Origin of the sequence: Colwellia sp. BRX10-9, from assembly GCF_014077405.1 — a bacterium.
Classification (GTDB): Bacteria; Pseudomonadota; Gammaproteobacteria; order Enterobacterales; family Alteromonadaceae; genus Colwellia_A.
The window spans coordinates 1-57671 of sequence record NZ_JACGVV010000013.1; the positions used below are offsets into that span (position 1 = coordinate 1).

The 57671-nt window shown below is 38.1% G+C and carries 48 protein-coding genes, 1 tRNA gene and 1 pseudogene (1 of these 50 running past the window's edge); 8 read left to right on the forward strand and 42 right to left on the reverse strand.

Annotated features, from left to right (window positions below):
* The 12 genes and pseudogenes from H4J69_RS09400 to rlmE form a co-directional block, all read right to left on the reverse strand.
* A partial coding sequence (locus tag H4J69_RS09400) for a TolC family protein (RefSeq protein ID WP_259367737.1) occupies positions 1–793 on the reverse strand: 793 nt, incomplete at its 3' end.
* A 47-nt stretch (positions 794–840) separates the two neighbouring features.
* Positions 841–1809, reverse strand: coding sequence for a M56 family metallopeptidase (locus H4J69_RS09405; protein WP_182215853.1), 969 nt, complete (start codon positions 1807–1809; stop codon positions 841–843).
* Positions 1806–2195 carry a BlaI/MecI/CopY family transcriptional regulator gene (locus tag H4J69_RS09410; protein WP_182215851.1) on the reverse strand — a complete coding sequence of 130 codons (390 nt, stop codon included), beginning with the start codon at positions 2193–2195 and terminating at the stop codon, positions 1806–1808. The genes H4J69_RS09405 and H4J69_RS09410 overlap by 4 nt, the downstream gene beginning before the upstream one ends.
* Positions 2196–2297: 102 nt before the next feature.
* Positions 2298–2510: pseudogene (locus H4J69_RS09415) on the reverse strand (transposase); the annotation flags it as partial.
* Between the two features lie 128 nt (positions 2511–2638).
* Positions 2639–2956, reverse strand: coding sequence for a VF530 family DNA-binding protein (locus H4J69_RS09420; RefSeq protein WP_182215849.1), 318 nt, complete (start codon positions 2954–2956; stop codon positions 2639–2641).
* 495 nt (positions 2957–3451) lie between these two features.
* Positions 3452–3536, reverse strand: a tRNA-Leu gene (locus H4J69_RS09425).
* A gap of 12 nt (positions 3537–3548) precedes the next feature.
* The gene (gene secG / locus H4J69_RS09430) at positions 3549–3944 is read right to left on the reverse strand and encodes a preprotein translocase subunit SecG (RefSeq protein WP_182215881.1); all 396 of its coding nucleotides are present in this window, start codon (positions 3942–3944) and stop codon (positions 3549–3551) included.
* Positions 3945–3948: 4 nt separating this feature from the next.
* The gene (tpiA, locus tag H4J69_RS09435) at positions 3949–4719 is read right to left on the reverse strand and encodes a triose-phosphate isomerase (protein WP_182215847.1); all 771 of its coding nucleotides are present in this window, start codon (positions 4717–4719) and stop codon (positions 3949–3951) included.
* A gap of 114 nt (positions 4720–4833) precedes the next feature.
* A complete protein-coding gene (gene glmM / locus H4J69_RS09440; RefSeq protein WP_182215846.1) occupies positions 4834–6171 on the reverse strand; it encodes a phosphoglucosamine mutase in 1338 nt (445 codons plus the stop codon).
* Between the two features lie 46 nt (positions 6172–6217).
* Positions 6218–7000 (reverse strand): dihydropteroate synthase, encoded by a 783-nt coding sequence (gene folP, locus H4J69_RS09445; protein WP_182215879.1) that lies wholly within the window; start codon positions 6998–7000, stop codon positions 6218–6220.
* Positions 7001–7181: 181 nt separating this feature from the next.
* Positions 7182–9143 carry an ATP-dependent zinc metalloprotease FtsH gene (gene ftsH, locus H4J69_RS09450; protein ID WP_070373824.1) on the reverse strand — a complete coding sequence of 654 codons (1962 nt, stop codon included), beginning with the start codon at positions 9141–9143 and terminating at the stop codon, positions 7182–7184.
* 131 nt (positions 9144–9274) lie between these two features.
* Positions 9275–9901, reverse strand: a complete 627-nt coding sequence (gene rlmE, locus H4J69_RS09455) for a 23S rRNA (uridine(2552)-2'-O)-methyltransferase RlmE (RefSeq protein ID WP_182215844.1) — start codon at positions 9899–9901, stop codon at positions 9275–9277.
* Between the two features lie 117 nt (positions 9902–10018).
* Between rlmE and yhbY the strand changes: the two genes are divergently transcribed.
* On the forward strand, positions 10019–10315 hold the full coding sequence (gene yhbY / locus H4J69_RS09460; RefSeq protein ID WP_070373826.1) for a ribosome assembly RNA-binding protein YhbY: 297 nt from the start codon (positions 10019–10021) through the stop codon (positions 10313–10315).
* Positions 10316–10494: 179 nt separating this feature from the next.
* Positions 10495–10848 carry a rhodanese-like domain-containing protein gene (locus tag H4J69_RS09465; RefSeq protein WP_182215843.1) on the forward strand — a complete coding sequence of 118 codons (354 nt, stop codon included), beginning with the start codon at positions 10495–10497 and terminating at the stop codon, positions 10846–10848.
* A 93-nt stretch (positions 10849–10941) separates the two neighbouring features.
* Here the strand turns inward: H4J69_RS09465 and H4J69_RS09470 are convergent, their stop codons facing one another.
* The 12 genes from H4J69_RS09470 to H4J69_RS09525 all read right to left on the reverse strand — a co-directional run bounded on the left by H4J69_RS09470 (position 10942) and on the right by H4J69_RS09525 (position 25531).
* A complete protein-coding gene (locus H4J69_RS09470) occupies positions 10942–11247 on the reverse strand; it encodes a helix-hairpin-helix domain-containing protein (RefSeq protein ID WP_182215842.1) in 306 nt (101 codons plus the stop codon).
* 142 nt (positions 11248–11389) lie between these two features.
* Entirely contained in the window at positions 11390–12085 is a 696-nt protein-coding gene (gene pyrF, locus H4J69_RS09475) for an orotidine-5'-phosphate decarboxylase (RefSeq protein ID WP_182215840.1), read from the reverse strand.
* Positions 12086–12242: 157 nt separating this feature from the next.
* Entirely contained in the window at positions 12243–13412 is a 1170-nt protein-coding gene (lapB, locus tag H4J69_RS09480) for a lipopolysaccharide assembly protein LapB (protein WP_182244948.1), read from the reverse strand.
* Positions 13413–13417: 5 nt separating this feature from the next.
* Positions 13418–13660 (reverse strand): lipopolysaccharide assembly protein LapA domain-containing protein, encoded by a 243-nt coding sequence (locus H4J69_RS09485; RefSeq protein ID WP_182215837.1) that lies wholly within the window; start codon positions 13658–13660, stop codon positions 13418–13420.
* An 80-nt stretch (positions 13661–13740) separates the two neighbouring features.
* Positions 13741–14028, reverse strand: a complete 288-nt coding sequence (gene ihfB / locus H4J69_RS09490) for an integration host factor subunit beta (protein WP_070373831.1) — start codon at positions 14026–14028, stop codon at positions 13741–13743.
* Positions 14029–14137: 109 nt separating this feature from the next.
* Positions 14138–15799: a 30S ribosomal protein S1 gene (gene rpsA, locus H4J69_RS09495; RefSeq protein ID WP_070376968.1), complete on the reverse strand. Its 1662-nt coding sequence runs from the start codon at positions 15797–15799 to the stop codon at positions 14138–14140.
* Positions 15800–15921: 122 nt separating this feature from the next.
* Positions 15922–16602, reverse strand: coding sequence for a (d)CMP kinase (gene cmk, locus H4J69_RS09500; RefSeq protein ID WP_182215835.1), 681 nt, complete (start codon positions 16600–16602; stop codon positions 15922–15924).
* Positions 16603–16648: 46 nt separating this feature from the next.
* Positions 16649–17992: a 3-phosphoshikimate 1-carboxyvinyltransferase gene (gene aroA, locus H4J69_RS09505; RefSeq protein WP_182215833.1), complete on the reverse strand. Its 1344-nt coding sequence runs from the start codon at positions 17990–17992 to the stop codon at positions 16649–16651.
* A gap of 145 nt (positions 17993–18137) precedes the next feature.
* Positions 18138–19226, reverse strand: a complete 1089-nt coding sequence (gene serC, locus H4J69_RS09510; RefSeq protein WP_182244947.1) for a 3-phosphoserine/phosphohydroxythreonine transaminase — start codon at positions 19224–19226, stop codon at positions 18138–18140.
* Positions 19227–19508: 282 nt separating this feature from the next.
* A complete protein-coding gene (gene gyrA / locus H4J69_RS09515) occupies positions 19509–22232 on the reverse strand; it encodes a DNA topoisomerase (ATP-hydrolyzing) subunit A (RefSeq protein WP_182244946.1) in 2724 nt (907 codons plus the stop codon).
* A gap of 204 nt (positions 22233–22436) precedes the next feature.
* Positions 22437–22988: a DUF962 domain-containing protein gene (locus H4J69_RS09520; protein WP_182215829.1), complete on the reverse strand. Its 552-nt coding sequence runs from the start codon at positions 22986–22988 to the stop codon at positions 22437–22439.
* A gap of 203 nt (positions 22989–23191) precedes the next feature.
* Positions 23192–25531 carry a S8 family serine peptidase gene (locus H4J69_RS09525; RefSeq protein ID WP_182244945.1) on the reverse strand — a complete coding sequence of 780 codons (2340 nt, stop codon included), beginning with the start codon at positions 25529–25531 and terminating at the stop codon, positions 23192–23194.
* Between the two features lie 461 nt (positions 25532–25992).
* Between H4J69_RS09525 and ubiG the strand changes: the two genes are divergently transcribed.
* Entirely contained in the window at positions 25993–26715 is a 723-nt protein-coding gene (gene ubiG, locus H4J69_RS09530) for a bifunctional 2-polyprenyl-6-hydroxyphenol methylase/3-demethylubiquinol 3-O-methyltransferase UbiG (RefSeq protein ID WP_182215825.1), read from the forward strand.
* Positions 26716–26730: 15 nt separating this feature from the next.
* Positions 26731–27390, forward strand: coding sequence for an HAD family hydrolase (locus H4J69_RS09535; RefSeq protein ID WP_220465306.1), 660 nt, complete (start codon positions 26731–26733; stop codon positions 27388–27390).
* 147 nt (positions 27391–27537) lie between these two features.
* Here the strand turns inward: H4J69_RS09535 and H4J69_RS09540 are convergent, their stop codons facing one another.
* The 3 genes from H4J69_RS09540 to H4J69_RS09550 all read right to left on the reverse strand — a co-directional run bounded on the left by H4J69_RS09540 (position 27538) and on the right by H4J69_RS09550 (position 30641).
* Positions 27538–28581, reverse strand: coding sequence for an NADP-dependent oxidoreductase (locus H4J69_RS09540; protein ID WP_182244944.1), 1044 nt, complete (start codon positions 28579–28581; stop codon positions 27538–27540).
* Positions 28582–28720: 139 nt separating this feature from the next.
* Positions 28721–29878, reverse strand: coding sequence for an iron-containing alcohol dehydrogenase (locus H4J69_RS09545; protein ID WP_182215821.1), 1158 nt, complete (start codon positions 29876–29878; stop codon positions 28721–28723).
* Between the two features lie 76 nt (positions 29879–29954).
* Positions 29955–30641, reverse strand: coding sequence for a type 1 glutamine amidotransferase domain-containing protein (locus H4J69_RS09550; protein ID WP_070373842.1), 687 nt, complete (start codon positions 30639–30641; stop codon positions 29955–29957).
* Positions 30642–30820: 179 nt separating this feature from the next.
* Between H4J69_RS09550 and H4J69_RS09555 the strand changes: the two genes are divergently transcribed.
* From H4J69_RS09555 to yfaE, 4 genes are all read left to right on the forward strand, one after another.
* Positions 30821–31732, forward strand: a complete 912-nt coding sequence (locus H4J69_RS09555) for a LysR family transcriptional regulator (protein WP_070373843.1) — start codon at positions 30821–30823, stop codon at positions 31730–31732.
* Positions 31733–32308: 576 nt separating this feature from the next.
* On the forward strand, positions 32309–34582 hold the full coding sequence (gene nrdA, locus H4J69_RS09560) for a class 1a ribonucleoside-diphosphate reductase subunit alpha (protein WP_182215820.1): 2274 nt from the start codon (positions 32309–32311) through the stop codon (positions 34580–34582).
* A gap of 134 nt (positions 34583–34716) precedes the next feature.
* Complete coding sequence (gene nrdB / locus H4J69_RS09565) at positions 34717–35847, forward strand: class Ia ribonucleoside-diphosphate reductase subunit beta (RefSeq protein ID WP_182215818.1); 1131 nt, start codon at positions 34717–34719, stop codon at positions 35845–35847.
* Between the two features lie 82 nt (positions 35848–35929).
* Complete coding sequence (gene yfaE / locus H4J69_RS09570; RefSeq protein WP_259364623.1) at positions 35930–36241, forward strand: class I ribonucleotide reductase maintenance protein YfaE; 312 nt, start codon at positions 35930–35932, stop codon at positions 36239–36241.
* A gap of 110 nt (positions 36242–36351) precedes the next feature.
* Here the strand turns inward: yfaE and H4J69_RS09575 are convergent, their stop codons facing one another.
* The 15 genes from H4J69_RS09575 to H4J69_RS09645 all read right to left on the reverse strand — a co-directional run.
* Positions 36352–37665 (reverse strand): diguanylate cyclase, encoded by a 1314-nt coding sequence (locus H4J69_RS09575; protein WP_182215816.1) that lies wholly within the window; start codon positions 37663–37665, stop codon positions 36352–36354.
* A gap of 21 nt (positions 37666–37686) precedes the next feature.
* A complete protein-coding gene (locus H4J69_RS09580) occupies positions 37687–41877 on the reverse strand; it encodes a response regulator (RefSeq protein WP_182215814.1) in 4191 nt (1396 codons plus the stop codon).
* A 235-nt stretch (positions 41878–42112) separates the two neighbouring features.
* On the reverse strand, positions 42113–44686 hold the full coding sequence (locus H4J69_RS09585; protein ID WP_182215812.1) for an ATP-binding protein: 2574 nt from the start codon (positions 44684–44686) through the stop codon (positions 42113–42115).
* The gene (locus H4J69_RS09590) at positions 44683–45843 is read right to left on the reverse strand and encodes a response regulator (protein WP_182215810.1); all 1161 of its coding nucleotides are present in this window, start codon (positions 45841–45843) and stop codon (positions 44683–44685) included. Before H4J69_RS09590 ends, H4J69_RS09585 begins: the two co-directional genes overlap by 4 nt.
* 46 nt (positions 45844–45889) lie before the next feature.
* A complete protein-coding gene (locus H4J69_RS20350; RefSeq protein ID WP_182215808.1) occupies positions 45890–46813 on the reverse strand; it encodes a diguanylate cyclase in 924 nt (307 codons plus the stop codon).
* A 43-nt stretch (positions 46814–46856) separates the two neighbouring features.
* A complete protein-coding gene (locus H4J69_RS09600; RefSeq protein WP_310733516.1) occupies positions 46857–48584 on the reverse strand; it encodes a SpoIIE family protein phosphatase in 1728 nt (575 codons plus the stop codon).
* 9 nt (positions 48585–48593) lie between these two features.
* Positions 48594–48902 (reverse strand): STAS domain-containing protein, encoded by a 309-nt coding sequence (locus H4J69_RS09605; protein WP_182215806.1) that lies wholly within the window; start codon positions 48900–48902, stop codon positions 48594–48596.
* 22 nt (positions 48903–48924) lie between these two features.
* Entirely contained in the window at positions 48925–50124 is a 1200-nt protein-coding gene (locus tag H4J69_RS20355) for a methyl-accepting chemotaxis protein (protein ID WP_182215804.1), read from the reverse strand.
* Positions 50114–51199, reverse strand: coding sequence for a chemotaxis response regulator protein-glutamate methylesterase (locus H4J69_RS09615; RefSeq protein WP_182230803.1), 1086 nt, complete (start codon positions 51197–51199; stop codon positions 50114–50116). The genes H4J69_RS20355 and H4J69_RS09615 overlap by 11 nt, the downstream gene beginning before the upstream one ends.
* Positions 51200–51469: 270 nt before the next feature.
* Positions 51470–52135 carry a chemoreceptor glutamine deamidase CheD gene (cheD, locus tag H4J69_RS09620; protein ID WP_182215800.1) on the reverse strand — a complete coding sequence of 222 codons (666 nt, stop codon included), beginning with the start codon at positions 52133–52135 and terminating at the stop codon, positions 51470–51472.
* 28 nt (positions 52136–52163) lie between these two features.
* On the reverse strand, positions 52164–53009 hold the full coding sequence (locus H4J69_RS09625) for a protein-glutamate O-methyltransferase CheR (protein ID WP_182215798.1): 846 nt from the start codon (positions 53007–53009) through the stop codon (positions 52164–52166).
* 129 nt (positions 53010–53138) lie between these two features.
* Complete coding sequence (locus tag H4J69_RS20360; RefSeq protein ID WP_404842819.1) at positions 53139–55205, reverse strand: methyl-accepting chemotaxis protein; 2067 nt, start codon at positions 55203–55205, stop codon at positions 53139–53141.
* 577 nt (positions 55206–55782) lie between these two features.
* A complete protein-coding gene (locus tag H4J69_RS09635) occupies positions 55783–56271 on the reverse strand; it encodes a chemotaxis protein CheW (protein ID WP_182215796.1) in 489 nt (162 codons plus the stop codon).
* Between the two features lie 15 nt (positions 56272–56286).
* The gene (locus H4J69_RS09640; RefSeq protein WP_182215795.1) at positions 56287–56811 is read right to left on the reverse strand and encodes a chemotaxis protein CheW; all 525 of its coding nucleotides are present in this window, start codon (positions 56809–56811) and stop codon (positions 56287–56289) included.
* A protein-coding gene (locus H4J69_RS09645) for a chemotaxis protein CheA (protein WP_182215793.1) crosses the window boundary here: on the reverse strand, positions 56811–57671 show its final stretch. Its footprint extends 1260 nt past the window's final position; only the last 861 of its 2121 coding nucleotides appear in the window; its start codon lies beyond the right edge, outside the window; it ends in the stop codon at positions 56811–56813. The genes H4J69_RS09640 and H4J69_RS09645 overlap by 1 nt, the downstream gene beginning before the upstream one ends.

Here is a 57671-nt window from a genome sequence, read left to right on the forward strand (position 1 = left end):
TGGTTAAAGGTAAATGGGGTAACGATAATAATGACCCAATGATGTTAGTTTCTTTATGTTGCTCGCTTTGCCCCTGTCCTTGCCACTGCGCCAATAACTGATATTTACTGGCATCTACTTCATGAGTTAAGTCTTCAACAACTAATTCTCGTTTAGCGACTTCAGCTTGTGATTTTAGTTTATCAACTAAAGAAGACTTTCCTGCATTTACACGTTTAGTAACGGCTTCAAATGATTTAACCGCTTGCTTTAAGCTCATTTTTGACAGTTTTAATCGCTCTTCATTGACCAATACTTGGATAAAATATTTTGCTGTTTGTGCGGCTAAATCTAGCGCTTTAATTTCTCGCGCGAATGCAACGGTTGATCCCTGAATTTTAGCATTTGCCACTCTGTTTTTTACTAGAGCGTTATCTAAAATCCATGAGATAGATAGTGTGGATTGCGCACTTTTAAAGCCACTATGATCACCCGTACCCATTGCATCCTCAATGGTAAGTCCAATTTCTGGTCTAACCTGAATACCAGCTTGTTGAGCATACCCCTTATAAATATCAGCTTGATTAGCAAATACTTTTAGCTCTGGGTGCATATGCATTGTTTGAGATATTGCCGTAGATAAGTCAAACGATTTCAAGGGGTTGTCTTCTGAGTATGCATAACCTGAGTATGTATAAGCTGAAAGTGTTGAAGTGATCATCAGTACCACAGCGCTAAATTTTACATAACGCCTTGACAAAAACCGATTGGCGGTCGGTTTTTTATTTGTGAATGATTGAGTAAATAGTTTCATTTTTAATACCTTAGAGTGAGCCTTGGAGTAAGCCTTAAATTATTATTTTAATGATCGAATAGCGTTTCAATAGCGTGATGGAGGCTATCTACTGATGTCATTGATATGACGGCTAATAGTATTATTGTGAGTAAAACCACTTTCATTGGAAAAGGTTTGAGTTGAGTATCATTGAGCAATTCTAATACTCTTTGCTCAATGGATTGACGACAAAAGTGAACGAGTAATTCGCTTTTGAACTGTTCATGTATGGAATATTTAGCCGCTAACTTAGTAAATCTCACTAACGTACTAGCAACATTGTGCGCCTGTTGTTGAGTTTTTACGAAGAAAGAATCAGCCGCTTGCTCCATGGTAATTGCCATCATCGATTTCAATATTTTCTTAACATTAGGTGAAAAGTAAGAAGACAATAATGAAAACACCCACTTTTGTAGCGGGTCAGCATAGTATAAATGAGCAAGTTCATGTTGAATGATGATTTCAATGTCATCTGAATCTAGTTGCTCCATCAAGCCTGTAGATATAAAGCACGATGGTTTAATTAACCCACCTGTGAATGCTGTCGGGATCGATGAATTGATTATAAAGACGTTCTCACTCTTCTTTGTCGCTAAAGTGCGCAACAAAATTATCTGATAGTGATTTTTGTAGGCTACAACTAGACTTCGAACAGCAATAGTGAGACTGAAGCCGATGAAGAGAATTAAACTAATACTATGCCAGCTTAAAAAATAATAAATATTAGGATGATGCCAGTGAGCTAATTCAGTTAACCATACAAACATTGCCCCTGATTGAAAAAGAGGGCTAAATAACAGCGTTACAAATAATGCAATAATCCAAGGTGAAAGCACACATAACCAGAGTAACGATTTACGGGTAGGCACAGTGTAACTTTGAATTTTATTTTTTACCGACCAAAAAGCAAGCGAAATAAAGCCATTGGCAACGATAAAAGCTAATACGGCAATCGTGAGTAAATTAAATGCTAACGCCCAATGACCATAAATCATTTTTCGGCCTTTGTTTTTAATTTTTTGCGCTGTTGCTCAATCATAGCTTCAAGTTTATCCAACTGATCCTCATCTAGATCAGATGAAATTGAAGAAAAAGCCGCAACAACGCTATTTTCATCTTTAACAACAAAATCATGAGTAACACTTTTAATGAGTTGGCCTATCAATTCTTGACGAGCAACTTTAGGGAAGTATAGATATGCGTGGCCGTTCTTTACCCGACTTAATAGATCTTTTTTAAATAAGCGATCTAACGTGCTTTGAATGGTATTAAGAGAGCCGCCTCGATTTTTCTCGAAATAGCTATGTACCTGCTTAGCGTCAGCAGGCTGTGCCTTCCAAAGGTATTCCAATACTTGTTTTTCTAGTTCACCGAGTTGCATAGACTTTTCACTACCCTATTTAAGTATTGTGATATTGTCACATTAAAAACCGAGTGGCAATCGGTTTTTAGATTTATTCCACTAAATCTTCTACTTTAGATAATGATTACTCATTACAGCATAGGCACGCACGTCAATCGCAAAGACTTCGATAAGAAAGTGTAACTTCTCTTCTACCCACTCTCTGCGGTGATCAAAGCTTTGACCTGACAAGGCATCTTCGCCACATAAAAAAGCAACTCGAACACAACGCACAACACAATGATAATAAGGGGTATCTACTAAACTGATTTGTTGTTTCCTTGGCGTAGCCATAAATCACCTGTGATTATGTCGCTTGGTTATTTCAGTGTAGTGCATCGGTAGGGATGAGCAATTCTATTAAAATTACTAGGTTGGGTGTCCTATTAATATATTAAAGTCGCATAAGTCTATTTGTTTTTCTATGTTGGCCAAACGAAGGGAGCGGGCTTGTTGGAAGTCGTTTTTGCTACTGCTGTATTTTGGGCGAGTATCCCCCTTATTAATTTCCCCGTTTCTTTATGCTTACTACAAAATGTTTTCAAGTATAAAATTTCAACTCTACTGCGTGCCCAAGGGGTTGTACGCAGAAATTTCAAACTTGATTTGAGGCGCGGTTTATTGGTGAAACAACGAATATTAAGTAACTCACCCATCTTATCCCAACCAATTTTCTTCTCTAGATCGGTTAGGATTTGTTCAAGTTTCACGCCGTGGAGTGGATCATTACTTTTATTCATAGTCTACTTAAATTTAAAAATAGCATTGTAACAAGTTTACTAAATATTGACAGAATTATGCGCTTAACTCAGGTAAAAGTGCAGATAGAACTTTATAGAAAAATTAATATTGTCAATGAGCAGACATAGATATTATTCACGACCTAAGTCAACACCCCTTCAAATTAACGCGTTTAGTAATTCAGTTATTTAGCGCAATAAAAAAGGCTTACATTGCTGTAAGCCTTTTCTATAGTATTGGTGCAGATGGAGAGACTCGAACTCTCACGACCTAAGTCACCACCCCTTCAAATTAACGCTTCTAGTAATTCAGTTATTTAGCGCAATAAAAAAGGCTTACATTGCTGTAAGCCTTTTCTATAGTATTGGTTCAGATGGAGAGACTTGAACTCTCACGACCTAAGTCAACACCCCCTTCAAATTAACGCGTCTAGTAATTCAGTTATTTAGCGCAATAAAAAAGGCTTACATTGCTGTAAGCCTTTTTCATAGTGTTGGTGCAGATGGAGAGACTCGAACTCTCACGACCTAAGTCACCACCCCCTCAAGGTGGCGCGTCTACCAATTCCGCCACATCTGCATTTTTAAAACTTTACTTTGGAATGTCGTTATCACTCGCTTTTTTAGTCGCTGCAGGAATATCGCTATTCTCTGATGACTGACCTGGCTCTACACTTTCGCTAGGGATTGATGAATCGCCTGGTATAGTTTGCTCTACAGGAGTGTTTAAGTTGTTCCACTCATCGGTAGATTTAATTCTATTTGCCGTCAAGTTACCTAACACTAAGCTGATAACAAAGAACGCGATAGCTAACCATGTAGTCGCTTTAGTTAAAAAGTTACCTGAGCCACTTGAACCAAATATTGTTGCTGAAGAGCCGGCACCAAAAGATGCGCCCATATCTGCGCCTTTACCTTGTTGGATTAGAACTAAACCAATTAAACAAATTGAAACAATTAAATAAGCAATAATTAACGATTGATACAACATTTTAAGATCCTTTGGCTGACGAGCAAATTATTTTGAATTCGTCGACTTTTAAACTAGCACCACCAATAAGACCACCGTCAATATCAGTTTGTGCAAATAATTCTTCACAGTTAGCAGCATTTACGCTACCACCGTATAATAATGGCACTTTATTCGCGATAGTATCATCAGCATTAGCTAAAAATTGACGAATAAATAAGTGTGTTGCTTGTGCCATTTCTGGAGATGCTGTTTTGCCAGTACCAATAGCCCAAACAGGCTCGTAAGCAATAACAACATCTGTAAATTTTTCTATACCTATTTCGTCAATTACTGGCTGTAATTGTGAAGCGAGTACTGTCTCTGTTTGTTCAGCAGTTCGTTCATCTTCACTTTCACCAATACACAATATAGGTGTTAAACCAGCATTCAATGTTGCTTTAACTTTATGAGCAACTTGTGTACTTGTTTCTTTGTAAATGCATCTTCGTTCAGAGTGCCCTACAATAACATAATTTACAGAAACTTCCTTGAGCATATCAGTGGATATTTCACCGGTATATGCTCCACTTTGATGCTCGCTTACATTTTGCGCACCTAAATGGATGTTTGCTTGTAAATTTTCACTTTTAGCACTTATTGTAAATGCTGATAGAAAAGGAGCAGGAGGACAAACAACAACGTCGACATTTTTAGCTAGCTTGACACTATTTAATCCTGAAATCATTTCTTTTATCAGCGAGAAACTTCCATTCATTTTCCAGTTTGCGGCTACTATTGCTTGTCTTTTCATTTATCTTTCCTAATTAAAGCGGCGAGATATTAACTAACCTACGAACAAGATACAAGTGTTTAACTTAATATCTTGTTCATTTGCTTATTATTCAACCGTCTGACGTCTATTTTGTTAACAAGCGGCTTTAACAGCATCAGCAATTACATTTGCTAGCTCAGTAACTTCTATTAATTCTGGTCCTTCAACCATAACGCGTATTAAAGGCTCAGTACCTGATTTACGTAATAACACGCGACCACGCCCTGAGAGTTGCTCATTGACCGTATGTACAGCAGCGACGACATTCTGCGCCGTTAACGGGTCATTGTCACCGGTAAACCTAACATTAACTAACACTTGTGGTAATTTAGTCATTCCTTGGCGGAGTTCATGTAAGGTTTTATCACCACTGCAAACAGCGGTTAATACATTTAACGCGGCGATAATACCATCACCCGTAGAAGTATTTTTTAAATTGATCACATGGCCAGAGTTTTCAGCGCCCAACTGCCAACCTTTTTTGTTGAGCATTTCGGTAACATATCGATCGCCTACTTTGCTGCGAGCAAAAGGTATACCCATATCTGCAAGCGCAATTTCAAGACCCATATTACTCATCAGTGTACCAACAACACCACCACTAATAACGCCGCTTTGTAAATCGTTTGAAGCGATAACGTAGACACATTCATCACCATCAAGCACATAGCCGGTATGATCAACCATCATCAAGCGATCGCCATCACCATCGAGTGCAATACCTAAATCAGCCTGATGTTCAACAACAGCCTTACTGATAGCGTCCATTGATGTTGCACCACATTGGTCGTTAATATTGGTACCATTAGGCGATGTACCAATTTCAATCACTTGTGCACCTAATTCACGAAACACGTTAGGTGCAATGTGGTAAGTTGCACCGTGTGCGCAATCAACAACAATTTTAAAATCTTTTAAGGAATATTGGCTAGGGAAATTACTTTTACAAAACTCAATATAGCGCCCAGCAGCGTCTTCAATTCTTGTTGCTTTACCTAATTTAGCCGATTCAACACAGCCCATTTCTTTATCTAATTGAGCTTCAATAGCCAGTTCTACATCATCGGGTAACTTCTCACCATTTTGTGAGAAAAACTTAATGCCGTTGTCATAAAATGGGTTATGTGATGCACTAATAACGATACCCGCTTCAGCGCGAAAAGTTTTAGTAAGGTAAGCAATTCCTGGCGTCGGCATTGGTCCCAATAAGCCAATATCGATACCTGCAGCAGAAAAACCAGCTTCCAGGGCTGACTCAAGCATGTAGCCTGAAATTCGGGTATCTTTACCGATAAGTACTTTTTTTGTGCCTTGGGCAGCTAGTACGCGGCCAGCGGCATAACCTAATTTCATCACAAACTCAGCGGTGATTGGGTATTGTCCTACTAGGCCTCTTATGCCATCGGTTCCAAAATATCTTCTTTCTGACATTTTATTTGTCCTTTATATTTACTTTTTTAGTATATTTAATGATGAGTTATTTATTTATGGTGGTAGCTTGTAAAACTTTTAAAGCATCGACTGTTTCTTTTACATCGTGAACACGAATAATTTTTGCCCCTTGCTGAGCGGCTATAATGGCTGTTGCTAAGCTACCCGCTAAGCGTTCATTAACCTCTCGATTAAGAAGATTACCGATCATCGATTTTCTCGACAGTCCTGCCAATATAGGCAAATCTAGGCATTGAAATTTAGCCATATTCGACAATAAACTATAATTTTGTTCTAACGATTTACCAAAGCCAAAGCCAGGGTCTAAAATAAGACGCGAAGTATTAATACCCGCTTGTGCACAGGCTAAAATTCTTTCGTGAAAGAAAGTGGTAATGTCGTCTATTAAATTAACGTAGTGAGGATTATGCTGCATGGTTCGAGGTAAACCTTGCATATGCATTAAACAAATACCAACACGTTGATCTTGTGCTAATACCGGTAAGCAACCTTCATTTTGCAGGGCTCGAACATCATTGATGATACCTGCCCCATGAGTGATGCCCTCAGACATTACCGCGGCTTTACTGGTATCAATAGAGACAATGATATTAAAACGCGCATTAATGGCTTTTAATACGGGAATAACACGCGCTAACTCATCTTTAACAGAAACGTCTTTAGCGCCTGGACGCGTTGATTCGCCCCCGATATCAATAATGGTGGCGCCATCGGCTATCATCTGTTCAGCTTGTCTTAACGCAGAGTCAATACGAGAGAATTGTCCGCCGTCAGAAAATGAGTCTGGGGTTACATTTAAAATCCCCATCACCTGCGGGGTTTCAATATTAAGAAAATGTGTACCGCAAGGTAGATTTTTCAACAAAACTTATGCTCTTTGTGATTATTCTGTATAGAAATTTATTTTATAAAAAACAACTTACTGTCAGTAAAGTAAATTAACTTTTATAAAATAAAGCCTCGTTAATCGAGGCTATATTTAAAGGCTATTAATCAGCAGAGGCGTCACTAGGTTTATCTAGATCTGGCGCTACTTCTTTTTTCTCAGCTTTATCTTCTTTAGTATCAGAAGAGGCATTGTCATCAGCTTTAGGTGGCTTCTTTGAATCAGAGTGATTATCCCACTCAGCCATTGGCGGACGAACTTCTCTGCGTTCCATTAAGTCATCGATTTGTCTAGCATCGATAGTTTCGTAATGCATTAACGCATCTTTCATTGTCTCTAAAATATCACGGTTCTCGTTCAATATCTTTTCTGCACGTTGATAATTACGGTCAACAAATGCTTTGATTTCAATATCAATCGCTTGTGCAGTTTCGTCAGACATGTTCAACGATTTAGATGATGAACGACCTAAAAACACTTCACCTTCTTCTTCAGCAAATAACATTGGACCCAATTTTTGTGAGAAGCCCCACTGAGTAACCATTTTACGAGCAAGTTGAGTCGCACGTTCAATATCGTTAGATGCACCGGTAGAAACTTTCTCAAAACCGTAAATCATTTCTTCAGCGATACGACCACCGTAAAGTGACGAAATATTACTTTCTAAATGCTGTTTACTATGACTAAACCTGTCTTGTTCTGGTAAATACATAGTGACACCTAAAGCGCGGCCACGAGGAATAATACTTACCTTGTAAACGGGGTCATGATCTGGCACTAAACGACCAACAATCGCGTGCCCTGCTTCATGATAAGCTGTCATGGCTTTTTCTTCTTCGCTCATAACCATCGAACGACGTTCAGCACCCATTAATATTTTGTCTTTCGCTTTTTCAAATTCATCCATCGATACAGTGCGGCGAGCCGAACGTGCAGCGAATAATGCGGCTTCATTAACTAAGTTAGCTAAATCTGCACCTGACATGCCCGGTGTACCACGTGCAATAACTGATGCTTTAACATCGTCACCCAAAGGTACTTTGCGCATATGCACTTTAAGAATTTGTTCGCGACCACGAATATCTGGTAGACCAACCGTAACTTGACGGTCAAAACGACCAGGACGAAGTAGTGCTGGATCTAAAACGTCTGGACGGTTAGTTGCGGCAATAACGATAACGCCTTCATTACCTTCAAAACCATCCATTTCAACCAACATTTGGTTAAGTGTTTGTTCACGTTCGTCGTGTCCACCCCCCATACCTGCGCCACGTTGGCGACCTACCGCATCGATTTCATCGATGAAGATGATACAAGGGGCTGATTTTTTAGCTTGCTCAAACATGTCACGCACACGAGATGCACCAACACCAACAAACATTTCAACAAAGTCAGAACCTGATATAGTGAAAAATGGTACTTTAGCTTCACCAGCAATAGCTTTTGCCAGCAAGGTTTTACCTGTACCCGGTTGTCCTACAAGTAAGACACCTGAAGGAATACGGCCACCAAGTTTTTGGAATTTAGTTGGCTCTTTTAAGTAATCAACAAGCTCAGAAACTTCTTCTTTCGCTTCGTCGCAACCAGCAACATCAGCAAAAGTTGTTTTTATCTGATCTTCACTTAAAAGTTTCGCTTTAGACTTACCAAAAGACATCGCTCCTTTTCCACCACCGCCTTGCATCTGACGCATGAAGAATATCCATACACCTATCAACAAAATCATTGGGAACCAAGAGATAAAAATAGTGGTTAGAAAGCTAGTTTCTTCCGGCAATTCACCAGAAGCATTAACGCCTTGTTTAACTAAATCGTTAATTAAATCACGATCGAAACCACCAGGAATAACAGTAACAAAGGCTTCACCACTACGTTTTGTGCCTTTGATAACACCATTACGATCAACATTTGCGTCACGGATCTGTCCTTGACGGACATCTTTAATGAAACGCGTGTAATCAACTTGTTGTTCAGTAGTGGTGCTCGGAGTGAACCCTTGGAATACCGACATTAAAACAACCGCTATTACCAACCATAAAATAAGATTTTTTGCCATATCGCTCAACTTAATGACCTCTTGTACTTTGAATGAACTTTTACTTAACCGTCAACTAGCACAGATAAACGGCTAGTTCTGAAATCAACCTAAACTTTTAAGTTGATGAGTCGTAATTTACTATAATTTAACGCTCGGAGCTATTTAAATCCGGTAGCAACCAAATATACTTCGCGTGAACGTGCACGTGACGAATCTGGTTTACGGGTTTTTACTGTTTTAAATGCTCCTCTTAAGTCTTGCATAAATTGCTCAAATCCTGCTCCTTGAAAGACTTTAACAACAAATGCGCCATTTTTCTTTAATACCTGATTACACATGTCTAATGCTAATTCAACAAGATACATACTTCTTGCGGCATCGGCACCGTCATTACCGGTAAAATTAGCGGCCATGTCAGACATAACAACATCGATATCTTTGCCGCCAATACGGTTTAGTAATGCATTAAGTACCGGTTCTTCTCTGAAGTCGCCTTGTAAAAAGTCAACACCAGCAATAGGGTCCATTGCCAGGATATCACAAGCAATAATTTGCCCGCCACTTCCAACGGCTTTGACCGCATATTCTGACCAACCTCCTGGTGCAGCACCTAGGTCGACCACTTTCATGCCTTTTTTAATCAGCTTATCTTTAACGTTTATTTCTTCAATTTTAAAGTATGCTCTAGAACGCACACCGAGTTTCTGAGCTTTTTTTACATACTCATCATCAAAGTGTTCTTGCATCCAACGGGTACTACTATTACTTAATTTCTTTTTACTCATTAATTTAACTTAATTAATTTGTTAATAATGCAAAACGATTTAACGTTTTATTAGTATTACAGAGTAGATGGAGGTAAAATAGTATTAATTCAAGCTAACTTGTAACGAAAATTGTTAATGAGCCTAAATAAAAAACAAATACAGTATTTAAAAGGTCTTGCGCACCCATTGAAACCAGTGGTTTTATTGGGTAACAACGGCTTAACAGAGGCAGTAGTTGCCGAAATTGATTATTCATTAAATCATCATGAATTAATTAAAATTAAAATCCCAACCGATGATCGTGACAGTAAAGCATTAATTGTTGAAGCTATTTGCCGTGAAACAGCGTCAATTAAAGTTCAAGTAATTGGTAAAACATTAATTATTTATCGTCAGTCACCAGAAAAGAAAATAAGAATTCCAAAAATTTAATTTTTACATTCTTATCTAAAAGAGCTTCGGCTCTTTTTTTATGTCTAAAATTTATGACTACACGCAGACTGACATTTAAAGATTACATTATTGACAACTATATTAGGATATCCTAATGTAGCTGTAATAGAAAAACGATATTGACTCTTTTTAATCATTAAATATTAAGGCATTTATAAATGTTGAAAACTATCCCGACACTGATAGCTGAAATTAGAAAAAACATTCAAACTACATCGGCTCATGATGCTTACCTAAGTGCGAAAAAAGAGAAAAGCCTCTTTATTGACGTGCGTGAAGCGCAAGAAGTTGCCACTAGCCCAGTGATAAATTCAGTTAATATTCCACGTGGTGTTTTAGAGATGAATATTGGTAGCTGCACGACTGATGAAGACCAGCGTATATATCTTCATTGTGCAACCGGCGGCCGGGCGAGTCTTGCTGCTGAACAATTAAACCGTTTAGGCTATAAAAATGTTTGGGCTATTATATGTCAGCATAATGATGTTTGTTCTGCACAAGAAAAAAGTTAGCATCGCGACAATAACCCTACATTTTACTTAAGAGTAAAATTGAAAAGGCTAAACAATTGATTTGTTTAGCCTTTTTTATCTCTTCAAGGAATACTAGATCGTTAGTTTTGATTTATTTAACGCTAATATTTGCCCGCCAATACCTTTAACATTCAACAAGTCTTCGACCGAGATAAACTTACCGTTTTCATTTCGGTATTTGACAATGGCTGCCGCTTTTTTCATGCCTATGCCTTTTAATAAGGATAAGGTCTTAATATCAGCATGGTTTATATCAATACGCTCGTCAATTTGATTAACATTGGCATTGGGCTCATTACCACCGACACTTTCAGCAAAGCTTAATGACGAAAAAGTAAAGGTCAGGCAAATAAGTAAGATTTTTGAAAAATTAATCATGATTATATCCTTTTATTGTAAATTCCATTACGCCTCACAAACAATAAACTGTTAATTTATTATTAATAAGACGTTAATAGGTTTAGGATAAAATTTTACTTTTGTCAATTTATAGCCATTAATAAAATTATGCTAATTGACCTTAATTAAGCGATAAATTAATCGACTGCAAAACTTGCTGTGGGTTTTCAGCTTGAGTAATAGGTCTGCCAATAACTAAATAATCAACACCAACGGCCATTGCCTGCTCTGGCGTCATAATACGTTTTTGATCATCACTGGCGGCACCTGCAGGTCTAATACCTGGCGTGATAAGCTTAAAGTCTTTACCTAAAGCGCTTTTCAGGCTTTGAGCTTCCTGTGCTGAACAAACAACACCATCAAGGCCAGCTTCTTTTGTCAACTTTGCTAGCAGCATCACTTGCTCGGCTGGCGTTCGCGTAATACCTAAGCCCAGTAAATCTTCTTCACTCATACTGGTTAAAACAGTGACGGCAATAAGTAATGGGGCGTTATCACCGTATTTTTCTAATGCCTGTTTAGCTTTAACCATCATTTCATGTCCACCACTGGCATGAACATTAACCATCCACACCCCCATCTCTGCAGCAGCGGTTACCGCTTTTGCTACGGTGTTAGGAATATCGTGGAACTTTAAATCTAAAAAGACATCGAAGCCGCGACCCGTCAATTCTTTAACAAACGCAGGTCCAAAATGAGTAAACATTTCTTTACCCACTTTTAAACGACAATCCTTTGGTTGAATCTTATCAACGAATGCAAGCGCATCCGCTTTTTTATCGAAATCTAGGGCAACAACTACTTTTGCATCATTCATACTCAATCCTCAATTCTTAATTCTTAATTCTTAATTCTTTAATAATTTTTGAGTTCAAAGTCCTAAGGTTCAAGAGCAAAGAAAAAGCACGGAGCTGACGAAAGTCAATGAGTACTTTTGAAGACGCTATTGAGTCTTAGGGCGAAGAAATCGGTAATTATTCTCCTTCAAGGCCCCGCACTGGTTTCAATTGTTCCCAGTCATGGCATGAAGGACACGCCCAATAATGTTTACTGCTATTAAAACCACAGGTTCGACAACTATAACGCGGTTTTAGATTCAAATAAGCGCCAATCAATTCTTTGATCATATCTAAATTTTCGGTGTTGTCATGCTCGGTAGAGTTAACCATTTGCATCTTAATAAAATGCTTAAAGCCTTTAATGGTTGGACGCTTTTTCAAAGCAAGTAAAATAAATTCTTTCGCTTTTTCGTTGCCATATTTAGCTTCAAGGTGACTTAAGTATTTTATCAGTGCGCTCGAACCACCGGTTTCATCATAAACTTTTCTAATAAATTTAAAATATTCATCGTCGGCATCTAACTGATGATAACAATTTTGCATTTCATCAATAACATCAGGAAAGAATTCTTTATCCTGAAGATAGATGTCTTGATAGCATCCGCAGGCTTCATTGAACTGTTGATGCTTTTCATAAATTTGAGCTAATAACCAATTAGCACGACAAGAATTAGCATCATAAATCAACGCCAACTCTAATAACTCTATGACTTCAATAAAGTTATCTTCTGCTAAGGCTGTTGTCGCTAATTCACAATAAAAATTAGCTAAGTTATGAAGAAGTTTTTTATCTTTAGTTTTAACAATGGCTTTTTTATGACTGATGCCTTTTGACCAATCTTTAGTAGACTGGTAAATACGCATTAAATAATCAAGGGATTTTAAGCCATAGTGTTTTGATTTAAGTAGCTTTTCAAACATGGTTTCAGCGCGGTCGTATAAGCCGGCACTAAAAAAATCTTTACCTAGCTCAAAAGCAGCTTGTTGCTTATCTTTAGCGGGTAGATGTTTCTGTCTAACTAAGTGCTCATGCACTTTTAATGCGCGGTCGAGCTCACCACGGCGACGAAATAAATTAGCCATGGCAAAATGTGCTTCAACAGTATCATCTTCAACTTTAAGGGCTTCTAGTAAGTAGTCGATCGCTTTATCTTGTTGATTTGATAGGAGGTAATTTAAGCCTGTTGAATATTTTATCGACAAGGCTTGTTTAGCTGAGTGATCATTTTGTTTAACACTATTACGACCCATGAACCAGCCATAGCCCATTGCAACAGGGAGTAATAAGAACAATAGTTCTAACATATAATTTACACTGATTCTTTAGAGGATGATTTTTTAGGTTTTATCATTCGAACAAACTTCCACAATAATGCAAAGAGTAAGCCCAGTACAAAGCCCAAAGTGGTAAATAAACTGACAGCCGCAGCAACTGATAATTCAGTTCGGGCGATGAGATAATTCAATGTTAAGGTCTGCTCATTTTGACTACCAAAAATAAAAGCGATGACTAGTAAGCTGAACAGGAAAAACGCTGTAATATAAATACGCAAAATAAGTTACCTATGATGAAAATTAAGTTAAAAAAAACGGCATACCATTATAGCATGCCGTTTTATTGATAATTTATCAATTACGCTATTGAAAGATTTACTCTTTCACGTAACTCTTTTCCAGGTTTAAAATGAGGAACGTATTTACCTGCCAACTCAACGGATTCGCCAGTCTTAGGGTTACGTCCAACACGAGGAGCACGAAAATGTAATGAAAAACTACCAAAACCACGAATTTCAATACGCTCACCTTTTGACAAGGTTTGTGCCATCATTTCTAAGATTTCTTTAATAGACTGTTCAACATCTCTCGCTGATAAATGACTTAATTTATCGGCTAATCTTTCAATAAGTTCAGATTTGGTCATTTGACCTCCTGTGTTCACTAGTTTGAAGTTAATAGTACCTTCTCGCCAATGGATTTTAAACGAAGAGAAGCGTTATATTTCAAACACTTCTCACCTTCAAGTGTCTAAATTAGTTTTTAGCGTTTTTAAACGCTGCAGCCATTGCACTTAAACCAGTTTCTTCAACTTGGTTTAGGTTATCCATAGCTTCACGTTCTTCAGCTTGGTCTTTAGCTTTGATTGATAAGCTGATAGCACGGTTCTTACGATCCACACCCATAAACTTAGTCTCAACACTATCACCAACAGATAATTCAGTTGACGCATCTTCGATACGCTCACTAGAAATATCAGATACGCGTAGGTATCCTTCAACGCCTTCGGCTAATTCAATTTTAGCGCCTTTAGCATCTACTTCGATAACCTTACCTGTAACAATAGCACCTTTCTTAGTATCTGCAAGGTACTGATTAAACGGATCATCTTCAGTTTGCTTAACACCTAAAGAAATACGTTCGCGCTCAGGGTCAACTTGTAGAACTACAGCTGATATTTCATCACCTTTCTTGTATTCACGAACAGCTTCTTCACCGCCAGCCCATGAAATATCAGATAAGTGAACAAGACCATCAATGCCGCCGTCAAGACCAATAAAGATACCAAAGTCAGTAATTGACTTGATCTTACCTGATACTTTGTCGCCTTTGTTGAAGTTCTTAGCGAACTCTTCCCAAGGGTTAGCGATACACTGTTTAAGGCCTAAAGAAATACGACGACGTTCTTCGTCAATTTCTAATACCATAACTTCAACCGTGTCACCTAAGTTAACAACTTTAGACGGGTGGATGTTCTTGTTAGTCCAATCCATTTCAGAAACGTGAACTAAACCTTCAACGCCTTCTTGGATTTCAACAAAACAACCGTAGTCAGTTAAGTTAGTTACACGACCAGTAAGTTTAGCGCCTTCAGGGTAACGCTTAGCAATTGCTACCCATGGATCTTCACCTAACTGCTTCATACCTAGAGATACACGAGTGCGCTCACGGTCAAACTTCAATACTTTAACTTGTATTTCGTCACCAACATTTACGATTTCACTTGGGTGCTTAACGCGCTTCCAAGCCATATCTGTAATGTGTAGTAAGCCGTCAATGCCGCCTAAGTCTACGAATGCGCCGTAGTCAGTAAGGTTCTTAACGATACCTTTAACTTCTAGGCCTTCTGCTAATGACTCTAACAATGCATCACGTTCTACGCTGCTTTCAGATTCGATAACGGCACGACGAGAAACAACAACGTTATTACGCTTTTGATCAAGCTTAATAACTTTAAATTCTAATTCTTTGCCTTCAAGGTGAGTTGTATCGCGAATTGGGCGAACATCTACTAATGAACCCGGTAAGAAAGCACGAATATCGCTAACTTCAACCGTGAAACCACCTTTAACTTTACCGTTGATAACACCGATAACAGTTTCTTTTTCTTCATATGCTTTCTCAAGCACTTGCCACGCTTCATGACGTTTAGCGTCATCACGTGAAAGAATAGTTTCACCAAAACCGTCATCTGTAGCTTTAAGAGATACGTCGACTTCATCGCCAACGCTTACATCAACTTCACCAGCGTTGTTTTTAAACTGGTTAATGTCAATAACACTTTCAGATTTAAGGCCAGCATCAACGATAACATTGTCTTTAGTAATAGCGACAATCGTACCTTTGATAATTGAACCAGGGCGTGTTTCGATTTCTTTTAAACTTTCTTCAAATAGTTGTGCGAAATTTTCAGTCATAACTTGCATATAAACTCAGTTATTAATCCAGTCAACATCAATGTTTCATGGGGTTATTTAATAGTGCCCAGTGCATCCGTACAGTAGGCTATAGGTTGATTTTTGAAGCTATATAGCTTCGTTTACGTTAACTTGCCATTGGCAAATGTTAAAATCTTAGCGACCACTTCATCAATAGAAAGATCAGTAGAATCAACAATTAACGCACCTTCTGCTGGGATAAGGGGAGCGACCGTACGGGTCTGATCTCGCTCATCTCGCTGACGTATGTCATCCAAAAGGCGCCCGATTTTAACATCAAAACCTTTCTCTTTCAACTGATTAAATCGACGTTGTGCTCGTTCTTCTGCAGAAGCGGTTAAAAATACTTTAACCGGTGCGTTACTAAAAACGATTGTTCCCATGTCTCTTCCATCAGCGACAAGCCCAGGAGCGACTTTAAAAGCACGTTGGCGACGTAAAAGCGCTTCACGCACTCGAGGGAAGGCTGCTATTTTAGAAGCGATAGCACCGACTTCTTCTGTGCGTATGCTATTACTAACATCTTCGCCTTCTAAAATAACTTTTCCTTCACCTTGACTGGTTATTTCAAATTGCACGTCTAAATGAGCAGCAATGGGGATCAAGGATTCTTCATCTTCGATAGTTAAATGGTGATGCAATGTCGCCACTGCAAGCACACGATAAATAGCTCCGCTGTCAAGCAAGTGCCAGCCAAGTTGCTCTGCAACTAAACGTGCGGCTGTGCCCTTACCTGCTCCACTAGGTCCATCTATAGTTATTACCGGTATTTGTTCTATCATATTTTTATCTACACTAAAGCTAGTTAAACTAAGTTAGTCACTTAATTTAAGCTTGATTGAGTGTTAGTCCCACTTGGTTTGCTAAGGTGACAAAATTAGGGAACGAAGTCGCTACATTGTCACACTCTAAAATTTGAATTTCGCCAGTAGCTCGTAATGAGCTAATCGCAAAAGACATGGCAATACGGTGGTCATCATGACTATGAATAGTCCCTGATGTTAATTGCCCACCAACAATATCTATACCGTCATCATAAACAGTACAGTCAATATCTAATTCTTTTAAGCCATCAGCCATTGCTTGGATGCGATCGCTTTCTTTCACTCTTAATTCTTCCGCGCCACGTAACCGTGTTGTACCTTCAGCACAAGCAGCCGCAATAAATATCGCCGGGAACTCATCAATGGCAAGCGGTACATCACGTTCGTTAATATCAATACCTTTTAATGGTGATGATTTAACCACAACATCAGCAACAGGCTCTCCGCCCGCCATACGCTCGTTAATGATGCTCAAATCGCCATTCATCTGCTGTAAAATATTAATAGCGCCAATACGCGTTGGGTTCATACCCACATTACGAATAGTCAACTGCCCTTCTTTAGCAATTAAACCCGCAACCATAAAAAATGTTGCTGATGAAATATCGCCAGGTACTTGAATGTCGCAAGCCGTTAATTGATGGCCGCCTTCAATGGAAACCTTTTTACCCATCGGGGTATCTTCAACCTTTACCGGATAACCAAAAGCGGTCAACATGCGTTCAGTGTGATCGCGAGTAATACCGGGTTCGGTTACCGAGGTAATGCCGTCGGCATAAATTCCCGCAAGTAATACACAAGATTTTACTTGCGCACTGGCCATTGGCAAGTCGTAATGAATCGCGGTTAAGGTTTGACCTTCATCAATACCTTGTGAAATAACCGGTGGCGTACCGTTTTCGGCAGCAGAGATATTTGCACCCATTAATTTTAATGGGTCAACAACGCGTGCCATAGGACGTTTATTTAAAGAACTGTCACCAGCCATTTGCCAAGCAAAATTTTGTCCGGCGAGTAATCCCGACATTAATCGGATAGTTGTTCCTGAATTACCAATATTTAAAGCTTCTTGAGGTGCGGTCAAACCACGCAAACCTTTGCCATGAATAACAACATTTTGTTGCTTGTCAGGGCCTTCTATTTTTATGCCCATCGCCTTAAATGCATTCATTGTTGCTAAACAATCGTCTCCAGGTAAGAAACCCGAAACATGCGTGGTACCTTCAGCTAAAGAGCCAAACATAATAGAGCGATGCGAACATGACTTGTCACCTGGTACAATGATATCTCCGGATACTTTTCCGGCAAGGCCTGTGGTGATAGTTAATGTTTTATTTACTTGAGACATTTTTTTTCCATTAAATTAATGTTGTTTTATGACAATTTTTCAATCACTTTTACTAAATATAATTACTTATGTTGCTCGCCAGCACTATAAACGAGCGATGAAACAAAGATAAAACGATTACTTTGCCTGTTATTACTTGCTGTTATTACTTGCTGTTTTTAGCGGAAAATTCTTTCATAAAAGCAACCAACGCAGTTATACCTGCTAATGGCATAGCATTATAGATACTGGCACGCATACCACCCACCATACGATGACCCTTTAAAGCCATTAATCCCTGCGCTTCTGCTTGTTTTAAAAACTCATCATTCAAGCTTTCATCTGTTAACCAAAAGGGAACATTCATTAGACTACGATACTTTGCTTCAATATGATTTTGATAAAACGCGCTTTCATCAATATAACCATATAAAACATCAGCTTTTTGTTTGTTTATCTTTGAAATTTCTTTAACACCGCCACGCTCTTTTAACCATTCAAACACTAAACCGGCTAAATACCATGCATAGGTTGGCGGCGTATTGTACATTGAATCGTTCTTTGCTAACACCTGATAATTCATGATTGACGGGGTTGTTAATTGAGCATTGCCTAATAAGTCATTACGTACAATAACAATAGTTAGACCAGAGGGACCAATATTTTTTTGCGCACCGGCATAGATAAGACCGAATTTTTTAACATCAATTTCATGAGACAAAATGGTTGACGACATATCAGCAACCAGTGGCACCCCATGAGTTTCTGGAATATCAAACATCTCGATACCGTCAACGGTCTCATTCGGGCAGTAATGTACAAAGGCAGCGTTAGGGTTTAAGCCCCACTCGTTACTTGATAATACGTGAGTTTCGCCATCAACCTTACTGACAACATTGATCGCGTTTATTTCACCATAATGCTCAGCTTCTGCAGCGGCAGCTTTTGACCAAGAGCCCGAAATAATATAATCGGCTGATTTGCCTTTTGGTAGTAAATTTAAAGGGACCGCAGAAAATTGACCTCGACCACCACCATGACAAAACAAGACACTGTAATTTTCTGGTATTGCCATCAAATCACGTAAATCCGCTTCGGCTTTTGCTGCTACTACCAAAAACTCTTTACTGCGGTGACTCAGCTCCATCACTGAACTACCGGTATCTTGCCAATTGACAAATTCCACTTGTGCTTTTTTCATTACCTCTACAGGTAACATCGCAGGACCGGCACAAAAGTTAAATACTTGAGACATATAACACAACACCTTCTATAAAGTTTTAAATACGTTTGTCGATGCACTTGGTCAAACTGTTTTAATTATTTTTATTATAAACATCAATTTGGTCAACATTCTCTTGGGTAAAATAAGACTGTTCATCAAATGGAAATATGCTCCTGCATTTGCTTAATACCGTTCGTCCTGAACATCGTCACTCATTCACATCCATGTACCATGTAACTCTGACATACCGTTCATCCTGAACATAAAAAGGGCGGTGATTAGCCGCCCTTTAAACTGAATTTCTAGCGGTAACTATTCGTTATCACTTTCGATGAGTTGTTCTTCATCACTGTCAGCTTCTGGCAATACCTCTGTTGAAGTACTGTCAGTTGTCGAATCTATTAACTGCTCAGAAGTTTCTTCCACTCCTTCGAGAACGTCTTCTTCTTCTATTTCGTCAATACGTTGCAATGCAACAACATGTTCGCCTTCAACCGTTCTAATAATACGAACACCTTGAGTATTACGACCAATAACACTGACTTCATTAACACGAGTACGCACTAAAGTACCGTTATCAGTGATAAGCATTATTTCATCTAAATCTTCAACCTGAACAGCGCCAACTACTGGGCCATTTCGGTCGCTGACTTTAATAGAAACAACACCTTTAGTCGCACGACTTTTCGCTGGGTATTCCGTTAACGCGGTACGTTTACCAAAGCCATTTTCGGTTATTGTTAATATTGGGCCATCATTAACTGGCACAATAAGTGACACAACCTTTTGATCACCTTCTAACTTAATACCACGAACACCAGTACCGGTTCGTCCGATAGGTTTTAATGCCCAGCGTTCTTCACCTGTTTCTGCGTCTAATTTAATTTCACCCGTTTCACTGTCACGAAGTTTCTCATTAAAACGAACAACTTTACCCGCATCCGAGAACAACATAATATCGTTGTAACCGTCGGTAATAGCAACGCCAATTAAGGTGTCATCATCACGTAAGTTAAGGGCTATAATACCGTTAGCACGTTGGTTTTTGTAAGCGGTAAGTGCTGTTTTCTTAACAGTACCTGAAGCCGTTGCCATGATAATAAACTTGTCTTCTGCATATTCACGAACCGGTAATATTGCGGTAATACGTTCACCTGCATCAAGCGGTAAAATATTAACAATAGGTCGGCCACGAGCAGTACGACTCGCTAAAGGTAATTGGAACACTTTCAACCAGTAGAGTTTTCCGCGATCTGAGAAACACAAAATAGTATCGTGAGTATTGGCAATTAATAAACGTTCAATGAAATCTTCTTCTTTCATCTTAGTCGCTGCTTTACCTTTACCGCCACGGCGTTGTGCTTGATAGTCACTTAAAACTTGGTATTTAACATAACCTTCATGCGATAACGTAACCACAACATCTTCTTCTGTGATCAAGTCTTCCATCGATAAGTCATGCGAAGCATTAGTAATTTCAGTACGACGTTCATCACCAAAATCATTACGGATAGTTTCTAGCTCTTCACGAATAATTTCCATTAAACGTTCAGGCGAACCTAATATATGTAATAACTCAGCGATAATATCGAGTAATGCTTTGTATTCAGATAAGATTTTTTCGTGTTCTAAACCAGTCAACTTATGTAAGCGAAGATCTAATATCGCTTGTGCTTGTTGCATAGTTAAGAAATATTGACCGTCTTGAATACCGAAACCTTCTTCAACCCATTCAGGACGTGCTGCGTCATCACCAGCGGCGCTGAGCATATCGGCAACATTACCTAAATCCCAACCACGTGCCAGCAGTTTTTCTTTTGCTTCACTTGGCGTTGGTGAATTTTTAATTAATTCAATAATCGGGTCAATGTTCGCTAATGCAATCGACAAACCTTCTAGTAAATGCGCGCGTTCACGTGCTTTACGTAATTCAAAGATAGTACGACGAGTAACAACTTCACGGCGATGAAGGATAAACTCTTCAAGCATTTCTTTGATATTAAATAATTTAGGTTGGCCGTTAGTTAACGCCACCATATTTAAACCAAAAGAAACTTGCATTTGGGTAAGTTTGTACAAGTTATTTAAAACAACTTCACCGACTTCTCCACGTTTAATTTCAATAACCATGCGCATGCCGTCTTTATCAGACTCATCGCGTAGCGCTGAAATACCTTCAAGGCGTTTTTCTTTTACCAGCTCCGCCATCTTTTCGATAAGGCGCGCTTTGTTTACTTGATAAGGTAACTCATGAACAACAATCGTTTCTTTACCGGTTGTTTCATGAACTTCGATATCGGCACGGGCGCGAATTTTAATTTTGCCACGACCAGTACGGTAAGCTTCTTCGATACCGGCACGACCACTAATAATACCGGCTGTCGGAAAATCAGGACCAGGTATATGTTCTAATATCTCTTCAAAGGTCAAATCACTATTTTCAATCAGTGCTAAACAACCGTTTATCACTTCTGTTAAATTGTGAGGAGGTATATTGGTTGCCATACCTACCGCGATACCTGAGGTACCATTCACTAATAAATTAGGAATACGCGTTGGCATAACAACAGGTATATATTCAGTACCGTCATAGTTAGGTACAAAATCTACCGTTTCTTTATCAAGATCGGCTAAAATAGAATGTGCTATTTTTGACATTCTGATTTCGGTATAACGCATTGCTGCTGCAGAGTCACCGTCAACCGAACCAAAGTTACCTTGACCATCTACTAGCATGTAGCGTAATGAAAATGGTTGTGCCATACGTACTATTGTATCGTAAACGGCAGTGTCGCCATGTGGGTGGTATTTACCTATTACATCACCAACAACACGTGCTGATTTTTTGTAAGGTTTATTGAAGTCATTACCAAGTACATTCATCGCGAATAATACGCGGCGATGAACAGGTTTTAAGCCGTCTCGTACATCTGGTAATGCACGACCTACAATTACGCTCATGGCGTAATCTAGATAAGAATTTTTTAGCTCATCTTCAATATTGACAGGTACAACATTGTTTGACAAATCGGTCATAAGTCGATGGTATCCCTTAACTTAGCAAGAATTTTGAAAGTTTTTTCGAAATTATAATTATTAATTAACACAGCATACTAGCATAGTTTTAATGAGATGCCATACCGCTTTATTATCTAAAAAGCACTAAAAATGGCCGTGCTGAAAAGTCACAAATCCCCAAGTGGTTATTTATTGTTCAGCATTTTATCTGCCTCAATATTGTTAAGATTTTTGTTGTTCAAAAACACGGCGTTTTGCAATCGCTTTTTCAGTAATAGTTTTATCTAAAACTTTACCCAAGCCAAGTAAAAAATAAACTTCAGCGATAACAAACAATGGACCAATAAGTAATTGATTAATATCATCGAGAAAAGCAGGTTTTGCTTTTTCATAGTGATGACCAATAAATTGGATAACCCAACCAATAACGAAAACGCCGATAGCAATTAGAATATGATGTTCTGCTGTCACAACTTCATGAACACTCCACATTAAAGGGCCAAATAAAATAAACGCGAATAGTGCCAGTGGCAACGATAACAATAGATAATAAAACAGCACAATAACCGGTACTATGCCTGCCAAAGTAAAGTTAACCTGTTCAATACCTAAGTAATTATTAATAAATGTTGATTCAATTTCAAAGGAAACACTGGCCAGTAATAAGGCAATTGACCAAATAATCATCGGCACACCAATAAAGTGGCTGTTAATGTTTTTTCTATTTAAATGGACACTTTTATAAGTGGATAGTTGTTCTACTACTGATTTCATTATGACCTCTTAGGGTTTATCTCATCTTACTTGTTAAGCAATAATTTATCGCTATAGCTACTCAACATCAAGATACAATTACAATGCATTTTACGCCAAGTCGCTATATTGTTCTATTGATTCGGTTGCTCATAATAAAAAACCCTGCCGAAGCAGGGTTTTATTTATCAACATAAAGTGAACGGGTTGCCCCTTTCTTTAGGTTATTTGGGTGTAGCTTGTAGATTTAATGTCATACCTGAAGCTGCTGAATAACCGTAGATATCGACATACCATACACCTTTAGCTGGGTCGGTAAAGTTACAAGCTTCATTGTTACCATTTTTATAAGGACGACAATCATAAACAGACGTTGTTGACTGTTTACCTTGTGTTACATATAAATCTGCATCACCTGAACCACCTGAAAGTGTAACCGTTAGATCGGCATAACCATCGGCTAAGTCAAGGGTGTAACGTTTCCATGTTCTTCTTGCAACAGTAACATTATTAATTGTGCTATCAATCGGATTAATCGTATTACCACCACCCGTAGTAGGTTCAGTGTAACTACCCGTTAAACTAACACCAGCAAAATCACTATAGGCTTTAAGTCTTACGTAGTAAGTGCCACCGGCTTGCGTACTTGCACACGATTCAACATTACCTGATTTATAAGGGCGACAATCGTAAACACTGTCGGTTGGCTCAGCACCAAACTTCACATATAAATCTGCATCACCACTACCACCTGTCATAGCAAAATTAATATCTGTTGCGCCAGCAGGTACTTCCATGGTGAAAACTAAATCATTACCCGTTGCAGCCGTTAACTCAGTTTTAACCTGACCATTTTCAAGGACAGTATCTGGTATTGTTCCACCACCACCGCCAGTGTCACCGCCAGAGCCATCACATCCATTCGCGGTAATGTAATCGATCGCATCTTTAGTTTGGGCTAAACCATAACCAAATTTGACATCGCGACCCGCAGCACCTAAATCTTGTGCACTACTATTTAATACGTTACGAATTTCAACGTTAGTACAGCTTGGGTGATGACTCCACACCAAGGCAGCAACACCAGCAACATGAGGAGATGCCATTGAAGTACCACTCATTTTGCCATAATTACCCGCGCCAATATTTATACTGGCGCTTAAGCCAATATTATTTTTCATCGCTGCGCCGTCCGTATCAGATACGGTAACACTTGGGATAGAGGTTGCGTTTGCGTCACCTAATGTGCCACCAAAGCTTCCCGGTGCATTGTTATAAAGAATTGCGCCTACACCCCCGCTGTCTTGACAAGCTTTAACTTTATCGTAAAACGAAATATTGCCACGTTGAATTAAACAAACACTACCTGCAGCGCCTGTATCTATAGTTTCGCCCGTGGCAAAATCATAGAGAGAACCCGTTGCTTGACCTTGGTTTTCCATCGCATTGGCGGTATAACCGACATTAGCGACAGATACTTCAACGACTGAACCTGAACCTTCAGGATAAATAGAATAAACATCAACACCTGGACCAGATATCTCTACTTGGCTATTTTTTTGTGAAAAGTCAGCTAAGGCTTTATTACTGTCAACAGCAGCAACTGACATCACTGCATCGTAAGAAGCAGGAAAGTTTTCTAAATCAGTAGTTGCTGTAGCAACCCCATCATTACCGGCTGCAGCTATAAGTAAAACGCCTGCATCATAGGCCGCTTGAATACCATTTTGTTCGCTTGTACTTGAACCAGAACCACCTAAGCTCATATTAATAACGTCTGCGCCGTTACTGACACAATCATTAATAGCACTAACAAGTGTTGAAGAATATCCCCAGCCCGCGGCATTAAATACTTTTATAATGTGCAAATTAGGATCGGTGCCAATAACACCGCGAACACCAATACCATTGTTAAGCGCGGCAATTGTTCCTGCTACGTGAGTACCGTGTGGACCACCTTGATCATACCAGTTACCTGTACCACTATTGCTTGTGCCAGTTATTGTGCCTCCTTGTGCCCCCATGTCTTCATGAGGTAGGTCTAAACCTGAATCAATAATACATATTTTCTTACCGCCAGCATTGGCAGAAGCAATCATATCGTCAACTTGATCGGCTTGAACCATACCAATACCATAAGGCACCGTTTGTGCCATAAAGCGACGTGGTAGATCTTCTTCTACGTATTCGACATTATCGTCCATCGCTAAATTCATCGCTTGTGATGAAGATAGCTCAGCACTGATCATATTTACATCTGGAAATTCGGCTTTAACATTGACCCGCAATTTCTTTAATTTTTCCTTAACAGCGGCAAGACGAACAAAGGCGTTTTGGCTACCAATGAAACTCGTTGCTTGATTGCTGGCTGCTTGGTTATTAGCTGCTTGCTTGTATTTGATAATAAAGCGTTTGGGTAAAGGTGAACTGGTCACTTCAGATAATACATTATCTGCGTTTTGTACGCTAAGCGGTTGGGCAGCGTAAAGTGCTGTCGATATTGATACCGACAATATACTAGCAGTGGTCAATATTAATGATTTCTTTGTTATCTTATTCGACATCTATATTCCTACCTATTAAGTTAATTTTAATTATTATTTTTTTGCTGGGGGAATTTCAAATGAGAGTGATACATCATTATCGAAGCAGCAATGACCATAACATCAAGGTTTAATATATTACAAGCATGTTATTTAAATGTTAAATAAAAGAAACAACAATAAGAGTGATAATTACATAAAAAGCAACGAGTTATAATATTAAACTTTCTTTTTACTGCTCGATGTTAGTGGATAAAGGCTTAAATCAAGGGTATTTATAGCCGATAAAAATCAGTAGTGAGTAAGATAGTAGCGATAAAAAGTCTTAATGTGCCCTACTTTTCTCAGCCTTGGCTCGTCTGCATTAGCATATGACTTATCCACTTTTAACGAGGATAACAAACTCAACGTTCAGTACTAGGCGAACCATTTACTTTAGTTTAGAATTACTGACAATAATTGATTAAAATAATGAAAATGTAATGTCGACAACTAACAACACTAAAGCTGTTAACGTAAATGAAGAAGAAATTGCCAAATTTGAAAAGGTTGCAAGCCAGTGGTGGGACCTTGATGGTGATTTTAAACCATTGCATCAAATAAACCCTATTCGACGACAATTTATTTGTCAGCATGTCGGCGACATTTTTGGTAAAAAAATTATTGATGTTGGCTGTGGTGGGGGTATTTTAGCTGAGAGTTTAGCCAAACTTGGTGGCGATGTTACTGGGATTGACCTCGGCGAAGAACCATTAAATGTAGCAAGATTACATGCGCTGGAGAGTGGATTAACGGTCAATTATCAAAAAATACCTGCCGAAGACAAAGCGATTGAGCAACCCGAAAAATTTGATGTTGTCACTTGTATGGAAATGCTTGAGCACGTACCCGATCCCGCTTCAATTATAGAAGCTTGCGCTCAAATGGTAAAACCCGGCGGTTATGTCTTCTTTTCAACCTTAAACAAATCAATAAAGTCATATTTATTGGCTATTGTTGCCGCCGAAAAAGTCCTTAAAATAGTCCCTGACGGTACACACGACCACAAAAGTTTTATTCGTCCATCGACCTTAATTGGCTGGGCTGAATCATTTGATCTCAAATGCATTGATGCCGCAGGCATTCATTACAACCCGCTGACAGAGAATCACAAACTTATTTCATCACTAGATGTGAATTATATTCTTTGTTGTCAAAAAATATAAATAAGGGAAAGTACATTGCAAAATACTAAAATTTCAGGGGTATTATTTGATCTTGACGGTACCTTATTAGATACCGCCAATGATTTAGGTGCTGCACTTAACTACGTTTTACGAAAATATAACTTAGCAGAAGTAGCCCGTGAAGATTATCGTCCAATCGCTTCTGATGGCGCATTAGGGTTATTAACACTGGGTTTTGCACAAGCTTTGAAAAACTATGATTACGAAGTGTTACGTGCGGAATTTCTCGCTTATTACCAAGAAAATATTGCGGTACATACCTGTCTTTATCCTGGCGTAGCTCAATTACTGTTGACGTTGAATGAACGAAACATTCCTTGGGGTGTTGTCACGAATAAGCCAGAAGGTTTAACAAGACTATTATTGCCTTATTATAGTGAATTCGAAAAATGTTTATCACTGGTTGGTGGTGATACTTTCACCAACCGAAAACCACACCCAGAGCCTATCCTCAAAGCTTGTGAACAAATATCAGTGCCAAGTGAGCTATGTTTGTATGTCGGAGACGCTTTGCGTGATATTGAAGCCGGCAATAGTGCTCAAGCAACTACCGTCATTGCAAAGTGGGGCTATATTATCGCTGGTGAAGATTGTAAAAACTGGCAAGCGGACTATCACGCTGAAACCCCCTTAGATATCTTATCATTACTGTAATAATGTTAAGCCAAACGCGAATAAAGTAACGGTTTAAATCCAGTGATATAGGTCCTTAACTTACTATAACCAACACAGAAAAAAGCCACTCAACAGTGGCTTCTTTCTTAATAAAACACCCATAATAAAGTAGAGCTTGGTTACCTGTTAGTCAATATTGTCAGGGCCTACTCGCACAATTAACTTACCAAAATTCTCACCTTCTAATAAACCAATAAAAGCATTTACTGTATTTTCTAGCCCGGCAATTAAATGCTCTTTATAGTTAATCTCACCTGCTATTAACCATTTTACCATTTGCTCGCTAAACTCGTTATAACGATGACCATAATCATCAAAGACAATAAAGCCTTGCATTTTTATACGCTTAACAAGTAATGTTCCCATCAATGAAGAAAGTCTGTCAGGTCCACTAGGTAATTCTGTCGCATTGTACTGAGAAATTAAGCCACACAAAGGAATACGGGCACAGCTATTTAATAGTGGCATAACAGCGTCAAAGACTTTACCGCCAACGTTTTCAAAATAGACATCAATCCCTGATGAACAAACGGCCGCTAATTGCTCAGCTAAATCATCACTTTTATGATCAAGACAATGATCAAACCCTAAACTGTCAACTGCATAGGTACATTTAGTCTCACCGCCAGCAATACCGATCACTTTACAGCCTTTTAATTTAGCTATTTGACCCACTAAACTTCCAACCGCTCCTGTTGCCGCAGCAACGACTACCGTTTCACCTGCTTTTGGTTGACCGATATCCAATAAACCCATGTAAGCCGTTAGCCCAGGCATACCCAAAACACCTAAGGCATGAGACGGGTTAACCATATCATTATCAAGCTTGAGCAATTCACTACCATGAATAACGCTATAATCCTGCCAGCCACCAAAAGCGACAACCCAATCACCTTTTGTGTAATCATTGTGATTTGACTCTTCTACTCGACAAACACTTCCACCCACCATCACTGCATTTAAAGCGACGGGATCGGCATAAGACTTAGCATCATTCATTCGCCCTCGCATATAAGGGTCGAGTGAAAGAAAAACCGTACGAAGTAATACATCGTTAGCTTGAGGGATGGGTTTATTACTAGTAACGAGATTGAAGTTTTCTGCTTTTGGCGCGCCAACGGGTCTTGATGCTAGCACCATTTGGCGATTGATATCTGTTGTTTGAGTCATAAGAGTTACTCCTGTAAAGAGCCAGTAAAAGCGCTAAGTGTGTTGGGATTAAAAAAGGCCAATATAAGAGAAATATATCGACCTTTTATGAATAGGGGCAGCGTGTCAATTAAACAGGCTACTCATTTTTATTTTATCTTTACAAGGCTTGCGTTAAAATCTCTCGGCTTATTGCTAGAGTAATATCACTGTTTTCACCTAGTGCTGTCATGCCATGTTGCTCTAATCGTTCGACAAGGGAATCAATATCAGCGCTACCAAGATCAACGTGAGATAAGCGCGTTGGTACCTGCATCTTTTCAAAAAACTCTTCTGTTAAACGGATAGCTTGATCAATACGTGCATTATCATCACCTTCAGTTATCTGCCAAACACGTGTTGCATATTGAAGTAATTTTTCACGCTTTTGCTCACGACGTACTTTCATCACGGCAGGTAACACAATAGATAAGGTTCGAGCGTGGTCAATACCAAAGGCACCTGTTAATTCATGGCCTATCATATGTGTTGACCAATCTTGTGGTACTCCAGCACCAATAAGACCGTTTAGTGCCATAGTGGCCGACCACATAATATTTGCTCTAACGTCTAAATCATCTTTAGTTGCCGGGGCTAAGGCTTTAGGTCCTTCTTCAATTAAGGTTTGTAATAAACCTTCACTGAACCTGTCTTGTACTTTGCCATTAACGCTGTAAGTTAAGTACTGTTCAATGGTATGAATAAAAGCATCAACAACACCATTACCAATTTGACGATCTGATAATGAGAAGGTCACACTTGGGTCTAACACCGCAAATAATGGACGCACTAAAGGACTAGAAAAAGGGAGCTTATTACCGTCTCGTGTTACCACGGAATTACCATTACTTTCTGAGCCAGTGGCAGGTAAAGTTAACACCGCGCCAATGGGTAAAGCTTTAGTGAACGCTTGCTGTTTGGCAAGAATATCCCAAGGGTCATCACCTTCAAATAATGCCGCAGCGGCAATAAATTTAGCGCCATCAACAACAGAGCCACCGCCAACAGCAAGTAAATAATCAATGTTTTCAGCTTTGATGATCGTTTGCGCTTTCATTAAAGTGTCGTAAGTTGGGTTAGGTTCAATGCCTGAAAATTCAAAGTAAGTGTGCTCTTTAAGCGCATCAATAACTTGCTTATAAACACCATTACCTTTGATTGAACCTCCACCGTAAACAATGAGTACTCTTGCATCTAATGGTATTTCTTTTGAAATGGTTTGAATTTCTCCCGGCCCAAAATTAATTTTAGTTGGGTTTTGAAAATTAAAATTTAACATTTATATGTCCTTAAAGGTAAAGTGTTAAATCGATTAGCTAAACAGGTTAGCTAATCGAGTTGTCTGTTCTAAGTAACTATGCTGAAAGGTGAGTTAATAATTTTTCAGCGGCTAATGCCGAGCTAGCTGGGTTTTGACCGGTAATAATGAGGCCATCTTGAATTGCAAAGGCATGCCAATCTTGAGCCTTTTGGTATTCGCCGCCACGTTTAATCAATTCATCTTCTACTAAAAATGGCACAACTTCAGTTAGTTGAACCGCTTCTTCTTCACTGTTAGTAAAACCGGTTACGGCTTTGCCTTTAACAGCAAAATCACCAGAAGGTTGTTTTACATTTAACAAGGCAGCGCTTGCATGACAAACTGTTGCAACAGCTTTTCCGGCGTTAAGAAAGTTTTCAATCAAGGTAATTGAGTCAGTATTGTCGGTAAGATCCCATAATGGACCATGACCACCAGGATAAAATACTGCATCAAAGTCAGCTTCATTAACAGAAGCTAATATTAGCGTATTAGCGATTTTAGCTTGTGCTTCGCTATCTGCATCGTAACGGTCTGTCGCAGCTGTTTGAAAGTCTTCAAGTGTGCTGGTTGGGTCTATTGGTGCTTGTCCACCCTTAGGTGTTGCTAAAGTAACTTCGACACCAGCATCGATAAAAGCATAATAAGGGGCGGCAAATTCTTCAACCCAAAAACCGGTTTTTTGGCCTGTGTTACCAAGCTCATCATGTGAAGTAAGTACCATTAATATTTGTTTAGTCATTATCATTCATCCGTTTGGTTATATAAGTGAGTTTAGGTGTTCGTTTATTCAATGTAGCTAGTATATGCCTAAGAACAAAAATGAACAATGCAGATAAAACTGACATCATTGTATCAATAATTGATACAATGATTAGCAAAGTAAATGATTAACTGGTTATTACCTCAATAGGTGCTGTTATGGATATCTCATTTGAACAACTCAAAAGTATGGTTGTATTCGCTCAAGTCATTGAACAAGGTAGCTTAAGTGCAGCCGCTAAACATTTAGGACTATCAAGAGCAGTAGTAAGTTATCATTTGAAGAAGCTTGAAGCGCAGCTCGAGGTAAAGTTACTTAATCGTTCAACACGTGCGATTAACCTGACCGAAGCGGGTCAAGCCTATTATGAACGCTGTCGAGTTATTGCTGAGCAAGCCAGTGCCGCTAATCAGCAAATTGAAAATTTCAAAAATGAACCTATCGGCTTACTTAAAATAACGTGCCCGGTAAATGTTGGTTTGCAGACCGTTGTGCCGGCGCTGAACGAATTTAAAAAAATTTACCCCAAAATAGCACTCGATGTGATGTTAACTGATGAGGTCGTTAATATTATGAAAGAAGGTATCGATTTAGCGATTCGCGGTGCCCCCTTACCTGACTCTGGTTTACAAGCAACTAAACTGGCGACGCTACAAACATGCCTTTGTGGCGCACCTGAATATTTTCTGCAATTTGGCCGCCCCACTAAACCGGCTGATTTAAGCGACCACCAATGGGTTATTTATAAATTAACCTCTGGAGTGTTAACCTTGACTAAGGGCAGTCGTTCGTTCAGTGTCACCACAAAAGGCAGTATTAGTACCAATAATGCCGCCGCACGTACTGCCTTTGTTGAAGCAGGACATGGTCTGGGCCGTATTCCTATTTACGATGCTTGGCCAAAAATAAAAGCAGGCACTTTAGAAACAGTGCTAGATGATTATGCTTTTAGCGACATTAATGTCTTTGGTGTATTCCCGCCTGGTACAGCCAATTCCAAAAAGCTGCGCTTATTACTTAACTTCTTAAAAGAGTATTTCACCAGCCAAAGTATAATAAAAAAGCAATAACCCCACTTATTAATGTATATATTTTTGTGTGGACCAACCGCTCTTATGATCTACTAATAACTAGCGGATAAACTTTATACAAGTTGTCATCGTAACGCTTAACCTAAACAGTCATATCAGCATTATTGTTCATTTAGTGCCCTTCCTGCTTAAAAAAAAGCAACATGTTGTTTTTATTAGAAATTAAGTTTTAGCTGACAAAAACAACCAATAAACGGGTAATTTTATTTAAAAATAAATTACCCACAAAAATTAATTAAAATAAACGTTGCGTTTTTGTAATATCAAAAATAAAAAGCACTACTAAGTTAGTCGTTACTAACTGAACTTTTACTCTAAAGAAAGTTATTAAAAACTATGCTTTTTATCACTTGCAAAAACAGCAAAACCTCATTATCTTGTGATCAGTTTTTAGAAAACCCCTATATATAGTGTATTTGTTGTTCAGATGTTTTTTTGTGCTAATTTACATTTTAGGGAAATATAATACTGATAAGTGTTCACTTAACGTTTTCTTTAGTTGACAACGTTAGGTAAATAAAGCGACCAGCATAATTAATAAATGACAGGCTCTTCATGACTAATAATCTTTTTGTAAGTAAGCGTAACGGCAAAAAAGAACTCATCGATTTAGAAAAAATTCATCAAGTTATCACTTGGGCTGCTGAAGGCCTTGATAACGTTTCGGTGTCACAAGTTGAGTTGAAATCTCATATTCAATTCTACGACGGTATCAAGACTGCTGACATTCATGAAACTATCATTAAAGCCGCCGCTGATCTTATTTCAGAAGAGACACCTGATTATCAGTATTTATCAGCACGTTTGGCTATTTTTCATCTACGTAAAAAAGCCTACGGCCAATTTGAGCCGCCTAAATTATTTACCCATGTTGTTAGTATGGTAGAAAATGGTAAATATGATGAACATCTTCTAGCTGATTACAGCGAAGCAGAGTTTGAACAAATGGAAAAATTTCTTGTTCATCCTCGCGATTTAGACTTTAGTTACGCCGCAGTCAAACAATTAGAAGGTAAATACCTTGTCCAAAACCGGGTAACGGGTGAAATTTACGAAAGTGCTCAGTTTTTATATATCTTAGTGGCCGCTTGTTTATTTGCTAAATATCCTGTTGAAACACGTTTAAAATATGTTGAAGGTTTTTATCACGCGATTTCAACCTTCAAAATATCGTTACCTACACCTATTATGGCAGGGGTACGTACGCCTACTCGTCAATTTTCATCTTGTGTATTAATTGAATGTGGTGACAGTTTAGACTCAATAAACGCGGCTTCTAGCTCTATTGTTAAATATGTTTCACAACGAGCAGGCATTGGCATCAATGCTGGCCGTATTCGCGCTTTAGGTAGTTCGATACGTAATGGTGAAGCCTTTCATACCGGTTGTATTCCGTTTTTCAAGCATTTTCAAACGGCTGTTAAAAGTTGTTCACAAGGGGGAGTTCGAGGCGGCGCAGCAACGTTATTCTACCCACTTTGGCATTTAGAAGTTGAAAGCTTACTGGTCCTTAAAAATAACCGAGGTGTTGAAGAAAATCGTGTCCGTCATTTAGATTATGGCGTGCAATTCAATAAGCTTATGTACACACGCTTAATTAAAGGAGAGTCTATTACTCTCTTTAGCCCGAGCGATGTTCCTGGCCTTTATGATGCTTTTTTTGAAGACCAAGAGAAATTTGAAGCCTTGTATGTAAAATATGAAGCGGATGATTCAATTCGTAAAAAATGCATTAAAGCTATTGAGTTATTCACCTTATTTGCTCAAGAGCGTGCCAGCACAGGTCGAATTTATTTACAGAATGTTGATCACTGTAATACGCACAGCCCATTCGATCCGAAACAAGCACCAATTCGCCAAAGTAATTTGTGTTTAGAGATTGCGCTACCGACACAACCAATGAATGATATTAATGATCCAAATGGCGAAATTGCCCTTTGTACTTTGTCAGCCTTTAACTTAGGCGCAATAGAAAGCTTAGATGAATTAGAAGGTTTATCAGACCTTGCAGTTCGAGCGCTTGATAGTTTACTTGATTATCAAAACTACCCGATGCCAGCTGCTTACAATGCCACTATAGGCAGAAGAACATTAGGTATAGGCGTAATAAACTATGCTTATTACTTAGCTAAAAACGGCGTGTATTATTCAAATGGCAGTGCTAACAATTTAACTCACCGTACCTTTGAAGCCATTCAATTTAATTTATTGAAAGCATCAAATGAATTAGCAAAAGAAAAAGGCGCTTGTCCTAAATTTAATGAGACACGTTTATCACAAGGTATTTTACCGATTGATACTTATAAAAAGACCATTGACGACATTACCGGTGAACCCCTTCATCTTGACTGGGAAACTTTGCGAGAGAGTATCAAGACACATGGCGTAAGAAATTCAACGGTTTCCGCGTTAATGCCATCTGAAACTTCATCACAAATTTCAAATGCTACAAATGGAATTGAACCACCAAGAGGTTTAATCAGTATAAAGGCTAGTAAAGATGGTGTTTTAAAACAGGTTGTACCTGAATATCAAAGATTAAAGGGTAACTATGAGTTACTTTGGAATATTCCAAATAACGAAGGTTACTTGCAGCTAGTGGGTATCATGCAGAAGTTTATTGACCAAACCATCTCTGCAAATACTAACTACGACCCTGCACGCTTTGAAGGCGGAAAAGTACCGGTGAAGCAAATCTTAAAGGATATTTTAACCGCTTATAAATTAGGCGTTAAAACCATGTATTACCATAACACCCGTGATGGTGCGTCTGAGAATATGCTCGGATTAGAAGAAGAAGACTGTGAAGGCGGCGCATGTAAAATTTAATTGTGCGCACAAAAAAAAGCTTCATTGTTTTTTAACAATGGAGCTTTCAGCATAATCAGTCATACCTATAATTTTTAAAAACAAAATTTCGATAACAGGCTGTGACTTTCATGCGTGTTATCAAGGAGTAATAGATGTCCTACACCACGTTTAATCAAGTTCCTAATAATGCGCTACTCGAGCCAATGTTTTTAGGTAACAGTGTCAATGTCTCACGATATGACCAACAACGTTTTATCGCCTTTGAAAAACTTATTGAAAAACAGTTATCGTTTTTTTGGCGTCCTGAAGAAATTGATGTATCAAAAGACAGATCTGATTGGCAAAGTTTAACGCCTTCAGAAAAGCATATTTTCATTTCCAACCTAAAATATCAAACTTTGCTTGATTCTATGGCAGCACGCTCGGTGAATGCGATGTTTTTACCGCTGGTTTCATTACCAGAAGTAGAAACTTGGATAGAAACCTGGGCTTTCAGTGAAACCATTCATTCTCGCTCTTACACGCATATTTTGAGAAACTTGTTTTCAGATCCAAGTGAAATATTTGACGACATCGTTGTTAACCCAGCTATTTTAAAGCGTGCATCCAGTATTTCTAAATACTTTGATGCCGTGATCATCACCACACAACTACTCCAGTCACAAGGTGACGGTACCTATGAAGTCGATGGTGAAATGATTGAAGTATCAACTCGCAAGCTTAAAGAGCGCTTATACTTGGCTGTTTGTTCGGTCAACGCTTTAGAAGCCATTCGCTTTTATGTCAGCTTTGCCTGTTCATTTGCTTTTGCCGAGCGTGAGTTATTAGAAGGTAACGCAAAAATTATTAAGCTTATTGCTCGAGATGAAGCTTTGCATTTAACCGGTACTCAACATATTTTAAATAACTGGTTATCCGGTAGAGATGATCCTGAAATGAAAATCATTTCTCAAGAAATGAAAGAGCAAGGATTACAGATATTTCTTGATGTTGTTGAACAAGAAAAAGAATGGGCTCAGTACCTATTCAAAGACGGTTCAATGATTGGCTTGAATGCGGCAATATTAAATCAATATATTGAGTACATTAGTAATCAACGCTTAACGGCTATTGGTTTTGATGCACCCTTTGATATAAAAAGTAACCCATTACCATGGATGAATGCTTACTTAGTATCAGACAATGTTCAGGTCGCTCCACAAGAAACAGAGATATCGAGTTACTTAGTTGGTCAAGTCGACTCTTCTGTATCAAGTGATGATTTTGATGGCTTTGACCTTTAATGGTTTTAACCTCCAGATAAAGAAGCGATTATCATGCTTTCTTATCACATCATTAGCACATTTTGCGTTTAAGCCTTTTTAAATGAAAAGTGCTAATGATATGGCTATGTGCCCGCAAAAATTGTCTGAAAGTAAGAAAGCTCATCGTATTTTTGTCGATAATAAAACCATTACCTTTCAAGCCAACGATAAAAGTTTACTAGAGTGTTTAGAAAAGGCTAATGTGGAAGTGCATTATCATTGTCGTGACGGTTTTTGTGGGGCGTGTCGAGTAACCTTAGTTGAAGGCGAAATTAGCTACCCTCAAGGAGAGCCACTCGCTTTTATTGGCGATGGAGAAGTGCTCTCTTGCTGTTGTGTGCCAAAGAGTGACATCAAACTTATCGTTGAATAACTTAATACTAGCATTATTAACGGGTCTTTAAAGATTGGAGAATCAACGTGTATAGATGTTGAGCGACAAATATACCCGTCACTCATCATCAACATCTATTAGTCTTATATTTATAATTGCGCGCTTAACCTAACTTCTATACCGCCTAAAACCTTAGTTAACTCTGCGGCAACCGGTTGATACAATTGTTGATAACGCGCAGTATCTTCGACACTTACCGCTTCATCTAGCGCTTTAGTCAATTCAAACAGTTGCATAGCTCCTACTGAGCAAGAAACACCTTTTAAGGTATGTACTAAGTGTTTACAAGCAGTTTGATCATCAGTACTGATCGCTTGTTGAATCTTTTCACTGTCTTTTGAATGGTCTTCATAAAACATCACCAGTATTTCAGCAAAAAGATCTTCATCTCCAAGCACATTACCAATACCTATTTCAGCATCAATACCTGGATATTCGTCTTCACTGGTCACCGGTAACTCATCGATAATACCCTCAGCGGCAACCGTATTTGATTCTTGATGCACCTTCACTTTATTTCTACCACTGTGCTTTGCTTCATATAGGCTAAGATCCGCTTCTTTTAATAAGCCTTCTAAGTTCATCTCATCGCCCTTGCCTAATGATAAGCCAATACTGACTGTTACAGACACCTTTTCATCATTAGTATCATCAATATATATTTTACTATGTTCTACTCTTTCTCTTAAGCGTTCGCAGGCAACAAGCGCATTCTCTGCAGAGGTATTTGCCATACATATCGCAAATTCTTCGCCACCAACTCGACCAATAATATCATTATCTCGAAAACAATCGCAGATGATATCAGCAAATTCAACTAGGACTTTATCACCGGTATCATGACCATAATTATCGTTAACCGCTTTAAAAAAATCTATATCGAGCATTGCCACAGCAAGTGGTTTATTAGTGCGTTTTGCTTGGCTAATCGCTTTACCCGCTAAGTCTTCAAAAGCGCCTCTGTTACGAATACCGGTTAAGAAGTCTGTATTAGCTAGAGACTCTAGCTCTAAAGTTTTCTCTAAAAGCCGCAGCGAGGTTCGTATTCTAGCCAATAACACTTTCGGAATATAAGGTTTAGTTACGTAGTCATCTGCGCCAAATTCTAGAGCAGCAACAATTTGATCTTCATCATCTGAAGCCGATAACATAATGACCGGCGTATTGAAAATAATAGGATGATTTTTTAATTTGTGTAACATCTCTAAGCCTGAGATACCCGGCATATACATATCTAATAAAATGAGGTCTATCGCTTGCTCTTCTAAAACCTCTAAGGCTTTTTCTCCAGATTCGGCGGTAAACACATTATAACCTTCTTCACCTAAATCAAACTCTAATAGCATGAGCGTGTCTTTAGCGTCATCAACAGCGAGAATGTTATATTTTTTCTTTGTATTCATAGTTTATTCCCATTGGAAGGCTTATTCGTCATCTTTAGCTGTTAGGTGTTTTTGTAAGATATTAATTAACAAATCATATTCCCTTGATAAATCATTTTGAAGCGATAACAATTCAACGCTATTTTTTATTCTAGCCGATTGTTCAATTTGTCGCGTTAATTTTCCAAGATTAATGCCACCTAAATTTTTTGACGAACCACTAACTTTATGTGCTAAAGCTATAATATCATCAAATAATTTATTTTCCATAGCGATAGCTAACTCATTTTTAAGCGCAGGCATATCCTCAATAAATAAACTGATAAGCTGTTTACTTAATTTGTCATTATTTCTAATACGCTTTAAAAAACCTGTTTTATCCCAAATGATATCTTCATTTGTCTTTGAATGACTACTTTTGGAGTTATCACCATGGCTAGTCTGGGTTAGGGGCTCTACAATCTCGTTACTGTTATCATCAGACACGGTTTCAAAGCTATCTAGCCCAACCCATGCCGATATTTTTTTAAGTAAAATATCGGTATCTACCGGTTTAGTCGCGTAATCACTCATGCCTGCCGCTAAACATTTTTCTTTATCACCTTTCATCGCATTGGCAGTCATGGCAATAATTGGAATGTTACGATGAACAACACCAGCCTTTCCTGCCCTTATTGCTTTTGTTGCATCGTAGCCGTCCATTTCAGGCATTTGACAGTCCATAATAATGATTTGGTAGGGAGAATCGTCTGGTGAAGAATCTAAAGCAGCCAGGGCTTCGATACCATTACCAGCAACATCAGCTGACAAACCAATATTGGCTAGTACACCTAAAATGACCACTTGGTTAATACGGTTATCTTCAACCAATAAGATGCGGGTTTTTTTGGCAATGACGCGATTAGCATTTGAATGTTTTAACTTATGCACGTTATGTTGGGTAACAAAGGGTTTATTGACATTCAAAGTGCCTTCTTCGTCTAAAACAAGACTTAACGTAGCAAATAAATCTGCGGTTGTTGCTGGCTTGGGGAAATACGCAGAAAAGCCGAGTTGTTCAAAAAAGTTAGCATCTCCTCTATCACTCATCGACGTCATCATAATAAGTTTAGTTTTTTGTGTATGTCGATGACCCTTCAAGCGCTCACCTAAAGTAACGCCGTCCATGCCAGGCATTTGCATATCAAGAATTGCCGCATCAAAAAAATCAACCGGGTGATTATCAACCTGCTCGATAGCACAAGCGCCATCCTTTGCTTGCGTAACCTCTGCCCCCCAAATAGCTAACTGTCCTTTTAATACCGCCAAATTTGTCGCATTATCATCAACTATTAGTATTTGCTTACCTTTTATGTCTACCTGAGGCATGACTATTTGAGAATTATCACTTTCGTTAAGTAGTATGGTAAAAGTAAACACACTGCCCTGACCTTCGGCACTTGTTACGCTAATATCCCCTGACATCAGTTGGGCTAATTGTTTAACAATGGCCAAACCTAAGCCTGTACCTCCATATTTTCGTGTAGTAGAGGCGTCTACTTGGGTAAAAGAATCAAACAATGTAATCATTTTATTTTCAGGAATACCAATACCCGTATCTGATATGCTGCATGTTAATTGCAACTGATGTTGATGTTTCTTAATCGAGGCTTTAATGAGTACTTCACCGGTCTCGGTAAATTTTATTGAATTACTGACTAAATTTGACAGTATTTGCCGTAAACGACTAGGGTCACCCTTAACTAAAGATTGTTCAACACCGCAAACATCCAGTATCAATTCCAAGCCTTTTTCCTGCGCTTTTATCGCCATCGACTCAGCAAAGTCGCCAAGCTGACTTCGAATATCAAAATCAAGTATTTCAAGTTCTAGTTTTCCTGCCTCTATTTTTGAAAAGTCCAAAATATCATTAATCAAAGATAATAAAGATTGAGCACTTGAACTGGCTAATTGCAAATGATGAGCTTGTTGTTTATCGATATTACTTTGCTGAAGTAAACCTAACATCCCTAAGACGCCATTCATCGGGGTACGTATTTCATGACTCATACTTGCAAGAAACTGCGAGCGCAGCAACAGAGCGTGCTCTGCCATATCTAAAGCGTCCTGTTTTAAAGTACCTAAGTTTTTTTGCTCGGTTATATCACGATGAGTTCCCACCACTCTGAAGTTTTTTTGATCTTTATGATTAACCATTTGACTATGTGTTTCAATATATCGAATAGTTCCATCAGGCAAAGTGATACGATATTCAAAATTAATTACTATGCCTTTCTTAACTTCACGGATAAATTGTTCTTCGACAAATTTAAGATCGTCTATGTGTATAGCAGTTCGCCAAATTTTTTCTGTAGGTACTGTTGAATCTTTATCATAACCAAACAATTCATACATTCGACTGTCCCAAAGACTTAGCCCTGTTTGAATATCATAGTCCCAAACGCCTATTCTTGGGGCTGACAAGGCAAAGTTTAAACGCCATGCCATATCTTTAGCTTCTTCAATACTGCGGATACTTTCTGCTGCCAACAACTTGTTTTCAGTGATATCACGTATTAATCCGGTAAAAACAACATCACCAGAAATATTTATTTTACTGACACTTAAATGCATAAAGAACTTTTCGCCATTTTTTCTTAATGCTGTCAGTTCAAGGGTGCGGCCTTTTACTTCACTTGAAGTATGTTGTAAAAAACATTTAAATTCGTCCACTGGGTTAATAGTATTATCTACGGGCACTAGAAATAGTGCGTTTTTACCAAGGACCTCATTGGTTTGATAGCCAAATATTTTTTCAGCCGCATGATTAAAAGCGAGAATATTACCTTTCCCGTCAATATTTATAACACCATCAGCAATTGAGTTTAAAATAGAATAAAGCTTTGCTAACGCATCTTCTGCACGTATTGTTTCACTTTTTTGGACAATCGACTTTTGCTCTATTTGCATTAATAAATTTTGAAAACTTCTTGCTAAAGCGCCAATTTCATCATTTTCTTGCACCGGTAACTTACCGATAACACCCTGCTCTTCAAATTGGGCAACACCTTTAGTCATCAACAACAAAGCACGTGTTATCCGCTTAGACGCCATAATACAAAACACTAGACTTAATATGGCTAAGATAAAGCTAAATAATATTGCCCGGTTTTTCATACTTTCTAATGATTGCAAATAAATATTACTTTTATTTTCAATAACTAAGTGTAATGGATTTACTTGGCCAAATTCGGCAAACTGAACAGTAGAGTAATAGGCTAATTTATTATCAACATCTATCTCTTTATCTTGCACTAGCTTATCGCTAGTGAGTATTGAGGAAAAAATAACACTCAGCGACGGAAACTTTTCAATCACCTTGATATTGTTTTTATCAACTTTTTGATCGGCTGGAAAATAAATAAAATCACCCGCTGAATTAGCAAGATAAAAAGTAACTTTTTCTAAAGCATTTTCCTTAAGCCGTTCAATAAATAAAGAAAAATCAACTTCTATTGTTATTGAGCCAAAAAGTTCGTTATCAGCCGTATAAATAGGGGTAGCGATAAATAAAGAACTCTGTAAAGGCTTGCCCTGAGTATTTTTTTGATAATATATCTCTGAAAAATACACTTCACCTTTTTTAACTAATAATGCCGCTTTTAATGAATCAAGCGCTATATTTTGACTAGATTGCTCAAAAGGAATGACCTTCACTTGGTCATTTTCATGGTCAACACTGACAATACTGCGAACATGTTTCTCTGTTGTTAAATAACTTATATTTTTATAAATAGGTTGGTTTTTGATAAATTCTTTGAATATCCCCTGTAATTTTTTCCGCCATAACAGGTTTTGTTCATCATCAGATTTGATAGACTCCATAACACCTTGTATTGACGCGGTCTTACTGAGGAAGATTGAGTCGTTGGCACTTTCTCGATAGAAATAGGCTATTAATGGTTTTACAATTTTACTTTTAATATTGAGTTCATCAAACGCCTGCTCTTTAACCAACTGCTGGCTTTCAATATAAAATACAGTGCCAACCGCAAAAGCAATAAGGAGTGATAAAGAAAAGCCAGCAAATGGAATTTTAAAAGCTAATGAGCTAAAAACTTTTCCGATAGAGAAGCTTTTACTGGCTTTAGTTAATGGCTGCGCAGTATGATGATGTTCTTTAGATGCGCCATTATTATCTTGTAAATGATTGTTTTTGATAAGTGCTACTTCTCTTTTGGTGAATCTATTCATACGCCGATAAAAATAGAGTCTGAAACAATATTTTTGAGAAAAGGCTAAATATTCAATTGGCTATCAAATAACATACTAGAACCAACGCTTATATGCAATTGTGGTAGATCAACAACAATAACACTGATAACTAAACCTTAGGATATTACAGAGCATTTACTGATAAAATATCACTAAATTAGTCACAATTACTTGCTAAGCGGCTAACAATCATTAGAAATATTCGAGCTGCAATTTAATTATTTTCAATTAAAAAATTTGCCAATTCTTTTGAATTAAACGGTTTTCTTAAAACGGGGTAATGCCATTGTTTATCTTCCTCAGCAATATAACCACTAATTGAAAAGATTCGAATATTAGGAAACTTTGCTTTCACTAATTCCACAGCCTCTCGACCTGAAATATCGGGTAATATCATATCGGTAATAAAAATATCAAAAGGTTGCTCAGTCGCTAAAATGTTCATTAAACCCATTTTATTGTTGGTATGTTCAGTTTTAACGCCTTCGTTTTCTAAATACAAGGAAACAAACTCAGCAATACTTATCTCATCATCTAAAATAAGTACGCGCTTTCCCTTTATATTTAATTGGCTTTTAAGCGTTAAGGGACTTTTTTTCGGGGGATTTTTTAAAATCTGGCACTTAAAGACTAAGGTAAAGTGCGCCCCACCCAAACTGCCATGTCCTGAAACTCGTATATGACCATTATGCTTATATATTGTGCTATAAACATTAGCTAATCCAATACCGTTGCCCTTATTAACTGATTTACTGCTGTAAAAGGGATCAAACACTTTAGTCAAATTACCTTGCTCAATACCCACACCACTATCTTTGACATGAATTTCTAAATTTTGCTGATCATTAATGTTGGCTGATATTTCTATCTGTCCAATTAAGCCTCTTTCGCGGATCGCATCCTGAGAATTTAACACTAAGTTAAGCAATATATTAATAAATTCACCTTGAGGAAACTTTATTTTACAGCATAGTTCATTGGTATGAATGCTAAAGTCTATGGTAGGAAGTAACAATTGCTTAAAAAGATATTGGTTATCAATAATATCCTGTATCGGGTCAAACCGAACCACTTTGATGGTAGGTTTACGCGTAAAAGCTAATAAACGCTCGGTAACGCTTTTACCTTTATCTATCGCATTCTTGACCCGCTCAATATACCTTGAAATATCACGTTCACCTTGGGCGAACTTAATCTCTAACATTTCGGTAGCGCCTAAAGCGACGCCCAGTACATTATTGATGTCATGTGAAACATTGCCAAAAGTATTACCCAGTAAAGCGAGTCGATTACTAATAAGTTGTTGTTGGTCTTTACGAAATTGCTCAGTAACGTTTTCAACAATCCAAATAAATATTCCTTCATCGGCTTCATAGGTTACCGATAAATCAAAAACACTATTGTATTGATCAAAACTAATATGAGTTTCTTTAAGTTGACCACACTTTTTTGCTTTTCGTTTAAACGCAAGATAGTCGGTAATACTGAAATTAATATAATTAAAAAGCACGGCGCTACTGTGGGCAGTTTTTGGTGTTAGATCTTGATAAACGACATTATCTTTGTCATCAATAAAGAAAACCGGTACCTTTATTGTATAATTGACCATAGCGAGCAGTTTTAATTTTTCAAAAATAGTTTCTGATTGGCTAATATCTTTAAATACGCCGAAAACACCAACAACGTCACCCGCAGTATTGAGTTCAACCTCACCAAAACACTCCACTTTCACTTTATTGCCCTGTTTATTTCTTATAGCACTTTTAAAGTAGAAGCCTTGTTTATTGACAATGGCATTATCTAAATAATTTCGTACCTTAACCTGTTCTTCTACCAGGTAAAAGTCTAAGGCCGAAACTACCTTTGGTTGGTAATTAGTGGCGTCTACACCATGAATTTTATAAAGCTCAGTTGACCAATATAAGGTATTATCAATACAATCTAGACGCCAATGCCCTGATTTATTTAAACTTTCCGCTAGCAACAGATAATTATTTCTTTCTTTTAGCTTTTCGACTAATTGATGTTGCGCGGTGATATCTTTAACTGAGCCAAACATTTTATAAGCACGCTCAGCCCTGTATTCGATAATTTTACCAAAAACAGTTACCCACTTCGTAGCACCTTGCTCTGTAGTCATTGACAGCGTTAAATTTATACTGGGTATTTCACCAAGACAATGCGCTTTGGCTTCTTGGTTAAGGCGGGCTAAATCTTCTTCTTTTAACCATTTTTGACCAAAAGAAAGTGGGCCTAAGAATGCTTCTGCAGAATAATCCAACATAGCCATAAATTGTGCGGAATAAAGTAGCGTTCCTTCAATAATATTCCACTCCCAAAAAGCTTCTTCTATGGTGTTTAATATTTTATGGGTGTGTTTTGATAACGCTGCAGATTCTATTTTTTCTGCTAGCTTTTCCCGCTCATTAATCGTTTTATCGTCAGAGCTATCGTTTAACAATGAATCCGAAAGGTAGACGGTATAACCGCCAGCAACTTCACTTGTTTTTATTGTACAATTGAGCATCTCATCTGATTTACTCAATAAGACAACATCTCTAACACCTGATCCACGTTGGAAGTTATGACAAAACTTTAGATGCGAATTAGCAAATTCCTTGGGCAAGAGCATTTCTAGCGGTTGCCCTTTAATTTCTGCTAAACAATAACCAGAAAAACTTTCTGCCCAACGATTACAACCGGTAATAATCCCTTGATGATCTAATTGAATAACCGAAAAAGGAATACTATTGATCGATACCGTTAAATCGTTAGAGGTAGCGTTCAAAATAGTTCATCTTCATCATCAAAATCAACTACTTCCTCTTCTTGTTGTTGATTAAGGACTTCAAGTTCATCAACACTGGCTAAGGCGCCATCAAGTAAATCGGTAACTTCAAGAAAATTTATATCATCTTGTGAGTGTTTTTTTAAAGCACCATGAACCAAGTTGGTCAGATATTGTTCTTGTTCATCTGACATCTCTAGGACATGGAAGCTCATACCTATGTTAGTGACTATCTCATTCATCACTTCCTGTTGATGGTGCTTAGATATGGCAATCATATTTTTGGTAGTAGAAACAGCTTGCTGAATTTTACTTTGTACTTGCACCAGTGAATTTTTATAGGTAATAAAAGCAATACGAGCACCGATGCATTCAATAACAGAGGCGAGTGCATCAATATATATATCAGTATCAATAGCGCCATCTACTAAATTTAAAATAAGGATTGAGCACAGTGGGTGGTTAAAAATAGTTCTAGAACTAAAGCGATATAAGCGAGGTTTAACCCTTAACAGTTTCATTACATCGATTTCTACCGGAGAACAAAAGCCATTTTTAGAACTAAAGAAAAGTGATTTTTCATTGATCGGGTAAAAAGCAATACAGCCATCTAAGTTCATTGTATAAAGAAATGAAAACACTTCATCTCTAATTTTTTCTAAAGTAAAACAATGATTAAGTCGAGATGTTAGCTGCATACAGCTGCCATATTTAGCCGCTTGTGCCATTGAAATATTAATAACTCGATCTTTTGAACTAATTTCTGTTTCAAAGCTATGAATTTTATCTTGATAAGAAATAAGTTTTTTTAGCTTTTTATCCAAAGCTAATAAAGAAATAGGTTTTGCAAGGAAATCATCGGCACCACACTCTAAACCTTTAAGTACAGCATCTTCGGTGGCTAGGCCAGAATACAAGACAAAAGAGGTTGCGACGGTATGTTGTTCAACGTTACGTTTTATCCATTGTGACCCTTTGTCTTCGCCAATATTTTCATCAACTAAGGCGATGTCAAAAAGTTGATTGTCGCTGACTAACTTATCCGCATCTTTAATATTAGTCGCGCACGTTACTTCAAAACTTTCGGTTAATGCTTCATGAAGCAGTTCAAGGTAATCTTTGTCATCATCAATAATTAACAAACGGGGTTTAGGCATAATAATTCCTTTTTTTATGAGATTTCAACCTTAGTAAAGGCAGTTGTTAAGCACTTTTTTGAAAAACACTAGAACGATTACGCCCTTGGTCTTTTGCTTGATATAAAGCGATATCAGCTTGTTTTATTAATTCACTTGCATTGGATACGTGATCGGCAGCGCTTGTTGTTGCAATACCAATACTTACCGTCACATAAGGAAATATTGATGAATATTCGTGTTTTATTTTTTGGCTTAATAGCGCTAAGCTTAATTCTTTTGCTTTAAATCTAGCGCCCTCGACTGGCGTAAAAGGCAACACAACAATAAATTCCTCTCCCCCATAACGAGCTAATGAGTCAGTGGCTCGATTAAGCGTTTCATTAAGCGTATTAGCAACCTGAACTAAACACTTATCGCCTTGTGGGTGACCATAGTTATCGTTATAAGGCTTAAAAAAGTCAATATCTATCATCAATATTGATAATTCCCCTTGTTGTCGCTCATTAATTTGCCAAGCACTAGCGAGGACTTCTTCTAACCCTCTTCGGTTAAGTATCTGCGTTAGCGGGTCAATACTACTGAGTATTTCTAGTTGTTTATTGGCGCGTTCAAGCGCTCCTTTCATTTTGGTAATACGTTCCATCGCTCTTAATTTTGCGCTCAAAATCACTTGTTTTATCGGCTTTGTTAAGTAATCGTCAGCACCCGCATCAATACCTTGAGTTAAATACTCTTCGCTGTCGTTGGAGCTAAGAAAGATAATAGGGAACCATTTGGGGTATTCTTTTCTTATCATTTTTGTTAGCGCAAAACCGTCAACCTCGGGCATTTCTATATCCATAAGCACTAAATCAATGTTTTCTTTCTTTAATGCTGCCATCGCCTGCACATGACCATTAGCAACGACGGCAATATGGCCGCTGTCAATGATCATCGCACTAACAACTTCTCTGATAAACTTATTATCATCCACAACTAAAATGTTCACATTAATGCCTTATTACATGGGCCATAAATTAAAATATTGATGTTTACGATGCCCAAACATATGATGCTTCGACAACATTACCATTATCTTGGAAGTCTAAGCTGTCACACAGCTGCTCAACTAACTCAATACCACGACCGCTAAGCTCGAGTTTATTTGCTGGCTTGTTCACTCGTTGCTCATAGTATTTTTTTATATCAAATCCTTGCCCACTATCTTGTATTTTAATCATAATTCGACCGCCATTTGGAAAGGGGTAATGGCATATTTGTAATTCGATAAAGCCATGCGCTAAATTTTTCAAACGCAATTCTCGTTCTTTATAATATTGAGAGAAACCATCTGCACTGGCTTTTAACTTAGAGCTTAAGCCTAAGACACCATGGTCAAGTGAATTAATAAATAACTCAGTGAGTATGCTGTATAAACTTTGCCAATGCTCTGCATGACCTTCTATATCATTTATTTGATTCATAGCCATAGGAATTGGGTTTATAGAGGCTAAGCGCTTACCACTTAAGGTTAGTTGCCAGTGCCATGCTGGCTCTGTTGCCAAATAGATATCGTCAAGTTGCTTAGCTGAAATATTGGTAATGCCATGACTGGCGACCAGCACGTGCTCCCAACCTCCGCAAGGAATGTCAATCAATGAAATATCATCTTCTTGTGGCATAGCTTGGCAAAAGTCATTAACCGCGTTAAGCACACATTCACTAACCTTATGCGTGATTACGCCATGCTTTGCCGCCTGTTCGAATCGGTCAAAATCAAACATTTCCCCGTGTTCATTTCTCGCCTCGACAATACCATCACTGATTAAGATCATCCGATCGGTTTCTTCAATACCAAATACGGTTAATTTACTATCGGGTAAAAGCTTTGGAAGCACACCTATCGGTGGGTGACTTGACGATATTTGATGTTTTATTTTTCCTTGTTCAGAAAACAAGTAAGCATCGGGTAAGCCCGCATTAAAAACATAAACAGATTTATCATGGCTAGAGATACTGGCAAACCCCGCCGCAAGAAATAAATCTGCAGGCAGTAAATCATAAAGTTGATGATTAATTTGATTAATAATTTCAAATAACAAAAAACCTTTTTTGGTCATTGCTCTAAAGGTTTCCGCTAAGGGAATAGCACCAATAGATGAACGCAGTCCATGGCCAGTAAAATCTCCCAACATAACATTAACGTCACCATTAGGAGATAAAGCCGTTAGTTGTATATCACCACTAAATAACGCGGCGGGTTTTTTAATAATGCCAATGCGGTCAAGCGAGAAGTTTCTTGCCTCAATAACGCCCGACATTAACTGTTCAGCAAGCTCGGCATCTTTTTGTTGTTCTTGTTGTAAAATCTTAACTTGTGCGTATAAATCACTGATTCGTTGGATTGACTTTATTTTAGCTTTAAAAACTTTGGGTGAAAACGGCCTGACCAATATACCGTCACCGCCAGCATCAACACACTCAATAAAGGCTTCATCTGTATCCATACTGGTAATAAAAATCAGTGGGCACAAGCTATTATCTTGCGATAAACTTTTAATTTCTCTTGCTGCTTCATAGCCGTTCATAATGGGCATATTAATGTCCATTAACACTAAGTCAGGCTTATATTTAACATACATTGCCACGCCACGAGCACCATCATTAGCTGTAAAAACACGATAACCTTGCTCTTTTAATAAGACGCTTAAGACTTTGCATTGCATGGCAGAGTCGTCAACAACTAAAGCTAATTTAACATCATTTTTTCCAGCTAACACGGCTATAACCTATAATTCTATGGTGAGTAAACGGTGAAATTGCGCGATTTCTAAAATTTTATTCACTGAATCGCTTGGCTTACTAATCACAACTTTTCCTGAATAGTTTTCAGCATGATCTTTAAGTAATAAAATCATGCCTAAAGCAGAGCTATCCATATAAGTCGCTTTTGATAAACAGATAGTAAACATCGAGTTTTTTTCTTTACAGTTAATATAGGCATCTCGAAAGTGTTGATGCAGTGAGAAATCAAACCGACCTTCAATACTAATTTCTATATTTTTTTTATCTTCTGATACTTGCTTTATAACATTCATAGTCGTTCCTAATAATTTATAATTAAAACAACTCAACAACACCCTCATCCATAGATGACTGAGATACGCTGCGCTGCTCATTTTGATGATGAGATTGTTCGATAAGCGATTGACATTGATGCTGTAATTTTTGTAATGCTTGTGGAGTATTACTATTATTGATTTCAAATTCCATTAAAACTTGATTGAGAGCCGTAATAGTTTCAGTATTATGTTTAAGGGTTGCAAGGGCTTGACACGTTAAGTCTTCAAATTGTAGCGAGCGAATGCCTGTAGCGACTGTTTCAGCAATTTTTGGTGATAATCCAGCAAGCTCTTCAACAATGGCATTGGTTTGTGAAGAAGATTCACCCACATGCTCAACCATAAGACTGACTCGACTTTTAGCCTCAAGTGTTGCGGTCATATCAGCTGAAGCCATAACTTGAATTGAGTTTCTTAGCTTTTCAATGATAATTTGTGCCAATGATATTTCTTCACGAATATTATCATTGAGCTCGGTAGAATTAACTGATAACGCCCTGACTTCATTGGCCACTACAGCAAAACCTCTACCGGCATCTCCGGCTCTCGCTGCTTCTATAGCGGCATTAAGGGCTAATAAATTAGTTTGGCTCGCTAAACTTTCTACTTGTCCCAATAAGCTAAAAATACCGTCGAGCTGTTTACTCATTTCATCGCTAAATGACACGGCGGCTAAACTTTGCTTGCTAGTGGTCATAATCACCTGTAAAAAATCATCTAAAGTCTCACTGGAGTCGTGAACAAAAGACTCTATCGTGGTACCGTTTTCATCAACAGCACCTCGATGATTACCAATAGCAACATTAAGCATGACTTGTTGTTCATCCGTTAAGCTTTTTAAAGACTTGAAACTATCTGCAATCCCAGTCGTAGCCTCTTGAATTAAGATACTGGCCCGGTCAACTTCTGTATCAACGATGGCTATTTGCTGGCTAAGTAAGCTAACAATTTTTGTCAGGGTTATTTTTATTTCTTTTTCATTGTTGTTTACATTAAGCCCATTGCGCCCCTCAACATCACTTGCACTAGATAATGTTAGCAAAGCATGATTATTTTTATATAAGATAATCAAGACAAACGACAGTAATAATGTCAGCGTAATTGATAAGTAACTCAGTTGAAAAAATAAAAGGTCCATCAGTATTACGCCAACAATCACCAGCCCAGTCTTTAATAACAGCATGGCTTTATTTTTCATAAAACACCTCTTTTTTACTCTGTCGAGCCAGTGCAGCATGAGCTAAAATTTCCTTAGGTATATTAACTAATGAGCACTCTTTTACCTGAGCATTTAATGCATGAGCACTGCCTGGCATACCCCAAATTAAACTACTTGCCTTATCTTGGATAATAGTCATAGCGCCAGCATTTTTTAAATTTAATAAACCTTTGGCTCCATCTTGTCCCATGCCGGTTAATAATACCGCTTGAACATTGTTAGCAAGTGGTAGTAAGGAATTAAACAAAATGTCAACGGCAGGCTTGTGGCGGTTAACATCAGGTGAGTCTTCTAAAATACAAAAAAGTGCTCCACCTTTACTTTCTACTTTTAGATGAAGATTACCTGGCGCAATATAAACATTACCCGCTTTAATCTTTTGGCCATGCCTTGCTTCTTGCACATCAACGGCACAAATTTCGTTCATCCGTTGTGCATATCTCGCACTGAATGTTTTTGGAATATGTAAGGTGATAACCACAGCTGGAGAATTACTTGGCAAAGCGGTAATAATCGCTTTAATTGCTTCAGTGCCTCCTGTTGAAGCGCCAATAGCCACTAAATGATTCGAGCGCTGGCAACCTTTAAAGGGTAGTAGACCAGTCGCTAGAGGTTTTGATAACGTGCTGTTAAGTCGAAAATTTTTATTATCAACCGTTGCGGCAAATTTTATTTTTCTCAATAAAGTCTCTTGAAAGGTAGACTTATTAGCAATCAAGGCTTCAAAACTAGGTTTTGCAATAAAATCAACAGCTCCTATTTCTAAAGCTTGTAGGGTGATATCAGCCCCTTTAGTCGTTAATGTTGATAGCATCACTACCGGCATAGGATGCAGTCGCATTAAGTTTTTCAAAAAGGTAATACCATCCATCTTTGGCATTTCAATATCTAAAGTCAGTACGTCAGGATTTAGCTTTTTGATTTGCTCTCGAGCGATCATAGGGTCTTTAGCTTCGCCAACTACTTCAATTTCAGGATCATCTTTTAAAACCTCATTAACAACCGCTCGGATAACCGAGGAATCGTCAATAATTAATACTTTAATTGGCTTCATATAAATAACATCCTAAGCTCGATAGTGGCTAATAAATAGCGCTAAGAAAATTCTACTTCACCTTCTACAGGTGTTTGGTCTATACGGTTTTACTATTCAACACTTTCATCGGTTGATTATTATCGCTAAAATAATTCTACATCACCCTCTACAGGTGTTTGGTCTATACGGTTTTAATATTCAACACTTTCATTGGTTAATTGTTATCAATAAAATAATTCTACGTCACAAGCTCAGCATGTGCTTGGTTTATATGGATTTTAATAATCACTAAAATAATTCCACATCACCTTCTACAGGTGTTTGGTCTATACGGTTTCTGTAAGCACTTTCACGGCGCGCAATAGTATCATTATGTAAATTATCAATCGTTTTAACAAAAGCTCGGCCACTTAGCGGTTCAAACAAAATTTTGCGAGGAAAAAAAGAACCTAAATCTGAACCTTCAACGGGTATCCCTTCATCTGCAAGATATTTCATCACAAAGCTAATATTTCTTTCGCCAATATCAGACATATGTTTTAAGACTTTACCGCCACCAAATACCTTAGCGCGTAAATTTACTTTTCGACCACCATTTTTCAATATCATATTAATGAGGTGTTCCATTGCAAAGTTACCATAACGCGTTGCATCAGATGCCATACCACGTTGTCCCCAATCAACTTCATGGGCTTCTTTATCGGTTAGCGGTAGCATAAAATGATTCATGCCACCTATTCCGCTATGTTCATCCCAAATACAGGCTGAAATACAAGACCCTAACGTGGTCGCTATAGCAACATTTTCTCGAGTCATATAAAACTCACCCGGAAGAATTTTAGCGATAACTTGTTGTCTTTTTGCATCCCAGTAATGATTTATATGGGCAAACTCTGCTAAACATTGTTTTAAGCATTGCTTAACATAAATATTATCTTGTCGATTTAAAACCATGATTATTTGTTCACTTATTATAGAACGGCTAAAATGCTTTTCTAAAAATGGTACGTCCGACACTTTCAAAATGTTGTTGATATTGACCTAAATTTTCACTATGCCCTAAAATAAGCAAACCGCCTGGTGCTAACATTTCATAATACCGGGCAAATAATTCTTGCTGCGTTTTTTTGTCAAAATATATAATCACATTTCGACAAAAAATGATGTCAAATGGCCCTTTCATTGGCCATTCATGTAATAGATTCAATTTTTTAAAGGTAATAAGTGCTTGTAACTGTTTACCTACCTTTACTTTACTTTCGTTAATGCCAATGCCTTTGGTAAAATATTTTTCCTTAAACTTCCTGGGAACATCTTCTATGCGGCGTTCATCATAAGTCCCTTCTTTAGCAACAGCTAACACATTACTGTCAATATCTGTTGCTAATATTTTTACATCCCATTGACTTAATTGGCTTTTCATTGCTTCGAGCACCGTAATAGCAATACTGTAAGGTTCTTCTCCAGTGGAGCTTGCAGACGACCAAATTCTCAGACGTTTATCATGCGATAGGCGATTACCGAGTAACTTAGGTAGTTCATCTTGCGTCATATAATCAAAATGATGTTGCTCACGAAAAAAACTGGTTAAATTCGTGGTAATCGCATTGATAAAGTAATCTTGCTCTTTTTCTGTATCTGCCTTTAATAAGTTGCAATAAGCCGTAAAGGAGGGAAGTTTACGCTCACGAATAATACGAGTAAGACGACGGTACACCATCTCTTTTTTACTGGCATTGAGTACAATACCAGCTGTGTCATAAACAAATTGACAAAGATAATCAAAGTTATCGCCACTTAATTGAAACGCTTTATCACGCTCTGTCATTAATAGTATGCCCTAGAACTCTTCCCACTCTTGATCAGATTCAGTTTTGGTTCTAGTCACCCTTGCTCTGGGCGCTGGTCTGGTTGGTTGTCTGCTCGCGGCCCTTGTTGGTTGTCCACTTGCAGGCTGTCAACTTGCAGGCTGTCTACTTGCCGGTCTTCTACTTGTTCGTTGTGAGCGACGAATGGGGGTTCGAATCTCTTCTTCATCATCTTCGCCATTATTAAAGAAGGCAACTTGATCAAGGAGTGCTTGTGACTGTTCTTCCATTGACTTACTCGACGCTGCCGCTTCTTCGACTAATGCAGCATTTTGTTGAGTCATTTCGTCCATTTGGCTAACGGCTGCACTGACTTCGCCAATACCGGCCGATTGCTCTTTACCCGCACTGTCAATATCGCTGATCATTTTACTGACTTCTTCAATAGCATTAACCAATTCAGTAAAAGTTTGACCGGTTTCATCAACTAACTTAGTCCCTTGACCTACCGCTTCAACACTGTCGTTTATTAAACCTTTAATCTCTTTAGCGGCACCGGCTGAACGTTGCGCTAAGTTGCGAACTTCTGCAGCAACCACCGCAAAACCACGACCTTGTTCACCCGCTCTTGCCGCTTCAACTGCAGCATTTAAGGCCAACAAGTTGGTTTGAAAGGCAATTTCATCAATAACACTAATAATGTCAGCTATTTTTTTACTCGACTTATTAATATCACTCATCGCCGTGATAGCATTTTTTACTACTGCGCCACCATTAGTTGCTTTGTCCATGACCGAAGCTGACAACTTACTCGCTTCAGATGCATTCTCTGCATTTTGCTGCACAGTACTGGTTAGTTCTTCCATAGCAGAAGCTGTTTCTTCAAGGCTAGAGGCTTGAGATTCTGTTCTGTGGCTAAGTTCATTGTTTCCTTCAGCAAGTTCACGAGCCGAATCAAAAACATTGGTTGACGCGCTGCGAATATCACCAACCATATTACTCAATACATCAATAAATTCATTAATAGAAGTGCCAATAATATTAAATTCACCTACCAACTCTGTTTCAATGTATTGCGTTAAATCACCGTCGGATAAGGTCATTAACGTTTCTTTAATTTGAGCAATAGCTTGCTTTCTTCCGGTGATATCTGCGGCATATTTAACGACTTTCATGGTCTTGCCATTTAAATCTAAAATAGGGTTGTAAGACGCTTGAATCCAAACTTCTTTTCCGCCTTTGCCTATGCGTAAATATTCGCCACTGTCGAATTCACCGCGATTCAGTTTTTGCCAAAATTGTTGATATTCAATAGTCGACTTATGAGCAGGCTCAACAAATAAGCTATGGTGTTGCCCCTGTATTTCACTAAGTGTATAACCTAACGCCGATAAAAAATTGTCATTGGCGGTAATAATAGTACCGTCCATATTAAATTCAATCACCGCTTGAGATTTGCTTATCGCGGCAATTTGTCCAGAATAATCAGCACTTATTAATTTTTGTTTGGTGACATCTGAGGCGAATTTCACCACTTTAAAAGGTTTATCATTTAAGTCTAATATAGGATTGTAAGAAGCTTGTATCCAAACTTCTTTACCACCTTTACCGATGCGTTTATATTCTTTTGAGTCGTATTCACCGCGATTTAAGCTTTCCCAAAAGAGTTTATATTCAACACTCCCTTTGAGCTCTGGCTCAATAAACATGCTGTGATGCTGGCCTTTTACTTCTTCTAGGGTATAGCCGAGCGTTGATAAAAAGTTTTCATTCGCGGTGATAATTGTGCCGTCCATATTAAATTCAATCACAGCTTGCGCTTTACTTATCGCTTCGATCTGACCTAAAAAGTTTGCGTTGGCTAATTTTTGTTCAGTAATGTCCGTTGCAAATTTCATCACTTTATAAGGAACACCCTCTGTATTAAGAATAGGGGTATAAGACGCCTGTATCCAAACTTCTCTGCCGCCTTTAGCAATGCGTTTATAAGTTTTTGATTCAAACTCACCACGATTCAAGCTTTCCCAAAAATTTTGATATTCTTCACTTATTTTAAAACTATGTTCGACAAACATACTGTGATGCTTACCTTGCACTTCTTCTAAGCTATAACCTAAGGTCGATAAGAAGTTTTCATTGGCGGTAATAATAGTACCGTCCATATTAAACTCAATTAGCGCTTGAACTTTATTCAGTGCTTCTATCTGAGCTAACATGTCTGCAAATTGCAATTCTTTAGCCTGCTCAACTGAAATTTCGGTATCTTTACCCATGGTAGTATTCTTCCCTATCGATTGAATGTTATCTTTTATTTTTATAGAATTAAGCACTAACTCAATAACAATGCTTCCTACTAAACGTTTAATTGTCGAGATCCAAGCTCTTTTGAGCGCAATTTTTAACTCTTTATCTAGTATCATTGTTAATGCTAGCAACAAGGCATTTTCAACATCTGCTTGATAATTTTTAACATCATTAATAGTGACTGATGTATTAATTTTTTCTTTAGTCAGTTCAATTGGCTGTAATAAATTTATTTCATGGCTTAATAAACAGATAAAGTCTTTATTAGCCCGGATTTTATCTTGCTTATCATTTTTTAATAATGCTGCTAATTCCGGTCGTAATACAAATAATTGTTGATAAAACAAATCGCCAACATTGGGTGAAAGTGTCAGTATTTTTTGCCAACTTTGCTGAACTAAATTGATCTGTTTACCTGTCATTATATTAATGCTCTTATTTATTGAGATTGTCGTTTATTCAATAACTATCAACAATTAACGCTGCTTTCTATGTGTTTTGCTGTGAACTTTTTAGGTGATTGTCTACGTCGTAGAGTTCGTCCTGATCTAATAAACTATGACTATCAAGTAAAATAATAAGCCTGTCGTCAATTGACACTAAGCCCTGTAAAAAACAACGATCTATTTTATTACCAAAAGTAGGAGGGACCCGTATTGATTTTTTGTCAAACTTGTACACTTCTGACACGGCGTCGACCACAATACCGACTACCATGTTTTTTTGACTATTTGGCTTTCGTAAAATAATGGTCACTGTTTGCTCATTATATACGAGCGGTTGTTGACCAAAACGTTGGCGTAAATCTATGATAGGTACAATAATGCCACGTAAGTTAATGACCCCTTTGATATAATTTGGCTTGTTCGGTAACTCAGTAACTGAACTCCACACGCGTATTTCTTGTACGCATAAAATATCAACACCATACTCTTCGCCATTTAACATAAAGGTGAGATATTCTTGCTCTTGTTCCATGGTATCTTCCTTTATTTATATTAACTGATGTTTTTCAATTTCTTGTAAAACGTTAACATTGAGTAAAATGACAACATTTTCGCCAACATTTACTAAACCTTGTAAGTAATTTTGTGGTACATAGCCACCAAATGCTGGGGCAGGTTTTATATCGCTAGCTTCTACATTGAGCACATCTGAGACGGCGTCAACCACAAAACCTATAGTGCGCGTTTTGTCTTCGGTTTCCACAGTTAAAACAATCACTACCGTTGTTTCACAATAAATAGCACTACCGATATTAAATTTCATTCGTAGATCAACTATCGGTACAATAATACCGCGCATATTTATAACCCCTTTAATATAACAAGGTGAATTAGGGATGCGGGTTGGGTTTTCCCAACTACGTATTTCTTCGACACATAAAATATCAACCGCATATTGTTCATCGGCTAATAAAAAAGTGAGGTATTGGTCACCACTGGTTATAAAGTCGATGCCCTCTAAGGAATACTCTCCCTCAACTGGCACCTCTGCTGCTAACATTTGAATATCCATTAAGTGTTCACTCCTGTCGATATTGACTGGGTAATTTGAGATTGAACACTTGACTGGTGGTGTTGATTTATTTGTGCTTTTGTTAACGCCATTTCAATAATACCTGGTACATCAAGAATCATAGCCACAGAACCGTCACCCAAAATAGTGGCTCCTGAGACACCTTGAACTTGTTGATAATTATCATTTAAGCTCTTAATGACGACTTGCTGCTGGGCAAGTAAATCATCAACCATTAAACCAATTTTTTGTCCGTCTGCTTCAACCACAACCAACAAACAACTTTCGATATGTTCAAATTCACAAGGAATATTAAATAACTGATAAATAGGGATAACCGGTACATTATCTTCCCTGAGTCGATAAAGCAGCATGTCACCTGAAACACGATTAATAAGCTCTTTTTGTGGCTGCAGAGATTCAACAATAGTAATTAAAGGAATGATATAAACTTCCTTACCCACCCGAACTAACTGACCATCAAGTATCGCTAAGGTAAGGGGTAGGTTTACCCGAAAGGTACTCCCCTTGCCTTGTTCAGACTCGACTTGTATTCGTCCACCTAATGATTGAATATTCTTTTTTACCACATCCATACCGACGCCACGACCAGAAATATCACTGACTTCTTTAGCAGTAGAAAATCCAGGTTCAAAAAGTAAATCAAAAACTTGGCTATCAGACAAGGTGGTTTTTTCATCAACGAGGCCTTTTTCAAGTGCCTTATTAAAAACAGCTTGGCGGTCAATGCCGCCACCATCATCACTAATTTCAATACAAATACTGCCACCTTGATGAAAGGCATTAAGCACAATAGAACCCTTTTCAGGCTTACCATTAGCGAGTCTAACTTGTGCAGA

Bases quoted from the DNA above. Each gene is read 5' to 3' on its own strand.
- H4J69_RS09405 (WP_182215853.1), bottom strand. From the start codon at position 1,809: ATGATTTATGGTCATTGGGCGTTAGCATTTAATTTACTCACGATTGCC.
- H4J69_RS09410 (WP_182215851.1), bottom strand. From the start codon at position 2,195: ATGCAACTCGGTGAACTAGAAAAACAAGTATTGGAATACCTTTGGAAG.
- H4J69_RS09420 (WP_182215849.1), bottom strand. From the start codon at position 2,956: ATGAATAAAAGTAATGATCCACTCCACGGCGTGAAACTTGAACAAATC.
- tpiA (WP_182215847.1), bottom strand. From the start codon at position 4,719: ATGAAAAGACAAGCAATAGTAGCCGCAAACTGGAAAATGAATGGAAGT.
- glmM (WP_182215846.1), bottom strand. From the start codon at position 6,171: ATGTCAGAAAGAAGATATTTTGGAACCGATGGCATAAGAGGCCTAGTA.
- folP (WP_182215879.1), bottom strand. From the start codon at position 7,000: ATGGGGATTTTAAATGTAACCCCAGACTCATTTTCTGACGGCGGACAA.
- rlmE (WP_182215844.1), bottom strand. From the start codon at position 9,901: ATGAGTAAAAAGAAATTAAGTAATAGTAGTACCCGTTGGATGCAAGAA.
- yhbY (WP_070373826.1), top strand. From the start codon at position 10,019: ATGAGCCTAAATAAAAAACAAATACAGTATTTAAAAGGTCTTGCGCAC.
- H4J69_RS09465 (WP_182215843.1), top strand. From the start codon at position 10,495: ATGTTGAAAACTATCCCGACACTGATAGCTGAAATTAGAAAAAACATT.
- H4J69_RS09470 (WP_182215842.1), bottom strand. From the start codon at position 11,247: ATGATTAATTTTTCAAAAATCTTACTTATTTGCCTGACCTTTACTTTT.
- pyrF (WP_182215840.1), bottom strand. From the start codon at position 12,085: ATGAATGATGCAAAAGTAGTTGTTGCCCTAGATTTCGATAAAAAAGCG.
- lapB (WP_182244948.1), bottom strand. From the start codon at position 13,412: ATGTTAGAACTATTGTTCTTATTACTCCCTGTTGCAATGGGCTATGGC.
- ihfB (WP_070373831.1), bottom strand. From the start codon at position 14,028: ATGACCAAATCTGAACTTATTGAAAGATTAGCCGATAAATTAAGTCAT.
- rpsA (WP_070376968.1), bottom strand. From the start codon at position 15,799: ATGACTGAAAATTTCGCACAACTATTTGAAGAAAGTTTAAAAGAAATC.
- cmk (WP_182215835.1), bottom strand. From the start codon at position 16,602: ATGATAGAACAAATACCGGTAATAACTATAGATGGACCTAGTGGAGCA.
- aroA (WP_182215833.1), bottom strand. From the start codon at position 17,992: ATGTCTCAAGTAAATAAAACATTAACTATCACCACAGGCCTTGCCGGA.
- serC (WP_182244947.1), bottom strand. From the start codon at position 19,226: ATGTCTCAAGTATTTAACTTTTGTGCCGGTCCTGCGATGTTACCTGTA.
- gyrA (WP_182244946.1), bottom strand. From the start codon at position 22,232: ATGACCGATTTGTCAAACAATGTTGTACCTGTCAATATTGAAGATGAG.
- H4J69_RS09520 (WP_182215829.1), bottom strand. From the start codon at position 22,988: ATGAAATCAGTAGTAGAACAACTATCCACTTATAAAAGTGTCCATTTA.
- H4J69_RS09525 (WP_182244945.1), bottom strand. From the start codon at position 25,531: ATGTCGAATAAGATAACAAAGAAATCATTAATATTGACCACTGCTAGT.
- ubiG (WP_182215825.1), top strand. From the start codon at position 25,993: ATGTCGACAACTAACAACACTAAAGCTGTTAACGTAAATGAAGAAGAA.
- H4J69_RS09540 (WP_182244944.1), bottom strand. From the start codon at position 28,581: ATGACTCAAACAACAGATATCAATCGCCAAATGGTGCTAGCATCAAGA.
- H4J69_RS09545 (WP_182215821.1), bottom strand. From the start codon at position 29,878: ATGTTAAATTTTAATTTTCAAAACCCAACTAAAATTAATTTTGGGCCG.
- H4J69_RS09550 (WP_070373842.1), bottom strand. From the start codon at position 30,641: ATGACTAAACAAATATTAATGGTACTTACTTCACATGATGAGCTTGGT.
- H4J69_RS09555 (WP_070373843.1), top strand. From the start codon at position 30,821: ATGGATATCTCATTTGAACAACTCAAAAGTATGGTTGTATTCGCTCAA.
- nrdA (WP_182215820.1), top strand. From the start codon at position 32,309: ATGACTAATAATCTTTTTGTAAGTAAGCGTAACGGCAAAAAAGAACTC.
- nrdB (WP_182215818.1), top strand. From the start codon at position 34,717: ATGTCCTACACCACGTTTAATCAAGTTCCTAATAATGCGCTACTCGAG.
- yfaE (WP_259364623.1), top strand. From the start codon at position 35,930: ATGAAAAGTGCTAATGATATGGCTATGTGCCCGCAAAAATTGTCTGAA.
- H4J69_RS09575 (WP_182215816.1), bottom strand. From the start codon at position 37,665: ATGAATACAAAGAAAAAATATAACATTCTCGCTGTTGATGACGCTAAA.
- H4J69_RS09580 (WP_182215814.1), bottom strand. From the start codon at position 41,877: ATGAATAGATTCACCAAAAGAGAAGTAGCACTTATCAAAAACAATCAT.
- H4J69_RS09590 (WP_182215810.1), bottom strand. From the start codon at position 45,843: ATGCCTAAACCCCGTTTGTTAATTATTGATGATGACAAAGATTACCTT.
- H4J69_RS09605 (WP_182215806.1), bottom strand. From the start codon at position 48,902: ATGAATGTTATAAAGCAAGTATCAGAAGATAAAAAAAATATAGAAATT.
- H4J69_RS20355 (WP_182215804.1), bottom strand. From the start codon at position 50,124: ATGAAAAATAAAGCCATGCTGTTATTAAAGACTGGGCTGGTGATTGTT.
- H4J69_RS09615 (WP_182230803.1), bottom strand. From the start codon at position 51,199: ATGAAGCCAATTAAAGTATTAATTATTGACGATTCCTCGGTTATCCGA.
- cheD (WP_182215800.1), bottom strand. From the start codon at position 52,135: ATGGTTTTAAATCGACAAGATAATATTTATGTTAAGCAATGCTTAAAA.
- H4J69_RS09625 (WP_182215798.1), bottom strand. From the start codon at position 53,009: ATGACAGAGCGTGATAAAGCGTTTCAATTAAGTGGCGATAACTTTGAT.
- H4J69_RS20360 (WP_404842819.1), bottom strand. From the start codon at position 55,205: ATGTTAGCTCAGATAGAAGCACTGAATAAAGTTCAAGCGCTAATTGAG.
- H4J69_RS09635 (WP_182215796.1), bottom strand. From the start codon at position 56,271: ATGGAACAAGAGCAAGAATATCTCACCTTTATGTTAAATGGCGAAGAG.
- H4J69_RS09640 (WP_182215795.1), bottom strand. From the start codon at position 56,811: ATGGATATTCAAATGTTAGCAGCAGAGGTGCCAGTTGAGGGAGAGTAT.